The sequence below is a fragment of the Streptomyces sp. 4F14 genome (genome assembly GCF_048159485.1).
GTDB lineage: Bacteria > Actinomycetota > Actinomycetes > Streptomycetales > Streptomycetaceae > Streptomyces.
In genome coordinates this window covers 280,746-338,416 of record NZ_JBLRVY010000003.1, presented here as the reverse complement: position 1 = coordinate 338,416, position 57,671 = coordinate 280,746, and the positions used below count along the sequence as shown (strand labels likewise).

The window sequence follows — 57,671 nt, the reverse complement described above, 5'->3', positions numbered from 1 at the left end:
GAGCGAGCTGGACCCGGCGGCGTTCAGGGTCGCCGTGCTGATCCATCCCAACGTCTGGTCCGGGCACGGCGACTGGCAGGTCCGGTCGTGGCTCTCGGCGGCACGCGGCCACGGCATCGCGGTCGTCCCGCCACAGGCCGACTGGCGTGCCGCGGTGATCGCCGCCGACTGGCTGATCGGCGACCACGGCTCGGTGACGCTGTACGCGACGCTCGCCCGCGTGCCCATCCTGCTCGCCCGCTTCCCTCAGGAGGACATCGACCCCCACTCGCCCATCTCCGAACTGGCGCGTGTCGCACCGGCGTTGTCGGCCGGCCACCGGCTCGCGGAACAGCTCGCCTACGCGCGCGCCACCTACCCGGCGGACGACTACGCCCGGATCGCCCGCCACCTGTCCTCCGAGCCGGGCCGGTTCGGCCGCAACCTGCGGAAGGTGATGTACCGGCTGCTGGGCCTCCCGGAACCCGCACACCCTCCGGTCCTGCCGCCGCTGCCGCTCCCCGCCCCGCTGTGGGAGACGGCGCACGGCGAGGTGTCGGCGTGAGCGGCCTGCTGGTCGTCCGGCTGGACGCGGCCGGCGGGGAGAACTGGCGGGAGTGCGCCGACATGCTGTACGCGGCCCGCCCGCTCGCCCTCGACGGGGCCCGCCTGCTGACCGGTCTGACGCTGGAGCGCTATCCGGGCTGCGGGCTGGTCTGTGTGCCCGGCGAGGACGGCGGCTGGGTCCTCGGCACCCGCTCGGGCCTCACCGTCGTCACCCCTCCAAGCGGTCTGTCAGGCGTCGCGCGTCCGCTGCGCTGACCGGCCGGTAGCGGGTCAGGGACTCGGTGTACAGGTCCCTGGCCCGCTCCGTGTCACCGCGTTCCTCGGCGCCCTGTCCGAGCATCTCCAGGGTCCGCGCCTGCCAGTGAACGGAGCCGGTCTCCTCGAACTCGGCGAGAGCTCGCAGGAGTTGACTCTCCGCCAGGTCGTGCAGACCGACGCGGGCATGGGCCCGGCCCAGGAACGCCAGCGCTCTGGCGGCGTCGTACGGGTCGTTCTCCTGAAGGAGTTCGGCGCGTGCCTCGCGCAGGTGGGGCAGGGCCTCGTCCGGTCTGTCGTCGGCGAGGGCGACGTCTCCGAGGCAGATACGGGTCAGGGCGGCGCCGCGCCGGTAGCCGATCTCCTCCCGCAGGGTGAGGGCCTCGGCGAAATGGCGGCGGGCCTCGGTGAGACGTCCGGCGAGCCGGTGGGTCTGGCCGAGCCCGTAGAGCGCCTGCGCCTCGGCCCGCCGGGCGGTGCCCCCGCCGGCGGCCGTCTCCTCCCGTGCGAGGTCGAGTGCCTCCTGTTCCCAGGCGATGGCGTCGTCGTAGCGGCCCGCATTGTTGAGGGCGATTCCTCCGGAGGTCAGCATGCGGCTGACCCCGTCCCGGTCCCCCACCCGCCGAGCCGCCCCGAGCCCGATCTCATGCGCCTCAATCCACAGGTCGTAAGGTCTGATCCGCAAGAAGTACGGCCATAACGCATCCGCGAGCTGCCAGGCGGCCGCATCCTGCCCCCGTCGCGCGCAGTCGCGCAGGACTGCCATGAGCGCCGCACTCTCCTCACCCAGCCACCGCAACGCCCCGGCCGCGTCGGCGAACGGGGCCGGCGAGGGCGGCCCCGTGTAGTCGCGGCGCAACGTGCGATGGCTGGGACTGAGCAGCGCCTCCGCGGCCGTCGCGACGGACAGATAGTGGTCGACGGCCCGCCGCCGCGCCCGGTCGAGGCCCTCGGCGCTCTCCTCGGCGGCCGCACGCTCCCGGGCGTGCAGTCGAAGCAGGTCGTGGAAGCGGTGCCGGTCGGGCCCGAGATCCTCCAGCAGGTTCGCCTCGACCAGCGCGTCGAGCATCCGTTCCGCGTCACCGGCCCCGACATCGAGGACGGCCGCGGCGACAGCCGTGGAGAAGAACGGCACCGGCAGCAGCCCCAACCTGCGGTATCCAGCCGCGAGTTCGGGCGCCAGCAGGCGGTACGACTCCTGGAGCGCGGCCCGTACGGCGGACTCCCCCTCGATACTCAGCGCGTCCAGCGCGCTTTCGTCGCCGCCGCCGAGCGCCCGAGCCATCACGGCGAGCGGCTGGCGGGGCCGGGCGGCGACCCGGGCGCCCGCGACGCACGCCGCGAGCGGCAGGCCCGCGCAGGCCCGTGCCATGGTCAGCGCGGCCTCCGGCTCCCGCCGGACGCGGTCGGCGCCGACCCGACGGCTGAGCAGTTCCATCGTCTCCCGGGTGGCCAGCGCGGGCAGTTCGAGGAAGGAGGCGCCCTCGGGGCCGAGTCCGGTGAGGCGGTTGCGGCTCGTGACGACGGTCACCGCGGCGGCCGAGCCCGGCAGCAGCGGGCGTACCTGCGCCGCGCTGAGCGCGCTGTCGAGCAGCAGCGCCATCCGCCGTCCCGCCGTCGCCGAACGCCACAGTGTCATACGGCCGTTGAGGTCAGCCGGAACCTGGTCGTGGCCGAAGGAACGCAGCAGCCCGAGGAGCAGTTCGCCGGGGCTCACGGGCCCTTCCGGGGAGTGGCCGCGCAGGTCGGCGTACACCTGCCCGTCGGGGAACTCCTGCGCACGGCCGAGCAGCCAGCGCCGGGCCAGGGTCGTCTTCCCCATCCCGGCGGGTCCGCTCACGACGACGGTGACGGGCCCACCGTCCGCCATCAGCCCTTCCAGTCGGGCGAGTTCACCGTCCCGGTTGACGAAGTGCCCGGGCGCCGGGAGGAGTTGGCGGGGTACGGCGGGGGCGGCCGGCGCGTGGAAGTGGATGCCGCCCGAGACGTCGCGGGCCTGGACGACGGGGCCGGTGAGACGGGCGGAGGTGCCGATGGTGTTCTGGACCTGGGGTGCGGGAGCGGCGAGCAGGTCGCGCAGGGCGCGGGCGAGGTGCGGTGACCCGGCCGTACGGCGGGCGAGCGTCTCGGCCAGCAGGCCGAGGTCGTCGAGGGCATCGGAGGCATCGGGGGCCGAGTCGGACAGTTCCTCGGCGAACTCGGCCAGCAACGCGCGTAGCGCGCCGGGCCGGGCGGCGGCCGCCGCCTCCAGGGCCGCCCGCAGTTCTCGCACGGTCTCGGTGTTCGGCATATGCCGTTGCTACCCGGATCCCCCACTTCCAAAAGAAAGCACACAACAATTGGCCATTTTCAGATCAACTATCTTTCATATTTCGCTACTTATCTATCGCGTGCGATTCTTGTCCACTCCGAAGCGGAGGCTGGACCGTCGGACGGGGACGCTGGTGGACTTACGGATTCGCGTGCTGGGGCCGGTGGAACTGCACGCAGACCGACAGATCGACACACTCGGCTCCGCGAAAGAACGCATCCTCCTGGCCGCCCTGGCCCTCGACGCGGGCCGGCCCGTCCCCACGGACACCCTGGTCGACCGGCTGTGGGACGACGGCACCGCGCCCGCACGGCCCCGCGCCAATCTGCACACCTACGTCGCCCGGCTCCGCCGCCGGCTGCGCGACCTGGGCGCCGAGGACCACCTGGTGCCGCGGACCCACTCCTACGCCCTGGACCTCGACCCCGAGCGGGTGGACTGCCACCGCTTCCAGGACCTCGCCGCCCAGGCCCGCACACTCGCCGACCGGGGCGCCGACCGGCAGTCCCTGCGCCTCCTGGACGAGGCCGACACCCTCTGGCGCGGCGAGCCCCTCGCCGGACTGCCCGGCCTCTGGCCCGAACACGCCCGCGGCGTCCTCACCGAACGCCGCCTCGCCGCCCGCCTCACCCGCGCCGACCTCGAACTCCGCGCCGGCCACTACGCCGACCTGGTCCCCGACCTGACCGCCCTGTCCGCCGCCCACCCCACCGACGAGGCCCTCGCCGTCCGCCTCATGACAGCCACCTACGGCTGCGGGCGCCTGGCGGACGCGCTGCGCGTCTACGACACCGTACGGCGCCGCCTCGCCGAGGACCTCGGCGCGGACCCCGGCGAGGCACTCACCCGCCTCCACCACCTGATCCTCAACGGCGCCCCCGCAGAGAGCCTCCCGGTACGCCCCGAACCGACTGTCACCGCACCTCACATCCTGCCGAGCCACGCCGAACTGGTGGGTCGTGAGCGGGAGTTGGCGGCCATCGTCCGGTACGCCGCCACAGCCGCGCCCCGGCACGTCATCGCCCTCCAGACGGTGTCCGGCATGGCGGGGGTGGGCAAATCGGTCCTGGCCATGCACGCCGCCTCGCACCTCACCCCCCGCTACCCCGACGGCCTGGTCCACCTCGACCTGCGCACCCACGCCCCCGGCCAGCAGCCCCTGACCGAAACCTCGGCCCTGACCACCCTGATCCGCGCCTTCGGCGTCCCCACGTCCTCCCTCCCCGGCGACCTCGACGGCCTCGCGACCCTGTGGCGCGGCCTCCTCGGCGACCGCCGAGCGATCGTGATCCTCGACGACGTACGCGACGCACCCCAACTCCGCTCCCTCCTCCCCGGCCCCTCCCCCTCCCTGGTCCTGGTGACGAGCCGCAGACGCCTGACGGGCCTGCCGGGCCTGCACTCCATAGAACTGGACGTCCTGCCGACCGACGACGCCGTCGCCCTCTTCCGCTCGGTGGCCGGCCGGGAACGCACGGGGCAGACGAACGAGGTGACCGACATCGTGCGCCTTACCGGACATCTCCCCCTCGGCATCGAACTCGTCGCGGGACGGCTCGCCTCCCGTCCCGCGTGGACGACCACGCACCTGCTGCGCAGGCTCACGCAGAGCCCGGGACGATTACGGGAGATCCGTGACGGCACGGGCGGAGAAATCGCCGCCGCGTTCGATATTTCGTTCCGCGCGCTCGAACCCAAGGAACAGAGGGCATTCCGGTTTCTCGGACTCCGCTTCGGGCCGACCATCGACGCGTACGCGGTCGCGGCCCTCGCCGACCTTCCCCTGGACGACGCCGAGGACATTCTCGACGCCCTCCTCGACTCGCATTTGATTCTGGAACCCGCCGCCGAACGCTTCGCGCTCCACGATCTCCTGGCCGAATACGCGCGCACACTGGTCATGTCCGAGGAGTCGGACACCGACCGCGCGGAAGCGATCTCCCGCCTCGTCGACTTCTCCCTCCAGGCCGCCGACTCCGCCGACCGCGCCACCTACCCCCGCCGCCTCCGCATCAACCACTCCCCCGCCACCACCCACCGCCTCCCACCCTGGACCGACCCCACCGCCGCCCGCGACTGGCTAGCCGCCGAACGCATCGGCCTCATGGCCGCCGAACGCCACTGCCGCACCACCGGCCACCCCCACGAGGCAGCCCTCCTCGCAAGCGCCCTCGCCGCCTTCCTCGACGACGAGGGCCACTCCGCCGAGTCCTGGCGCATGCACGCGGCTGCCGCCGAGCACTGGCACACGACCCAGGACCCGCACCGGGAGTCACACTCCCTGATCGACCTGGGCAACGCCCTGACAGCTTGCGGCCGTTACCAGGAGGCGCGGACCGCCTACGTCCGGGCCCTGGCCGGCGCCGAAGCCTGCACCGACACCGAGGCGAGCGCGGAAGCACTGCACCAGCTGGGCATCCTCCACTGGCACCTCGGGGAGCTGCCCCAAGCCCTCGCCCGCCAGTCCCGGACGCTGGCTCTGCGCGAGTCAACGGGAGACGAGTGGCAGATCGCCCGATGCCGCAGCAATCTGGGCATAACCCACCTCTACCTGGGAAACTTCGAAGATTCCCAAGAGAATTTCGATGCCGCACTCTCCGGATTCCGAAGGTCGATGGACATGCGCCGATACGCGCGCACGCTGAACAACCTTTCGGACCTCAACCTGCGCACCGGAAAGAAAAGCACAGCCCGAGACCTCCTCCAAGAATCCCTCAGCATCTTCGGCGACATGGAGATTCCCTGGGAAAAGGCCGTCACCCAAGCGAATCTTGCCGCCACCATGGAATCCCCTCAGGACCTCACCGAAATGCTTGACCTGTATCAGGATTCCTTCAGTACTTTCCGTCGGCTCGGCGACCGCCGAAATGCCGCTGACACTCTGCACGCAATGGGAGAAGCTTTCCATTCGGCAGGTCGTTTCACCGAGGCAGCCGACCGGCATCGCCACGCCCTGGAGACGGCCCACGGGGTGGGAGCCACCACGGAAGCCGCCCAGGCCCTGCACGGACTCGCCCTGGCCGAACAGCAGTTGGGGCAGACGGAAGCGGCCGAGGCCCACCTCGTCGAGGCGGTCGCCCTGGCGGAGCGGACGGGAGCGGCACGCGAGACCGCAAAGGCGCGGGAAAGCCTGGCAAAACTGCGCGGGACGCCAGGCACGGACAGCCCCGGCAGAACCTGAGGCAACCCTGAACTGAAATATCAAAAACTTGACAGAGATTCAACGAGTTGCTTCATGATCGCTCCTGTACTACTTTCGCACTGCCGATCGGCAGAATCGAAGTAGAGCCACGCAGGAGGATCGTTGAGCACCATGCTCTATCTCATCACGATTTGCATGCCCTGCATCACGCAGGTCTTCCAAATCTGATGCGAAAGGGTGCGGTGCCCCACCACCGCACCCGGCCCCACCCGGAAAAGCCTCAGTCCTCCGCAGGCGTCAGCCGCAGCGAGATGCTGTTGATGCAGTAACGCTGGTCCGTCGGCGTCGCATATCCCTCACCCTCGAACACATGCCCCAAATGCGACCCGCACCGAGCGCACCGCACCTCCGTGCGGACCATCCCGTGGGACCGGTCCTGGATCAGTTCCACCGCGTCCGTGTCCTTCGGGTCGAAGAAGGACGGCCAGCCGCAGTGGGACTCGAACTTCGTGTCGGAGGTGAAGAGTTCGGCGCCGCAGGCGCGGCAGGAGTACACGCCGGTCGTCTTCGTGTCGGTGTATTCGCCGGTGAAGGCACGTTCCGTCCCGGCCTGCCGCAGGACCGCGTACTCCTCCGGGTTCAGCTCAGCGCGCCATTCCTCGTCGGTCTTCTCGACGTCGTACGCCATGTCAGCCCTTCCGCCGCAGGTGGTCCAGGATCAGCGGGCCCAGGTCGGTGACGTCGCCCGCGCCCATGGTGAGAACGAGATCACCGGCCCGCGCCATTCCCGCGAGGACGGCGGGCGCGGCGGCCTTGTCGTGGACGGCGGTGACGTCGGCGCCTGCGGCACGCGCCGCGTCGATGATGAGGGCGCTGGTGACGCCGGGGACCGGGTCCTCACGGGCGGGGTAGATGTCGAGGACGACGGACGCGTCGGCGAGGGCGAGCGCGTCGCCCATCTCGCGGCCCAGCTCCTGGGTGCGGGAGAAGAGGTGCGGCTGGAAGAGGACGAGAATCCGCGCGTCCCCGGCGGCGGCCCGCATCGCTTCGAGGTCGGCGGTCATCTCGGTCGGGTGGTGCGCGTACGAGTCGATGACCTGTACGCCGTCGGCCTCGCCCTTGAGCTGGAGGCGCCGCTTGACCCCGGTGTACGCGGCGATCGCGGGCGCCAGCTCCTCGGCGGGCACACCCAGCGCGACGCCGGCGGCCAGCGCGGCGACCGCGTTGAGCGCGTAGTGCCGCCCGGGCACGGACACGGCGAAGGTGAGCTGCTCCCCGTCGAGCAGGACGGTGACCTCGCTCTTCAGCCCCTGCGGTACGACGGACAGCACCCGGACATCGGCGTCGGCGGCCTCGCCGTACGTGACGACCCGGACGTCCGACACCCGGCGCGTCAGCTCCCGGGCCCCCTCCTGATCGGCGGAGATCACCAGCGTCCCGCCGGGCACGATCCGCCCCGCGAACGTCACGAAGGAGTCGTAGATCTCCTCCAGGGACGCGTAGTTGGCGTGGTGGTCGAGCTCCACGTTCAGCACGATCGCCACCTCGGGCGCGTACTTGTGGAAGCTGCGGTCGGATTCGTCGGCCTCGGCGACGAAGATCTCCCCGGTGCCGTGCAGGGCGTTGGAGCCGGGCGCGTCGAGGTCGCCGCCGATGGCGTAGGAGGGGTCGCGGCCGAGGGCGGAGAGGGAGACGGCCAGCATGGAGGTGGTCGTGGTCTTGCCGTGGGTGCCGGCGACGGCGATGGGCCGCAGGCCGTCCATCAGGGACGCCAGCGCGTCGGAGCGGTGGACGACCGGGATGCCCAGCTCGGCGGCGCGGACGAGTTCCGGGTTGTCCGCGCGGATCGCCGAGGAGACGACGACACTGCTGGCGTCGTCCGCGAGGTGGGCCGCCGCGTGCCCGATGTGGACGGTCGCGCCGAGCGCCCGCAGCGCCTGCGCCGTCTCGGAGTCCTTCGCGTCGCTCCCGGCGACCTTCGCGCCGCGCTGGGCGAGGATCTTGGCGATCCCGGACATCCCGGCCCCGCCGATCCCGATGAAGTGCGGACGTTCGAGGGAGGCGGGAAGGCCGGGTGCCATGAGCGGTACTCCAGAGGTCGAACCGGAACAGGTCAGTCGGCCTCAACCCTAGCGAAGCCGGTGAACCCCTACGCGTCGCTGTGGGAGAACAGCTTCAGCACCGGTACGCCCACTTTGTGCCGCGCCCGCGAGGCCCAGTCGCGGTGGAAGAACTCCTCCACGTAGTGCGGGTCGGTCAGCACGATCACCTCGTCCGCCCCCACCTCGTCGACCACCCCCCTCAGCGCGTCCAACGGATGGTCCTCGACGAGGGTTCCCACCGCGCTGCTCCCCGCGGAGCGCAGCGCGGTCAGCGACACCTCCAGCGCCCGCGCCCCCACACTGCGCGCGGCCTCCCCCTCGGGGGTCTCCCCTTCGTGGACCGCTTCCTCGATCTCGCCGAGGGCGACGTCGTCGATGGCCCGCAGCAGCCGGTCCGCCTGGTCCCCGCGAGGCTGGAGCAGCACGTGGAAGGTGACCGGCTCGTCGCCGTGCAGGGTCGTGACGAACTCCACGTCGGCGGACGTCAGAGCTTTCTCGATCATCAGAACGCTTGTGAACACCAGTACCCCGCTTCTCCTTCGAGGACCCCCGTGGCCCTGCGGAAACCATCCTTCCCCGTGCTCGCACGGGTTCTGCCGAGTCATAGTCTGCCCACCCGAAGCTAAACGGAACGACACATTCCGCCTTTTCGACAGCTCCGGGGTGTCGGACTCACGTTCCGGAACCCCCCTCTCCCCTTTGATACGGCGCTCGATAGCACCCGAAGAGGAACCCGTCCTCCTCCAAAAGGGACGTCAGTGCGAAGCGCCGCGGCACCTCGACGGGCGGCCCGTCGGTGATGCGCTGGGCCCCTCCTGCCGTGAGCATCGGCGAGAGCGCGAGGCACAGCTCGTCGAGCACCCCGGCGGCGACGAACTGCCCGAGCAGCCGGGGCCCGCCCTCGGTGAGCAGCCGTACGAAGCCCCGCTCACCGAGCGCGAAGGGCACCCGCGCCGGATCCACCCCCGCCCCGTCCCCGGCGACGAGCACCTCGACCCCCGCCGCGCGCGCCTCGGCGACCCGCCCGGCATCCGCGCCCGCGCCGGTCAGCAGCAGCGTCGGCACGAGCGGCGAGGTGAACAGCGGCAGCGAGAAGTCGAGATCGAGGCTGGCGGAGACGACGGCGACGGCGGGCGCGGGCGTCTGTCCGGCGGCGGCCCGGCGTGCGGCGAACTCCGCCCGCGCGCGGGCGGGCCGGTACCCCTCCTGCCGCACGGTCTGCGCGCCCACCACGACGACGTCCGCGAGCCCCCGCAACGTACCGAAGATCCGCATGTCGCCGGGGCCCGAGATCGGCCGGGAGCGGCCGTCGTGCTGGCCGGCGCCGTCGAGGGTGGAGACCATGTTGGCGCGCAGCCACACCCCGGAGGGATACGCGTACGCGTCCGCCAGCTCGTCGAGGCTCCACTCCCCGGCGGCGGGTGTCTGGTCGGTCACAGGGAACAGGCGTCGCATGCCAGGCAGTCTTACACGCCCCTTAGCATGGGTAACCGTGTCCTCCACCGCCTCCGGCATCGATCCGATAGCCCACGCCGCGCCCGTCTCCCTGTGCGCGCGTGAGCCGTACGTCCCCGCGGACCGTCTGGTCGCCGAGATGGTCCCGCCGCCGCGGTTCGACTCGGTGCGCTTCGGGACGTACCTGCCGGACCCGAACCAGCCGAGCCAGACCGAGGCCGTCGGGATCCTGGAGTCGTTCGCGACGGGCCTGGGCGGCGCGCACGCGACGGGTACCGCCAAACGGGGGTTCTTCGGCTTCGGCAAGGCGTTCGGCAAGGCCGGGCCCAAGGCGCCGGCCGGTCCCCGGGGCGTCTACCTGGACGGCGGCTACGGCGTCGGCAAGACCCACCTCCTCGCCTCCCTGTGGCACGCGGCCCCGGCCGAGCCGTCCCTCAAGGCGTTCGGGACGTTCGTCGAGCTGACGAACCTGGTCGGCGCGCTCGGCTTCCAGCAGACCGTGCAGACCCTCTCGGGCCACCGCCTGCTGTGCATCGACGAGTTCGAGCTGGACGACCCGGGTGACACGGTCCTCGTCTCCACCCTCCTGCGCCGCCTGGTCGAGGCGGGCGTCGCGCTCGCCGCCACCTCCAACACGCTCCCCGGCAAGCTCGGCGAGGGCCGGTTCGCGTCCGCCGACTTCCTGCGCGAGATCCAGGGCCTGTCCGCGCACTTCCGCGCGCTGCGCATCGACGGCGAGGACTACCGCCACCGCGGCCTGCCGGACGCGCCCGCGCCGTACGGCGACGAGGTCGTCACGAAGGCCGCGTACGCCGCCGAGGGCGCCTCCCTGGACGCGTTCCCCGCTCTCCTGGAGCACCTCGCGAAGGTCCACCCGAGCCGTTACGGCGCCCTGACGGACGGTCTGAAGGCGGTCTGCCTGACGGACGTCGGCCCGGTCCCGGACCAGTCGACGGCCCTGCGCCTGGTGGTCCTCGCGGACCGGCTGTACGACCGCGAGGTGCCCGTGCTGGCCTCGGGGCTGCCGTTCGACCGGCTGTTCAGCGAGGAGATGCTGAACGGCGGGTACCGCAAGAAGTACTTCCGTGCCATCTCCCGCCTCACGGCCCTCGCCCGTGACGCGAAGCGGCTCACCGAGAGCTGACTCACACTCACCCGGCGCCTGTCAAGGGTGAGTTCACGTCATCCGCACCACCTTTTTGAGGCGGTCTCCCGCTCGAAACGCTGAGTTAACCCTGCAAAGCTCTTTGCAGGGTTAATGTGTTTCTTGACCAGTCATTGACCAATCGTTGGTGCTGACTAGAAGCGTGGAGACATCGGAGGGGGGCACATGTTCCGAGGTGGGAGGGCCCGGACGGGCATGGCGCTCATCGCGGCGTTCCTGCTCGCGCTCCCCTTTTTCACCATTGCGTCTCCCTTCGCACACGCGCACACGGCCCGTCACGCACAGGCCAAAGCTCAGCCCGGAATGCACCCCCTGGGCATCGCGCTGCGCGACGTCAAAGTCACCACCCGCGACTGTGACCGGTCCGGGGGTCCTGCGGGTCCGCTGCGCACCCGCGACCGAAACCGCGCCACCCTGACCGCCGACTCGGCTCCCTCCGAGCCCGAGCGGGTACAGGTGGCGCAGGATCCCGCGGCCGCGCACCCGGCAGGTTTGCCCGGTGCGGACCGCCACCGCCCGTCGAGATCCTCGGCGAGCCACTCTCCGGCGGCGCTCCAGGTCTTCCGCTGCTGAGAGAGCTGGGCAGAACAGAGCAGTTCCCCCACCCTGTCCTGCACGTCCGACGCGCCCCCACGCGCGCCAGGAGGAGTCACCACATCATGCAGCCCCTCATCGACAACGCCCGTACGTTCGGACAGCGCCCTGAGGAGTTCGCCAAACTCGCAGAAGGCCAGTCCCCTCAGGTCCTCTTCGTCACCTGCTCCGACTCGCGGGTCGTCCCCGCCCTGATCACGGGCGCCCGCCCCGGCGAGCTCTTCGAGCTGCGCACCGCGGGCAACATCGTCCCCCCGTACGGCACCGGCGCCCCCTCGGGCGAGGCCGCGACCATCGAGTACGCCGTGGAGGTCCTCGGCGTGCGGGACATCGTCGTGTGCGGTCACTCGCACTGCGGCGCGGTCGGCGCCCTCGTCCGCGGTGACGACCTGGACGCCGTACCGGCCGTCCGCGACTGGCTGGCGCACGCCGCCGACGAGCCCGACGCGACCGAGCCGTCCGATCCGACCGTCGCCCGCGCGGTCCAGAACCACGTCCTCGCGCAGATCCTGCGGCTGCGGTCCTACCCGTGCGTCGAGAAGCGGCTCGCCGACGGCCGGCTGACCGTGCGCGGCTGGTACTACGAGGTCCACACCGGCGCCGTGCAGGAGCACGACGTCGCCACCGACCGCTTCCAGGCTCTGTGAGCGGCCCGATGACCACTTCCCAGAACACCCGCATATCCCGTTTCCCGCACCTCAAGGAGGATTTCGCGGCCTCCCTGGTGGTCTTCCTGGTCGCGCTCCCGCTGTGCGTGGGCGTGGCCGTGGCCTCCGGGGTACCGGCCGAACTCGGCCTGATCACCGGCATCGTCGGCGGGATCGTCACCGGACTCATGCGGGGCTCCAGCCTCCAGGTGTCCGGCCCCGCCGCGGGCCTCACCGTCCTCGTCTTCGAGGCGGTACGGGAGTTCGGCCTCCCCGCGCTCGGTGTCATCGTCCTCGTCTCGGGCGCCCTCCAGATCACCATGGGCGTCCTCAAACTGGGCCGCTACTTCCGGGCGATCTCCGTCTCCGTCGTCGAAGGCATGCTGGCCGGAATCGGTCTCGTGCTGATCGCCGGTCAGCTGTATTCGCTCATCGGTACGAAGGCTCCCGAGTCGGGGCTCGGCAAGATCGCCGGGCTGCCCGAGGCGTTCGTGGACGCGGCGGGCTCCACCGCCGCGCTGTCCTCACTGGCGCTCGGCGCGGGAACCATCGCCGTCCTCGTCCTGTGGAAGCGGATGCCGGCCAAGGTCCGTACGGTGCCCGGTCCGCTCGCCGCGGTCGGGCTCGCGACGGCCGCCGCGCTCGTCCTCGATCTGCCGGTCGCCACCGTCGAGGTCAAGGGTCTGCTGGACTCCATCCAGCCGCCCTCCCTCGGCGCGTTCGGCGAACTCGGCTCCATCGGGCTGCTCGGTACGGTCGTCGCGTTCACGTTGATCGCGTCCGCCGAGTCGTTGTTCAGCGCGGCGGCCGTGGACCGGCTGCACGACGGTCCACGCACCGAGTACGACAAGGAGCTCATCGCGCAGGGCGCGGGCAACACGATCTGCGGGGCCCTCGGGGCGCTCCCCATGACCGCCGTCATCGTCCGCAGCGCGGCCAACGTCCAGGCGGGCGCCCGCACCAAGGCGTCCCGCGTCCTGCACGGGGTGTGGCTCCTGCTCTTCGCCGCCCTGTTCCCCGACCTCCTCGCGTACATCCCCATCCCCGCGCTGGCCGGCATCCTCGTCCACGCGGGCGCGAAGCTGGTCCCCGTCCGTGCGATCGCCTCTCTCTGGCGCGAGCACCGGGGCGAGGCCCTCATCCTGGTCGCCACCGCCGTCTCCATCGTCGCGGTGAGCATGTTCGAGGGCGTCCTCATCGGCCTCGCGCTGGCCGTCGCGAAGACCGCCTGGGAGGCGTCCCACATCAAACTGGAGGTGATCGACAAGGGCGCGGGCCCTGTCCAGGCGTACCTGTCGGGCAACGCGACCTTCCTGCGCCTCCCGAAGATCCTGGACTCCCTGGAGTCCCTCCCGCAGGACCGTCCCGTGGAACTGGACCTCTCCGGCCTCCACCACCTCGACCACGCCTGCCGCACCGCACTGGAGAGCTGGGCCGAGAGGCACAGCGCGGTGGGGACGGAACCGGTAAGGGTCACGGCGGGCTGATTCACCGTCAGGGGTGCGGGAGGTTCTTCAGGGGCGCGGGGCTGTGTCAATGTGCGGCTACCGCCGCGCGGGCGCGACCACCCCCGCCCCCACCCTTTGATGCGGCCCCGAAGGGGCACGCATCTTCAGGGGCGCGGGGAACTGCGCGACCAGCCCCAGCGGCGCCGCACCCTCCAACGGCGAACTCCCGGCACCCCCTTGGGAGCCCCCAACCGTCCGGCCCGGGGAACAGGACACACCCCGGGCCGGGCACGCCGTATTCCCGCAACGCGATCATCCTGATAGACACATGCGTCGTACCGCCCCTGTCCGCCAGCAGGAAGGTCCCCGCATGTCCACGACCCGCCGCCAGGTGCTGCGCAGCAGCGCCGCAGGCATTCTCTTCACCGGCGCTCTCACCGACCTCTTCGCCGGTACGGCCACCGCCGACCCCATCGGCCACCACGGCTACGGCCCCCTCGTCCCGGACCCGGACGGTCTCCTCGACCTCCCCCGCGGCTTCCGCTACCGCGTCCTCTCCCGCGAGGGCGACCAACTCCGCTCGGGCGAGGGCATCGTCCCCTCGAACCACGACGGCATGACAGCGCTCCCGGGAAGAGCGGGCCGCGTGCACCTGGTCCGCAACCACGAGAACCGGGTCACCGCCAAGCACCAGGTCCCGACGGTGGACGGCCTGACGTACGACCCCGCCGGCAAGGGCGGCTGCACAGCCCTCACCCTCTCCCCGCACGGCGACGTCCTCACGGAACGCGTCGCGATCGCCGGCACGGCGGTGAACTGCGCGGGCGGCCCCACCCCGTGGAACACGTGGCTGACCTGCGAGGAGACAGAGGACAAGGCCGGCACGAACGGCTACACCAAGGACCACGGCTACATCTTCGAGGTGGACCCGGCAGACCCCCACCGCACGGGCGCCGTCCCCCTCACCGCGATGGGCCGCTTCCAGCACGAGGCCGTGGCGATCGACCCGTACACCGGCGCCGTCTACGAGACGGAGGACGCCTTCGACCGCCCCTTCGGCCTCTTCTACCGCTTCCTCCCGGCCCGCCCCCTCGGCGGCCCCCGCTCACTGCGCGCGGGTGGCCGGCTCCAGGCGATGCGCGTCCCCGGCGTACCGGACCTCTCCTCGATCCAGGAGCCGGGCACGTCCTTCGGCCGCATCGAGTGGGTGGACGTCCCCGACCCGCAGGCCGTCTCGACCCCGACCCGCCTCCAGGACTACGGCCCGAAGGGCATCACCCACGCCCAGAAGCTGGAGGGCTGTTACTGGGGCGGCCGCAGCGTCTACTTCGTCTCGTCCTTCGCCCACTCGTCGCAGGGCTCCGCCGCCGACCACTTCGGCCAGATCTGGCGGTACGACCCGGCCGACCGCCGCCTGACCCTCGTCGTCGTCTTCGGCCCGGACACGGACATCCAGCTCCCCGGCGAGTCCCCCGACAACATCTGCCTCGCACCGAGCGGTGGCCTGATGGTGTGCGAGGACGGTGACGGGGCGCAGCACGTGTACGGGGTGACGCGGAAGGGGGAGGTGTACGCGATGGCGCGCGGGCGCCAGAACATCGGTACGCCGGACAAGCCCGAGTGGGGCGAGTTCGCGGGGGTGACGTTCTCGCCGGACCGGCGGACGATGTACGTCAACTGCTACACCCCCGGGACGACGTTCGCGGTGACGGGGCCCTGGCGGTAGGTGTGAGGGGGGCCGTCGGCCCCCCTTTTCCCCACCTGAGTGAACCCGTCGGAGCGGCACCCCGGGCATCCGATGTGATTGTCATACCTTCCTACGGTGATCACTCCCGTACGCGCTCTCGCCACCGCCTGCGTCCTCGCCACCGCCCTCACCGCCTGCGGCACCACTCGGGCCGCGAGCCCGTCCGCGGCCCCGGAACGCGCCCCCTCCTCCGCGCCCCCGTCCCCCGCCGCGGCCCCCTCGCTCTCCCCACCCCCCACCCTGGCCGCCGGCCCCTCGGGCCTCACCCCCGTCTTCGAGCACGCCCCCCGGGGCGAGGACCGCACCGTCGCCCTCACCTTCGACGCGGACATGACCGCCGATCAGGGTCCCCGCGCGGCCCGGGGCGAACACTTCGACAACCCGGCGCTGATCTCCACACTCCGCTCGCTGAAGATCCCCGCGACGGTCTTCATGACGGGCCGCTGGGCCGAGGAGTACCCCGACCAGGCCCGCTCGATCGGCCGCGACCCCCTCTTCGAGGTCGCCAACCACTCCTACAGCCACCACGCGTTCACGGACGACTGCTACGGCCTCCCGACGGTCCCGGAAGCGGACATGCGCGCCGACGTGGAGCAGGCGTACGCCGCCTTCCGCAAGGCGGGCGTCCCGCACGCGATGCCCTACTTCCGCTTCCCCGGCGGCTGCTACGACAAGGCGGCCCTGCGCGCGCTGAGCGCGAGCGGCGTCACGGCCGTCCAGTGGGACGTGATCAGCGGCGACGCGTTCGCGACGGACGCGGACGCCGTGGCCCGCCAGGTCCTCGACGGGGTGAAGCCGGGTTCCGTGGTCGTCATGCACTGCACCCGCAGCGCCGCCCCCACCACGGAACGCGCCCTGCGCACGATCGTCCCCGAACTCCGCCGCAAGGGGTACCGCTTCGTGAAGGTCTCCGAGCAGATCAGGGCGGCCGTACGCTGAGGGCATGAGCGAGACGCCGTGTGCGGAGTGCGTGCTGTGCCGGGAGCCGACGGAGTATCCGGCGACGCAGAAGGGGGTCACGCTGTGCCCCGTATGTGAGTGGCAGGAGGCGCAGCGGTCGGCTTGTTCGGGGTGACGTGATCATTCACCCCTCACTCCGCCGCCCTCCGCGACACCAGTCGGCACGCTCCCCACACCACCCCCGCCGACACCGCCGCAGCCGCGATCAGCGGCACCACCGGCATCGGTACCACCGCCTCCCGTGACCCCGTGACCAGGTCGCTGACCGCCGCCTGTGCGGGCGAGCCGCTCACCACGAGCGCCAGCAGCGCGCCCAGCATCAGCGCGGGTACGGCCCGCCCGGGGGACCGCAGGACCGGCCAGGCGCTGATCGCCCCGATCGCCGTACCCAGCAGCGCGCAGGTCAGCGCGGCCAGCGCCCCCGCCCCGGCGGCTTCGAGCACCGGTACCCGGCGCTGGTGGTCCGAGCTGACGGGATCGCTGATCCACGTGACGACGAGCGTCCCGGCCAGCCCGATCCCGGCGGCGGCGCCCCCGCCCACCAGGACGGCTCCGAGGTGCGCCCGCCCGGGCCCCACGGCCGCCGCGACGACGCTCCGCGCGGCGGCCGGCTCGTTGCCGACGCAGATCCGCACCAGCCAGGCCGCGACCGGCAGCAGCGCGGCGGCGGCGTACCCGAGGGAGTCCAGCAGGGGCTGCCCGCCCTGGACGCCGATGCCCAGGAAGACGGCGTACAGCAGGACCGGCGGCAGCCACCGCTGGGACCGCGCCAGCAGCGCCGCCTGATACCGGACGACGGCCCCCATCACACGCCTTCCTTCCGCACGCTCTCCACGTGCCACGGCGGCCGGTCCCCCAGCAGTTCCCGCAGGACGACGTCGGAGTACGCCACCGGCACGCGCACCCGCCACACCCCGCCCTCCTCGACGGCGGACAGCGCCCGCAGCGCCACCTCACCGGGCAGCGCGGCCCCCTCGGCACCCCGCACCTCGACGACGGCACAGGGCCCGTCGACTTCAGCGGCCTCCTCCGTACGCCGCTGAAGTCCTCCGTCCCGTACCGCGTACACCGCGTCGGCCACCCCCGCCAGCCGCCGGGGATCGTGGTCGACGAAGACGACGGCCCCGCCCCCGGCCGTACGCTCCGCGACCGCCCGCTCCAACTCCCCGCGCGCCCCGGCGTCCAGCCCGGTCCACGCCTCGTCCAGCACCAGCAGTTCCGGTTCGGCCACGAACGCCTGCGCCACCGCCACCTTCTGGCTGCTCCCCTTGGACAGCCGCCCCATGGGTGTCCGCGCGAACCCGGCGGCCCCGAACCGCTCCAGCCACTCCCCCGCGACCACGGCGGCCCGCCCCCGCGCGAGCCCGTGGACGGCCCCGAGGTGGGTCAGGTAGGAGACCGGCGTGAAGGGGAGCGCGGCCGGGAAGCGCTCGGGGACGTACGCGGTACGGGGCTTCCCGCTGACCCGGCCCTCGGTGGGCGCGTCGAGCCGGGCCAGCAGTCTCAACAGGGTTGATTCCCCTGTCCCGTTGGCCCCTTCGACACGGGTGAGGGTGCCGGGTGGCAGGTCGAGCCCGATCCCCCGGAGGACCCAGGGCCCGCGCGGGCCGAACCTCCGCCCCACCTGGTCCAGTCGGAGTGCGTGATCCATGGCCGCATCCTCCCTCACCCGGGAGGTCACGTAGCCTGCTCCGGGTGAGCGACAGTCCGTTTCAGTCCGAAGCCAGCCCGCGCGACGAGGCCCCGCAGTTCGTCCTGCCGCTGGTCGTCCGTATCGAACGCGACGCGCCTCCGGCCCGTACCGACGCCCTGGAGACCTCGGCCCGTGCGGTGCTGCGGATCCTGGACGACGCCCGGTCGCACGGCGAGGGCGAGTGGGCGCGAGCGATCGCCGACTGGCAGGACGCGCGGATCCGCAAGGTGGTCCGGCGTGCGCGGGGCGCGGAGTGGCGGCGCGCGGAGGCGCTGGACGGGATCACGGTCACCGGCAAGTCGGCCGAGGTGCGGGTCTTCCCGCCGGTCCCGCTGGACGGCTGGCCCAAGGAGCTGGCCAAGCTGCAGGTCTCCGGCACGGACCTCGACGACCCCGAGCCGCCGTCCGGCGCGGAGGCGGGCGTACCCGTGCTGTGGCTCAACCCGGAGCTCGGCATGTCCGCCGGGAAGACGATGGCCCAGACCGGGCACGCGGCCCAACTCGCCTGGTGGGAGCTGTCCGACGAGCAGCGGACCGCCTGGCGCGACACCGGTTTCGCGCTCGCCGTCCGGACGGCCGGGCCCGAGCGGTGGCGTCGACTGACCACGAGCGGGCTGCCGTTGGTCAGGGATGCCGGCTTCACCGAGATCGCGCCGGGCAGTTGTACGGTCGTCGCGGAACATCCGGCGCTGCTCTGAGAGTTACCGTGAGATCCACAACGGCCGTTCGCAGCACCGGGAGTCGTCATGCCGCTTGACCGTCCGCCGATCAACAGCGAGGTGCCGCACTCCGCGCGCATCTGGAACTACTGGCTCGGCGGCAAGGACTGTTACCAGATCGACCGCCAAGTCGGCGACCAGATCCGGTCGTTGAACCCCGAGATCGTCGACATCGCGCGCGCCCAGCGGGCGTTCCTCAAGCGGGCGGTGGCGTACCTCGCGGGCGAGGCGGGCATCCGGCAGTTCCTCGACGTCGGCACCGGCCTGCCGTCCCACGACAACACCCACGAGGTCGCCCAGTCCGTCGCCCCCGACGCGCGGATCGTGTACGTCGACCACGACCCGGTCGTCCTCCAGCACGCGCACACCCTCCTCGCCGGGACCGCCGAGGGGGCCACCGACTACATCGAGGCCGACCTCCGCGACCCGGCGGCCATCCTGCGCGCCGCCCACGACACCCTCGACTTCGAGCGCCCGATCGCCCTCATGCTGCTCGGCATCGCCGCGCACATCCCGGACGACTCCGCGTACGACCTGGTCGGCGAGTTGAAGTCGGCGCTCCCGGCCGGCAGTCACCTGGTGTTCTGCGACAGCACCGAGGTGTTCCACGCCGCCGAGATGCGCGCGATGGTGGAGCGCTGGAACGAGGCCGGCGACAACCCCCGCGTCAACCGCACCCCGGACCAGCTCGCCCGCTTCTTCGAGGGCTTCGACCTCCTGGAACCGGGTCTGGTCCCGGTCGCCGAGTGGCGGTCCCCGGCGGACTCCGACGAGCGCAAGGACGTGGACAGCTTCGGCGGCGTGGCCCTCAAGCGCTGACCTAGCCCAACCTCAAATGTTCCTCTGAACGCGCCCTGTGAGGGTTCGCCCCGGGGTGACGGGGGTCATACCTCCGTCACCCGCACAGGGGCCGGCACGTCGGAGGAGGGGACATGACGCAGCGAGGGACGAGCGCAGGGCTGACCACAGCGCCACGACCGGGCACGCCCACGCACCTCGGCGCCGCACATCACCCGTTCCGTCTCGGTACGGGTATCGGCTGGCGGCCCGAGATCGCGGACGCGGTCGAGCGGATGCCCGGCGTCGAGTGGGTGGAGGCGGTCGCCGAGAACCTGTGCGTCGGCCACCTCCCCGAGTCCCTCCAGCGGCTGCGCGCGCGGGGCGTCACCGTCGTACCGCACGGCGTCTCCCTGGGGCTCGGAGGTGCGGACCGGCCGGACGAGGGGCGGCTCGCGGCGCTGGCGGAGCGGGCCGTGGCGCTGGGGTCGCCGCTGGTCACCGAGCACATCGCGTTCGTGCGGGCGGGCGGCGCGCTGACCGCGACGGCGACGCTGGAGGCGGGGCACCTGCTGCCCGTGCCGAAGACCCGGGACGCGCTCGACGTCCTGTGCGAGAACATCCGCATCGCCCAGGCCGCCCTCCCGGTCCCCCTCGCCGTCGAGAACATCGCCGCGCTGCTCGCCTGGCCCGGCGAGGAGCTGACCGAGGGCCAGTTCCTGTACGACCTGGCCGACCGGACCGGCGTACGGCTCCTCATCGACGTCGCCAACCTCCACACCAACCACGTCAACCGGGGCGAGGACCCGTCCCGCGCGCTCGCCGAACTCCCCGTCGAGGCCATCGCGTACGTCCACGTCGCGGGCGGCCACCTGAAGGACGGCGTCTGGCACGACTCCCACGCCCACCCGGTCCCCGCCGCCGTCCTGGACCTCCTCACCGCCCTCACCTCCCGCACGGCCCCGCCCGGGGTCCTCCTGGAACGCGACGACAACTTCCCGGACCCTGCGGAGCTGACGGGCGAGCTGGAGGCGATCCGGGAGGCGGTGTCGAGGGGGGCGCTGGCGAGGACGCGTGCGGAGACGTTGGCGGCGGTACGGCCGACGGCGACGGTGGGAGCACGACCGACAGTCCCGACGCGAGTGCGCTCGACAGCCCTGGCGGGCGTGCGCCGGGCAACCTCGACGGAGACGTGCTCGGCGGTACCGGCGCGTGGGCCTCAGGCGACCTCGACGGGCGCGCGCCCGGCAGTCCCGGCGAGGGCGTACTCGGCAGCCCCGACGGCGATACCCCCGACGCCCCTGCCGGACGTGCACCCGATGCTCCCGGAAGACGTGCCGCCGACCACCCCCTCGCCCCACACCCCCGAGCCCTCTCGCCCCGCCCGGCCCCTCCCGGCCACCCTCGCCGGCCTCGCCGATCCCACCCACCCCGCCCGCCAGCGGCTCGCCCTCGCCCAGACCTCCCTGCTCTCCGCCCTCGTCGCCGGCACCCCCGCCCCCGAGGGCTTCGACCGGGTCCGGCTCGCCGTCCAGGCGCGGGCGTTGGCCGCGAAGCGGGCCGGGATCGTCGCGAAGGTCGCGCCCGAGCTGCCGGAGATCCTCGGCGACAGGTACCGCCCGGCGTTCCTGGCGTACGCCAACGCCCGCCCCCTGCGCGGCGGTTACCGCCAGGACGCGCTGGAGTTCGCCGAACACCTCCTCCATGACGGCGACTTCCTCGCGCCGCGCCCCCGCAGGGCCCTGCGGAGCTGGTGGCTGGACAGGTCGGGCCCGGCGCCGAGGAGCGGGAGCCGGCTGGTCCGGACCATGCGCTCGCTGACCGGCCGGTGACGCACCTCTCGTTCACCCCGGCGCGGCCGTTCACACAACACCCCCGGTAAACTACGGATCCCGCACCCGACACACACGAACCACCGAAGTGCGGTGCCACACCCGGGAGGCACCATGCGAGCGCACCGCCAGGAGAGCTGGGCGAGGAACCTCGTCAGCGGAACCGGCGTCATCATCCTCGGCCTCGTCCTGACGATCGCGGCGCTGGCGTTCCCGCTCTGGTCGTACGCGGACCGCGGGGACACGGGCGACAGCGCCCCGAACCTCCTGAGCGCCGGGACGGTGGGGACGCGGTACGGCCCACTGTCCGCGCTGGACCGGGACTTCATCGAGAAGGTGCGCCTCGCGGGCCTGTGGGAGATCCCGGCGGGCACGCAGGCGCAGCAGAAGGGCACGACGACGGCCGTACGGACGGCGGGCGAGCACCTCGTGGACGGCCACACGTTCCTGGACGAGCGTGTACGCACAGTGGCGGCCCGCCTGAACCTGACGCTGCCGGACCGCCCGACGGACCAACAGCAGGGCTGGCTGCGGGAGTTGGACGAGGCCCGAGGGACGGGCTACGACTGGAAGTTCGCGAACATCCTGCGCCTCGCGCACGGCCGGATCTTCTCGGTCGTCGCGCAGGTCCGGGCAAGTACCCGCAACTCCCTGGTCCGTGACCTCGCGGACGACGCGAACGCGACGGTCCTGGACCACATCAAGGTCCTGGAGGCGACGGGGTACGTCGACTTCGACGCCCTCGCCCGCGACCTGGCCACGGACTCGCCGCCGCCGCTGACGGTCCCGGTGAACCCGTAGCCCTCCGGGGCCACTTGAGCCGCACGGCCCCCAACTCGCCGTAAGCGGAACGTCACAGACCCACAACACTCCGTCCGCATCGTGAACAAAGCGTGGCGGTACCACGGGAATCTGGCATAGAAAAACGGCATGTTCTGGGTGCTCCTGCTGGTCCTTGCGTGGGCTGTCGCGGTCACAGCCTGTACACGGCTGTGCCTGGCCGCCGTGCGCGCGGCGGCCGCCGGGACGGACTCGGCACGCACCGCCGAGCACACGCCCCCGGCGCACGCCCTGACGCTGTACGAGGCGGCGTTCCTCTCGGGCGGCCCCGCGCGGGTCGCCGACCTGACGCTGGTGTCGATGGCGAGCGAGCGCCGGCTGCTGCTCGCGCACACCGGCTGGGCGACCGTCGTCGACCCGCGCGGCCGGGACGAGATGGAGCGCTCGGTGCTGGGCGCGATCGGCCCGGAGGGCCAGTCCCCGATCGCGCCGGTCCGGGCCCGCGCGGCGACCGGCGAGGCGGTGCGGGGTCTCGCCGACCGGCTGGTGAGCGCGGGTCTGGCGATGCCGGACGGGGCGCGGACGACGGTGGCGGCGGGCCTGCGCGAGGTCCGTACCGCCGCGACGGCCGTCCTCGTCCTGGGCGTCCTCGCGCTGCTGGTGCCCGCGCCGAACGTCCCGCACACCCTGGTCGCCCTCTGGTTCGCGCTGCCCCTGGCGCTGACGCTGAGCTGCCTGGCGATGGCCCGCGTGGAGATCCCCCCGTACACCCGCTGGGCCTCCCCGGCGGGCCTGCGGCTGCTGGACGCGCTGGCCCAGGACCGTACGTATCTCACCTCGGTGGCCGTGCACGGCATCCGCGCGCTGGACGAACCGAACCTGCGGGCGGCGTTCGCGCGCGCGCCGCGCCCCCGACACGAGTAAGTCCGACGGCGCGCGCGTGCGGGCCTGCGGCTCCGGTACGAGTGGCCCCGGCGGCGTTCGTGTGCGAGCCCTGACGTTCGTGTGCGAGCCCTGGCGTTCGTGTGCGACCCGGCGTACGCGCGCAGGCCCCGGCGTTCGTGTCCGGCCCGGCGTGCGCGTACCCCGGCGGGGCGCATCGGGGCATTGGCTCCGACACCCGCCCGCCGGTGCTTGCCTTCCCCCGCACCCGGCCCCAAACATCCCTTTTGTCGCCGCCGTGCACCGAAGGGACCCCGATGCGAGCCGCCGCCCTCCACTCGGCCGCAGGAGCCCTGCTCCTGACCGCCCTCATCGCCGCCCCGGGCTCCCCCACGGCCCCCGGCTCGCCTGCGGCCCCCGGCTCTCAAGAGCTGCGCGGCACCGCCCTGGCCGCCGCCCGCGCCGCCGCGAAGGGCCTCGACTTCGGGGCCTGTCCCGGCGCGGAGGACCTGCCCGGCGCCCTGAAGTGCGCGACGGTGGAGGTGCCGGTGGACTACGCCCGCCCGGACGGCCCCCGCATCCCCCTGACGGTCAGCCGGGTCGAGGCCACCCACCGCGACCCCGGCAACAGCAAGCGCCGCGTCCCCCGCCAGGGCGCCCTGGTCTACAACCCGGGCGGCCCCGGCGGCTCGGGCCTGTACTTCCCGCTGATCGGCCTGGTCCCGGAGTGGAAGCGGATCGGCGCCGCCTACGACCTGGTGGGCTACGACCCGCGCGGGGTGGGCCGTTCCGGGCCGCTGTCCTGCCAGGACCCGAAGAACTTCGTGAAGGCCCCGTCGATGTCCCCGACGCACCCCTCGGAGTCGTACAAGCGCGAGCGGATCGCCCAGGCACGCGCGTACGCGCGCGGGTGCGCCGACCGCTCCGGCGCCGCCCTGCGCCACTACCACTCGCTGAACAACGCCCGGGACCTGGAGGTCGTCCGCGCGGCGCTCGGCGAGAAGGGCCTGACGTTCATGGGCGCGTCGTACGGCACCTATTTCGGCGCCCTGTACGCGTCGATGTTCCCGGGGCACGTCCGCCGCATGGTGTTCGACTCGGTCGTGAACCCCGACCCCGCGCGGATCTGGTATGGCAACAACCTGGGCCAGTCCCTGGCGTTCGAGAGCCGCTGGACGGACGTCCGCGAGTGGATCGCCCGGCACGACGCCGTGTACGGCCTCGGCTCCACCCCTGAGGCCGTCCTGCGCAGCTACGAGCGGGCGCGCGCGCAGCTCGCGGTGGAGCCGGCGGGCGGGGTCGTGGGGCCGGGGCAGCTGCAGCGGGCGTTCCTCCAGACCGCGTACTACGACGACTACTGGCCGCACCGCGCGCGGGCGCTGTCGGAGTACCTGAAGGGGCGGCCGGAGCAGTTGATCGGGCAGGCGGGCCCGGTGCGGGAGTTCGCGGCGGAGGCGGAGAACGCGAACGCCGTGTACACGGCCGTGGAGTGCAACGACGCGCCGTGGCCGACGCGTTGGCGGACCTGGGACCGGGACAACACGCTCGTCGCGCGGGTCGCGCCGTTCGAGACGTGGGACAACGCGTGGACGAACCTGCCGTGCGCGTTCTGGCCGGTCCCCCGCCAGCGCCCCCTGGACGTCCGCACGGCCCCCGGCGAGCTGCCGCCGACGCTCATCCTGGCGGCCGAGCGGGACGCGGCGACGCCGTACGAAGGGGCGCTGGAGCTGCGGCGCAGGCTCGCGGGGTCGGTGCTGGTGACCGAGCGGGACGCGGGCAGCCACGGCATCGGCGGGGCGTCGAACGCGTGCGTCAACCGGCACCTGGAGGCCTACCTGCTGGCGGGCCGCCTCCCGGGCCGCCGGGCGGCGTGCGCGCCGCACGCCGAGCCGAGGCCGACGGACCGCGTGCGCGAGGCGGCCCGCCGGCTGCGCTGAGCCTTACGCCAGGCCGGCGACGAGCTCGCTCACGGACTTGCGGCGGCCCGTGTAGAACGGGACCTCCTCGCGGACATGCATCCGCGCCTCGGAGGCGCGCAGGTGGCGCATGAGGTCGACGATGCGGTACAGCTCGTCGGCCTCGAAGGCGAGGATCCACTCGTAGTCGCCGAGGGAGAACGAGGCGACCGTGTTGGCGCGCACGTCCGGGTAGCCGCGGGCCATCTTGCCGTGGTCGGCGAGCATGCGGCGGCGGTCCTCGTCGGGCAGCAGGTACCAGTCGTAGGAGCGCACGAAGGGGTACACGCTGACGTAGTCGCGCGGGGTCTCGTCGGCGAGGAACGCGGGGATGTGCGAGCGGTTGAACTCGGCGGGGCGGTGCAGCGCCATGTTCGACCAGACCGGCGTGAGCGCGCGGCCGAGCTTCGTGCGGCGGAAGAGGTTGTACGCCTCCTGGAGCTGGTCGCTGGTCTCCGCGTGCCACCAGATCATGAGGTCGGCGTCGGCGCGCAGCCCGGACACGTCGTAGGTGCCGCGCACGGTGACGTCCTTGGCGGCGAGCTGGTCGAACAGCTCCTGGACCTCGTCGGCGTAGCCCGCGCGGTCCTCGGGGAGGACGTCCTTCAGCTGGAAGACGGACCAGAGGGTGTAGCGGATGGTTTCGTTGAGGTCCTTGGCCAGCTTGCCCTTGTTGGGGATCCTGCCGGGCTCGGTGGTGGGGGCGTTCTCGCTCATGCCTGTCATTCTCCCGCTCCGCCGTGCAGGCTCTGCACCGGGTTGGCCGCCAGCTCCTGTACGGCGCTGAGATCGCCGCCGATCTGGTCGACGGCCGCGTTGGCGCCGGCGATGCAGGCGGGGATGCCGACGCCGTCGTACTGGGCGCCGCAGACCGCGAGGCCGGGGAGTTTCGCGACGTGTTCGCGGATGCGGGCCACGCGCGCGTGGTGGCCGACGGGGTACTGCGGGAGGCCGTCGGTCCAGCGCACGACGCGGGTCTCCAGCGGGGTCGCGTCGAGGCCGGTCGCCTCGCGCAGGTCGTGGCGGGAGACGTCGATCAGGGCGTCGTCGTCGCGCTGGAGGATCTCCGTCTCGCCGTAGCGGCCCAGCGAGGTGCGCAGGACCAGGACGTCCGGGTCCTGGTCGGCGACCCAGGCCCATTTCCGGGAGGAGAACGTCGACGCCTTGATGGAGTGCCCGTCGACCGGCGGGACGAGGAACCCGCTCCCGGCCGGAAGGGCGGCGTCGGCGTCCGCGCGCCGGTAGGCGAGGGTGACCAGGGCCATCGACGCGTACTCGATCGCCCGCAGTTCGGCGGCGGCGCCCGGGGACTCCTCGGCGAGCAGCGCGGCGGCGACGGGGGCGGGTACGGCGACGACGACGGCGTCCGCGCGCAGTTCGCGATCCCCCGCGATCACCCGCCATCCCTCGGCGTCCCGGCGCAGCTCGCGCGCGGGTGTGCCGGTGAGGATCTCGCCCCCGCGCGCGCGAACGGCGTCGGCGACGGCGAGCGGAAGGGTGCCGATGCCGCCCTCGATGCCGGTGAACACCGGGCCCGTCTGCCGGCTGGCGGCCATCTTCGCCTGGAGTTCGCGCACCCCCTCGGTGAGCGAGGTGTGCGCCTTGGCGATCTGGAAGAGCTGGGGGACGGCCGCGCGCATCGAGATGCGGTACGCGTCGCCCGCGTACACCCCGCCCAGCATCGGTTCGACGAGCCGGTCGACGACCTCGCGCCCGAGCCGCTCGGCGACGTACGCGCCGACCGCGACGTCCTCGCCGACCTCCGTGCGCGGCAGGTCGCTGTCACGGCCGATGCGGGCGAGGCCCTCCTCGGAGAGGACTCCGGCGAGCGCCTCGGCGGCGCCGGGTACGCCCATGACGTGGCCCTTGGGCATCGGGCGCAGGGCGCCGCGGGTCCAGATCGAGGCGGTGGCCGTGGCGGGTGGCTGGAGGCGGCCTTCGAGGCCCACCTCGCACGCGAGGGCGATGCCTTCGGGGCGGCGGGCGAGCATGGACTCGGCGCCGAAGTCGGTGCGCACACCGGCGATCTCGCCGGGCAGGAGCTTGCCGCCGACTCTGTCCGCCGCGTCGAGGACGGTCACCCGCGCCCCGCGCTCCAGGAGCCGGTGGGCCGCGGCCAGACCCGCGATCCCGGCACCGATGACGACGACCCGACCCGTACCGCCCGTACGTGCTGCGCTCATGGATCCAGCCTCTCAGACCGCACTGACAACGCTCTCCATGCGGTGTGTCCGGGGTGCGTCCCGAACGTGACCTCTTCGGAACCCGGATCCGCCAACGTCGAAGCAGGTCCGCGCGTCGAAGGAACGTCCGTCGACGCGACGCGTCTTCACACCACTCGGGGGGATCTCCACATGCCCGCACGCAGATCCGCACACGCCCTGGCCGCGCTCCTCGCGGCCGCCGCCCTCGCGCTCGCCGGGTGCAGCGCCGGCGGCGACTCCGGTTCCGCCGCCCAGGACAAGGCCGCCGCCGAGGAAGACGCCGTAAAGGGGGACACCGACACCGCGCCCGGGGCCACCGGTTCGGGCCCGTCGGGCGCGAAGGCGTCCACACCGCCCAAGGCCGCCACCGTCAGCCACATCATCCGCACCGCCTCGCTCAGCGTCCAGGTCAAGGACGTCGCCAAGGCCCTGGACGCCGCGCGGACGGCCGCCGTGAACGCGGGCGGCTACGTCGGCGACGAGACCACCACCCGCGACGAGGAGGACGCCGAGCACACGGAGGTCGTCCTGCGCGTCCCCGTGGAGCGCTACGACGCCGTCCTGAGCACGCTCCAGGGCGCCGGGAAGCTCCTGGAGCGGACGTCGAAGGCCGAGGACGTCACCGACCAGGTCGTGGACGTCGCGAGCCGCGTCCAGTCGCAGCGGGCGAGCGTCGCGCGCGTGCGCGAGCTGATGGACCGGGCGACCTCGCTGAGCGACATCGTCAGCCTGGAGGGCGAACTGAGCCGCCGTCAGGCCGACCTGGAGTCGCTCCTCGCCCAGCAGGCGTCCCTGAAGGACCGCACGAGCCTGGCGACGATCACCCTGACGCTGTCCCAGACAGCCCCGAAAGCGCCCGCGGAGGCCGACGACGACCCGGGTGTCCTGGACGCCCTGTCCGGCGGCTGGGACGCCTTCGTGACGGCGCTGCGCTGGATCGTGGTGGTGCTGGCGGCGGTGCTGCCGTTCGCGCTGGCGGCGGCCTTCCTGGTGGTCGTGTGGTGGCGGGTGGTCCGGCCCCGGCTCACTCCCCGTCAGGCGGCCCCGGCGTTCGTCTCCGGCTTCCCGGAGCGGGCCGAGACAGGCACGGCAGGCACGGTCGACGAGGAGGGCGAGGAGGGCGAGCGCTCCTGAGGGCCGTCGCCTCCGCGCGGGCGCGCGGCCGTCACCCGTAGCGTGGGCGCATGAGCAACGGCGCACGGCAACGGCTGGTCGTGATCGGCGGGGACGCCGCGGGCATGTCCGCGGCGTCCCAGGCCCGGCGGGCGAAGTCCCCCGGCGACCTGGAGATCACCGCCTTCGAGCGCGGCCACTTCACGTCGTACTCGGCGTGCGGCATCCCGTACTGGGTGGGCGGCGACGTCGAGGACCGCGACGACCTGATCGCCCGCACCCCCGAGGAGCACCGCGCGCGGGACATCGGCCTGCGCCTGCGCACGGAGGTCACCGAGATCGACGTCCCCGGCCGGCGCGTGCGCGCGCGGGACGTCGATTCCGGCGCCGAGTCCTGGACGCCGTACGACCGGCTGGTGATCGCGACCGGCGCGCGTCCGGTGCGGCCTGACATCCCCGGCGCCCGCGCGCGGGGTGTGCACGGGGTGCAGACGCTGGACGACGGCCAGGCGCTGATCGACACGCTGTCCCGCGCGCGGGGGCGCCGCGCGGTGGTCGTCGGGGCCGGGTACATCGGCGTCGAGATGGCGGAGGCGCTGGTCAACCGGGGTTTCGAGGTGACGGTCGTCAATCGGGGCAGCGAGCCCATGTCGACGCTCGACCCGGACATGGGCCGGCTGGTGCACCGGGCGATGGAGGGGCTCGGCATCACGATGGTCGACGACGCCGAGGTGACCTCCCTGCGCGTGGACGCGGAGGGGTGGGTGAGCGCGGTCGTCGCCGGGGAGCGGGAGTTCCCGGCGGACGTCGTCGTGCTGGGCATCGGGGTGCGCCCGGAGACGTCCCTCGCGCGGGCGGCGGGTCTGCCGCTGGGCGAGCACGGGGGCCTGCTGACGGACGACCGCATGCGCGTGCGGGGCCACGAAGGCATCTGGGCCGGCGGGGACTGCGTGGAGGTCTGGGACCTGGTCTCGGAGCGCGAGCGGTACGTCCCCCTGGGCACGCACGCCAACAAGCACGGGCAGATCATCGGGACCAACGTCACCGGTGGCGACGCGGTGTTCCCGGGGGTGGTGGGGACGGCCGTCAGCAAGGTGTGCGGGCTGGAGATCGCCCGGACCGGGCTGCGCGAGAAGGACGCCGCGCGCGCGGGTCTGTCGTACGAGACGGTCACGATCGAGTCGACGTCCCGTGCGGGCTACTACCCGGGCGCGGCGCCCATGACGGTCAAGATGCTCGCGGAACGCGTCAGCGGCCGTCTGCTGGGCGTTCAGATCGTCGGCGGAGAGGGAGCCGCCAAGCGGGTCGACATCGCCGCTGTGGCGCTCACAGCGGCCATGACGGTGCATCGGATGACGACCCTGGACCTGGGTTACGCGCCGCCGTTCAGCCCGGTGTGGGATCCGGTGCTGGTGGCGGCGCGCAAGGCGGCCCGGAAAGTGGCTCCTTAGGCCGTGCCGGTCAGGCGCGGCAGGGCGGAGACGGCCGCCGCCTGCTCGACGGGCTTCGCGTGCGAGGCGGGTACCTGACGGGTGCGCAGGCGGTGGCCGACCGCCTCGTCGAGGGTTACGGGCCGGCCCGTCTGCGCGGCGAGGCGCCCGGCCTCCTGGCCGAGGCGGGCCACGTCCTCCCAGGGGAGCCGGATCACGAGAGAGAGTTCGGCCTCGCCGTCGGGCAGGGCGTGCATGGGGGTGACTCGGTCGTTCATCGCCTGTTCCTCACGTCGTCCCCGCGAGCGCCTTCCCCACGCCGCGGGTGCTTGCCGGTTCATACGCACGCGCGCCGGGCGGCGTTCACCGGTTCGCGCGGCTCATCGCGGGAAGTAGTTCCTCGTGGTCATCCCCGTCCATGACGTGAACCCCGTGCGCCGTACGCCCGTGGTGACGTACGCGCTGATCGCCGCGAACGTGCTCGTCTTCCTGTGGATGCCGGGTCTGGCCGGCTCGGTGAAGGGCGACAGCACGCTGGTGCAGACGTGCCATCTGCACGCCTTCCTCGACCAGTGGGCGGCCGTCCCGCGCGAACTGATCCACCAGCAGATGCCGACGCTGGTGGCGACCGGCGACGTCCGCGCGGGCGCGTGTCTGGCCGGTCCGCCGGACTACACCAAGTCGCCCGTGCTGAGCGTGTTCACGGCGATGTTCCTGCACGGCGGGTGGCTGCACCTGCTGGGCAACATGCTGTTCCTGCTGATCTTCGGCAACAACATCGAGGACCGGATGGGCCACGTCCGGTTCGCGCTGTTCTACGTCGTCTGCGGCTACGCGGCGTCGTACGGCTTCGCGGTCCTGAACGCCGACTCCACGGAGCCGCTGATCGGCGCCTCGGGGGCCATCGCGGGCGTCCTGGGCGCGTATCTCGTGCTGTACCCGCGGGTGCGCGTGTGGGTGCTGGTGCCGTTCCTGGTGTTCCTGCCGCTGCGCCTGCCCGCGTGGCTGGTGCTGGGCTTCTGGTTCGGGCTCCAGGCGTTCTACTCGGCCGGCGAGGGCGTGTCGGCGGCGGGGACGGTGGCCTACGCGGCGCACGTCGTCGGGTTCGTGGCCGGCATGCTGCTGGCCTGGCCGCTCAAGCGGAACACGGTCCCGCCCCCGGAGCCGCGCGGCCTGCTGTTCGGCAGGCGCGCGCGGCCCCGGCACACCGGGTGAGTCAGCGGGCCGTCTGCGTGTGGACGTACTCCACGAGCCGGGTGAGCGCGTCCGGCTCGATGGTCGGCATCACGCCGTGGCCGAGGTTGAAGACGTGCCCCTCCAGGCCGGCGGCGGCGTCGAGGACCTCGCGCGCCTTGGCCTCGACGGCTTCGGGGCCGGCGAACAGGACCGTCGGGTCCAGGTTGCCCTGGAGGGCCTTGCCGGGGCCGATGCGGCGGGCGGCCTCGTCGAGGGGGACGCGCCAGTCGACGCCCATGACGTCAGCGCCGGCCTCGCCCATGAGGCGCAGGAGTTCGCCGGTGCCGACGCCGAAGTGGATGCGCGGGACGCCGTACCCGGCGACCGCGTCGAAGACCTTCGCGGAGGCCGGCATGACCGAGCGGCGGTAGTCGGCGGGGGACAGCGCGCCCGCCCAGGAGTCGAAGAGCTGGACGGCGGAGGCGCCCGCCTCGATCTGGACCTTGAGGAACGCGGCCGTGATGTCGGCGAGGCGGTCGAGGAGGTCGGCCCACAGCCCGGGGTCGCCGTACATCATCGCCTTGGCGTTCTCGTACGTGCGCGAGGGGCCGCCCTCGACGAGGTAGCTGGCGAGCGTGAAGGGGGCGCCCGCGAAGCCGATCAGGGGGGTGGCGCCGAGTTCGGCGGTGAGCAGGCCGACGGCCTCCGTGACGTACGAGACGTCCTCGGGGGTGAGGTCGCGCAGCTGCGCGAGGTCCGCGCGGGTGCGGATCGGGTGCTCGACGACGGGGCCGACGCCCGGCTTGATGTCGAGGTCGACGCCGATGGCCTTGAGGGGGACGACGATGTCGCTGTAGTAGATCGCCGCGTCCACGTGGTGCCGGCGCACCGGCTGGAGGGTGATCTCCGTGACCAGCTCGGGGCGGGTGCAGGACTCCAGCATCGGGATGCCCTCGCGCACCTTGCGGTACTCGGGCAGCGAACGGCCGGCCTGGCGCATGAACCACACGGGGGTGTGCGGGACGGGCTCGCGTCTGCACGCCTTCAGGAAGGGGCTGTCGTACGTCGCTGTCGGCGGGCGGCCCGCGGGGCTCTCGTTCGCACTCACGACGGAAAGTCTCGCACGCCCCTGTGACACTCCCTCCCCCGGCTTGTTCGCCGAGCGCGCACCCGCGCGTGGGCGTGCGCTCGGGTGTCTTGCCCTGCGCGAAGGGCCCGTTCCCCTTACTCTTCCCCGCATGGCTGCGGCTCAGGGACGACTGTCGGACGGCGCGGGGATGGACGACGCGAACGGGGGTGAGCGGGAGGCTCCGGCGGCCTTCCTGGCTGCCGTGGAGGCACTGCGGGCGGCGCGGGTGCGCCCCCAGATCGAGGTGGAGCCGACACCGGCGCCGCAGCGGCTCGCGCCGTACGCGTACGCGCTGGAGGCGACCGTCGTGGACGGCGACCAGGACCTCGCGGACGGGCGGCTGGTGCTGCTGCACGATCCGGAGGGGCACGACGCGTGGCGCGGGGCGTTCCGGCTGGTGACGCTGGTGCGGGCGGAGCTGGAGCCGGAGATGGCGGTGGATCCGCTGCTGCCGGACGTGTGCTGGTCGTGGCTGACGGGCGCGCTCCAGGCGCGCGGGCTGTCGTACGGCGAGGCGAGCGGGACGGTCACGCGCGCGGGGTCGCACTACTTCGGCGGGCTGTCCGAGCGGCCGGCGACGTCGCAGATCGAGATCCGGGCCTCCTGGACGCCGCGTACGGGGCTGGACGGGGTGCCGGACGCGGCGGCGCATCTGGCGTCCTGGTGCGATCTCCTGGCGCAGGTGGCGGGGGTTCCGCCGGCCGGTCCGGGGGACGCCTCCGTGGTCACGCTGCCCCAGCGTCGCGGACCGCAGTCACGCTGATCCAGCCGCGTCTCCCCCGTTCGGGCGCATCTTGGTCATCCTTTTGTCGATACGGCCACTTTCCATCACCCAAGCGCACGCGAGTGAACCGACTCGATCTTCGGATGATCGATCGCGTGTCCGAATTGCACGGATTCTTGCTCACTAGATCGTGATCATTTTCTAAAGGACCCCGGGTTCACTGCCGAAGACGACTGTGACCTTGAAGCTCCGCCCCACTTTCAGGAGGCCCGGTGTCCGTTCTCCTTGAGCAACCCGCAAGCCTGGTCGCCTACCGCCCGAACAAGCCCACCGCGATGGTGGTCGTGGCCGACCCGCGCGTCCGCTCCACCGTCACCCGTCACCTCTGGGCGCTCGGTGTCCGCGACGTGATCGAAGCCTCGTCCGTCGCGGAGGCTCGTCCTCGCATCGGCAACCCCCGCGACATCTGCGTCGCGGACGTCCACCTCCCCGACGGCTCCGGTCTCACCCTGCTCTCCGAGACCCGCGCCGCGGGCTGGCCCAACGGGCTCGCCCTGTCCGCCGCCGACGACATCGGCGCCGTCCGCAACGCCCTCGCCGGCGGCGTCAAGGGGTACGTCGTCACCGGCACCCGGGCCGGCGTCGGCCTCCCCGGCCGGCCCGGCGCCGCACCCATCGGCGCCTCCGCCGCGCGCATGCACCGCCGCCCCCCGGGGGCCCCGAGCCACCCGGGCGGCTACCGCGAACTGTCCGGCCGCGAGGTGGAGGTGCTCCGGCTGGTCGCCGAGGGCCAGTCGAACAAGGCGATCGGCGTCTCGATGGGCCTGTCGGCCCTGACCGTCAAGAGCCACCTCGCCCGTATCGCCCGCAAGCTCGGCACGGGCGACCGCGCCGGAATGGTCGCGGTCGCGCTGCGGACCGGCATCATCCACTGACCCACTCCACCGTCCCCGACCCCCCGCGATCCATGCGGAACGAGGGATTCCGACTGGTTTCACACAAAGAATTCAGGCGGAACGAAACCCTCCGGACACCCCCTCGGCGCCGTCCGTCCACACCCGTCCGAACCCGGCCGGGGCCGTGCGTACGGCCGTCCGCACCGCGGCAGGAACCGTTTCTGCCGGTCGTCGCCACCGCCCCTCGTACGGGTCGTACGGCTGACCGGTTTACGACCCTCCCCCGCCCGTCGACGGAACGTTCCGTCGGCGGGCGGGCTTCTTGCACGGATACCCTTGACAGGTGACCGACGCCCAAGAAACCGCAGCAGCCAGTTCACTGCGAACCACCGGAGGCGCCCCTCCGGACGACGGCGGATCTACTGCTCCGGGGGCGCCGACGCCCTTGCTGGAACCCCGCGAGGGGATTCCGCCCGTGGTCGCCGACGAGGAGGCTCTCGCGGAGGTGATCGCCGCGTTCGCCGGCGGCAGCGGGCCCGTCGCCGTCGACGCGGAGCGGGCCTCCGGTTACCGCTACGGGCAGCGGGCCTACCTCGTGCAGCTCCGCCGGGCCGGGGCCGGGACCGCGCTCATCGACCCCGTCGCCTGTCCCGACCTGACCGCGCTCGGGGACGTCCTCGCCGACACGGAGTGGGTGCTGCACGCCGCGACCCAGGACCTGCCCTGTCTGCGCGAGATAGGCATGATCCCCACGCGGCTCTTCGACACCGAGCTGGCCGGGCGGCTCGCCGGGTTCCCCCGGGTCGGGCTCGGCGCGATGGTCGAGAGCGTCCTCGGGTACGTCCTGGAGAAGGGGCACTCCGCCGTCGACTGGTCCACCCGCCCGCTGCCCGAACCCTGGCTGCGGTACGCCGCGCTCGACGTCGAACTCCTCGTCGACCTGCGGGACGCGCTGGAGAAGGAGCTGGACCGGCAGGGGAAGCTGGAGTGGGCGCGGCAGGAGTTCGCCGCGATCGCGGCCGCGCCGCCCGCCGAGCCGCGCAAGGATCCCTGGCGGCGTACGTCCGGGATGCACAAGGTGCGCCGCCGCCGGCAGCTCGCCGTCGTGCGGGAGCTGTGGCAGACGCGCGACCGGATCGCCCAGCGGCGGGACGTCTCGCCCGGGAAGGTTCTCGCGGACGCGGCGATCGTCGAAGCGGCGCTCGCCGTGCCGGTCAACGTGCACGCCCTCGCCGCCCTGAACGGGTTCGGGCACCGGATGGGGCGCCGTCAGCTCGACCAGTGGCAGGCCGCCGTCGACCGCGCCCGCGCGCTGAGCGAGTCCCAGCTCCCGATGCCGGGCCAGCCCGTCACCGGCCCGCCCCCGCCCCGCGCCTGGGCCGACAAGGACCCCGCCGCGGCGGCCCGCCTGAGCGCCGCCCGAGCGAGGATCTCCACCCTGGCGGAGGAGCTGAACATGCCCCAGGAGAACCTGATCACGCCGGACACGGTGCGGCGGGTGTGCTGGGAGCCGCCGGCTGCGGCCGACACGGAGGGGGTGGCGGAGGTGCTGGTCTCTCTTGGGGCCCGGCCGTGGCAGGTGGAGTTGGTGACGCCTGTGTTGGTGGAGGCGCTGGGGGTTGATGTTGCCTAGCCGCCGTGGGGGGTTCTGACTCACGGCGGCTGCGGCTTTCGCCGTGGTTGCTCGCGCAGTTCCCCGCGCCCCTAAGTAAGAGCGCCCCTTCGGGACGCTTTTATCTTGTGGCGCCCCGCGTGAAACCGTTGTAGATGAACTTCTGCAACGCCAGGAAGATGACCAGCGTCGGGAGGATCACCAGGATCGCTCCCGCCGAGATTGTTTCCCAGTGGGCGCTGAAAGGGCCCTTGAAGCGGAACAGGGATGTCGAGATGACGCCCAGGTCCTGGGACGGCATGTAGAGGAACGGGATGTAGAAGTCGTTGTAGACCGTGATGCCCTTGACGATCACTACCGTTGCTATCGCCGGCCTCAGGAGGGGGAAGATGATGCGGCGGTAGATCGTGAAGGCGTTCGCGCCGTCCAGGCGGGCTGATTCGTCCAGGGAGATGGGGATCGAGCGGACGAATTGCAGGAAGATGTAGATCGAGACGATGTCCGTACCCATGTAGAGGGCTATGGGGGCCCAGAGGGTGTCGAACATGCCGAAGCCGTTGACTATTTGGAAGGTGGCTACCTGGGTGGTGACTCCGGGGACCAGGGCCGCCAGGAGGAAGAGGGTCACCACCAGTTTCCTGAAACGGAAGGTGAAGCGGTCTATCGCGTAGGCCGCCATCGAGCCGATCAGGACCGTGCCGGCGATGGAGAACAGCAGGATGATCGCCGTATTGCCGAAGGCGGAGAGCATCCGGCCGTCCTGGAATGCCGTGACGTAGTTGTGGAAGTTGAGGAAGTTGTCGGGGAGGCTCAACGCCTGGTCGCCGCGGGCGAGTTCGTCGTCCGTCTTGAAGGAGGTCAGGAGGACGACCGTGAGCGGGAGGAGGACGATCAGCGTCGCGAGGATCAGGGAGAGATGGACCAGGGCGCGGGAGATCGTGCGGCGGGTCATGTGAGGTCCACCCTGTCGTCGGGGGCCAGTTTGCGCTGGATCCAGGTGACCACGAGGACGATCAGCAGGAGAACCAGCGCACAGGCCGAGGCAAGGCCCGTCTTGTTGAACTGGAAGGCGAGTTTGACGGTCTGGATGACGAAGGTCTCCGTACCGGTGGCGCCGCCGGTCATGATGTACGGGATCTCGAACGCGGCGAGCGAACCGGAGATGGAGAGAATGACCGTCAGGGTCAGTACCGGTTTGATGCCGGGGGCGATGATGTGGCGGAACTGGTGCCAGCGGTTGGCGCCGTCGAGTTCGGACGCCTCGTACAGCTCGCTGGGAATGGACTGGATCGCGCCCAGGAACAGGACGAAATTCAGGCCGAGATAGCGCCACACGGAGACGCCCGCGAGAGAGACGTTCGCGGAGACCGGCGTACCGAGCCACGCGTGGTCGGTGTGGACGCCGAAGAGGGCGAGGACGGAGTCGAGGGTGCCGCCGTCCTGGAAGAAGTACAGGAAGACGAATCCGATGGCGACCCCGTTGATGAGATAGGGGAAGAAGAGCACGCCCTTGAAGAAATTCCGGAAGCGTACGTTGAAACTGAGGACCGTCGCGAAATAGAGCGCGGCGACGATCTGGACGGCGGACGCGGCGAGGTAGTAGCCGCTGACGAAGAACACCTCGAACAGGTCGGGCCGGGTGGCGAGTTCGCGGTAGTTCTCGGTGCCGGTGTAGTGCAGTTCGGGGCTGACGCCGTCCCAGTCGGTGAAGCTGTAGCCGACCATGTTGACGATCGGGACGTACGTGAACGTGATCAGCAGGGCGAGCGGCGCGAGCAGGAACAGCCAGGGCGTGAGCCCGCGCAGGAGGCGGGCCCGGCGCGGGGGCGGTGCCGGTACCGGCACGCTGTCCTTCACCCTGCGCCGGTCCACCGCCGCCCGCTGTGCGGTGCCCGACATCAGGACCCCACGTTCTTCTCGGCGGCCGTCCACTTCTTGCCGAGGTCGCCGAGGAAGTCGTCGAGGTTGCCCTTGCGCGCGCCGCGGGCGAGGTCGACGAGGTTGAGGCGGTAGTCGGGGGCGTAGATGCCGACCTCGGACTCGTTGTCGATCAGTTTGACCCTGGCGCCCTGGGTGTCGTCGAGTTCGATGAGCTTGACGCCGGCGTCCTCGTAGGGCTTGAGGACGGCGGGCAGGGGCGCGTTCTGGAGCGGGGAGATCGCGAGGTTGTCCTTGTCGTAGCCGGACTTCTCGGTGAACCAGTCGATCCAGGCGCGGGCGGCTTCCTTGTGTTTCGAGTGGACGTTGACGGCCTGGTTGTAGTCGGGGCTGACGGTGGAGCAGAACTTTCCGCCGGTCTGCGCGGGGAACGGCATGAAGCCGATGTCGTCGGGGTTGACGCCGGCCTGCTTGGCGGCGTCCTGGAACTGGACGATGGCCCAGGTGCCGAGCCACTGGGTGGCGATCTGCCCCTTGGCCAACTGGGGTTTGGACAGTTCCCAGTTGCTGGTCGCCGGGTCCTTCTCGGCGAGGCCCTGCTTGACGATGTCGTAGAGCAGGGTGTCACCGACGCGCAGGTCGGCGCCCTCGGCCCACGGGTCGCCGGAGGCGAGTTTGGCGGTGGCGCCGGGGTCGCAGTGGACGGCGCCGTTCACGAACGTCCAGGAGGTGAGCGTCCATTGGGCGGCGAAGTTCGTGTAGTAGGGCGTCGCGTCGGTCTTGTCCTTGATCGCCTTGAGGGCGTCGAGGAACGCGGCGGGCGTGGTGGGCCAGTCGGTGACGCCGGCCTCGCGCCAGATCCGCTTGTTGTAGACGAAGCCGGGCATCACGCCGATGGGGGTCTGGCCGTAGACCTTGCCGTCGACGGCGGTGAAACCGGTGAAGCGGAACTTCTTGGCGCGGTCCTCGACGGTGCCGAGGGAGGCGAAGAACTTCGGGTAGTCGGACTTCTTGATGACGCCGGGGATCATCAGGACGTCGCCGTAGTTCTCCGTGTTCATGCGGATCTTGACTTCGGACTCGTAGTTGGTGAGTGCCTGGAACTCGACCTTCACCTTCGGATACGTCTTGTTGAACTCGGCGGCGTACTCCTTCATCCTCCCGTTCTGCACGAGGTCGGTGCGCTGGGTGAGGACGGTGATGGTGCCGGAGACCTTGGCAGGGTCGTCGGGGGCGTCGGCGTCGGCGCCCTTCGAGGTGCCTCCGGTGGAGGTGCAGCCCGCGGCGAGGAGTGCGGCTCCCACGGCCATGGCGAGGACGGTACGGCGGTTCATGTGCATCGACTCCGTTCGGTGGGACGGAAGAGCACGTGCGGGTTGGCTGATTCGGCACTCTGACAGCGCTTTCTCAACCGGTAAAGTCCCATTCCCGCCAAGGATGTGAAACTCGTCGTCCTCCCCTGAGGTGGACCGGTTTAGGGAGAGCGCATGCTTCAGGTCGCACCGCTGCACGACGGCTGGACCCTGCGGCACGACGGCGAGACGCTCCCGGCGGTCGTGCCGGGGTGCGTGCACACGGATCTGCTGGCCGCCGGGGTGATCCCGGATCCGTTCCTCGGCCGCAACGAGACCGAGGTGGCGTGGGTGGGGCGGCGGGAGTGGACCTACGAGCGGGACCTCGTCGCGGAGACGGACGGGCACGAGCAGACCGACCTGGTCTTCGAGGGGCTCGACACGGCCGCCGAGATCCTGCTCGACGGTCAACTCCTGGGCCGGGTACGGAACATGCACCGCTCGTACCGCTTCGACGTGACCGGCATGCGCGGTCGCCTGACCGTCCGGTTCGCCTCCGCGTACGCCGAGGCGGAGGCGGTACGGGGACGGGTGGGCGAGCGGCCCGCCGCGTACGCCGAGCCGTACCAGTACATCCGCAAGATGGCCTGCTCGTTCGGCTGGGACTGGGGTCCGACGCTGGTCACGGCGGGCATCTGGCGCCCGGTCCGCCTGGAACGCTGGGCGACCGCCCGCATCGCGCGGGTCCGCCCCCTGGTGACCGTCGAACAGGGCGCCGGCGTGGTCGAGTTGCACGTCGAGGTCGAGCGCGCCCGCGTCGAGGCGGCCCTCGCCGTCGAGGCGACAGTGGGCGGTGTCCGGGTGCGCGGCGCGATCGACGGCACGAGTGGCACCGTCCGCCTGCGGGTGCCGGACGCCGCCCTGTGGTGGCCGCGCGGGTACGGTGAACAGCCGCTGTACGACGTGGAGTTGACGTTGCTGCACGGCGCGGAGGCGCTGGACACCTGGCGGCGCCGGGTCGGTTTCCGCACGGTCGAACTGGACACGTCCCCCGACGCGCACGGCACCGGCTTCACCCTGGTCGTCAACGGTGAGCGGCTCTTCGCGCGGGGCGTGAACTGGATCCCGGACGACGTGTTCCCGTCCCGGGTCACCCGCGAGCGCTACCGGACCCGCCTGAAGCAGGCCGCCGACGCGGGCGTGGACCTCGTCAGGATCTGGGGCGGCGGCATCTACGAGAGCGGCGAATTCTACGACGCCTGCGACGAGTTGGGGCTCCTGGTCTGGCAGGACTTCCCGTTCGCGTGCGCCGCCTACCCCGAGGAACAACCGCTGCGGGGCGAGGTGGAGGCGGAGGCGCGGGAGAACGTCGTACGGCTCATGCCGCATCCCTCGCTCGTGCTGTGGAACGGCAACAACGAGAACCTGTGGGGGTTCCGGGACTGGGGCTGGGAGAAGCCGCTCGCCGGGGACTCCTGGGGCGAGGGGTACTACCTGGGCGTACTGCCGCGTGTCGTCGCGGAGTTGGACCCCACGCGGCCCTATACGGCGGGCAGCCCCTGGTCCGGGTCGTGGGAGCGGCATCCGAACGACCCGGCGCACGGCACGCATCACTCGTGGGACGTGTGGAACCGGCTGGACTACTCCGCGTACCTCGCCGAAGTCCCGCGTTTCGTCGCCGAGTTCGGGTGGCAGGCGCCGCCCGCGTACGCGACGCTGCGGCGGGCGCTGCCGGGTGAGGAGCTGGCGCCGGACTCACCGGGCGTGCTGCACCACCAGAAGGCCGAGGACGGGAACGGGAAGCTGGAGCGGGGGCTCGCGCACCACTTCGCCCTGCCCGGCGGGGACTTCGACCGGTGGCACTATCTGACGCAGGTCAACCAGGCGCGGGCGGTGGCCGCCGGGGTCGAGCACTGGCGCTCGCACTGGCCGGTGTGCGCGGGGACGGTCGTCTGGCAGCTCAACGACTGCTGGCCGGTGACGAGTTGGGCCGCGATCGACGGGGACGGGCGGGAGAAGCCGCTCTACCACGAGCTGCGGCGGCTGTACGCGGACCGGTTGCCGACGTTCCAACTGCGGGGCGGGCGGCTGGTGCTGGCGTGCGTGAATCAGGGGGGCGGGGAGTGGGGCGGGATGGTGTCGCTGCGGCGGATGACGGTGGACGGGGTGGTGGTGGCGCGGGCCGAGGTACCGATCGCCGTGGAGAGGAGGGCTGTTGGGGAGGTGGCCGTGGAGCGGGAGTTGGTGCCGGACGGGGTGAAGGAGTTCATCGTGGCCGACATCGGAGACCTGCGTGCCCTCTGGTTCCCCGCCGCCGACCGCGAAATCCCCTACCCCCAGCCCGAGTTCGAGGTCGAGGTCGCGCCCGGTTCGGTGACCGTCACCGCGCTGACCCTCGTACGGGATCTGCTGCTCCAGGCCGACCGGCTCGGGCCTCAAGTGCGCGCCGACCGGGGGCTGGTGACGCTGCTTCCGGGTGAGCGGGTGACGATGGGGGTGAGCGGGTGGGAGAGTCCCGACGCCGCCGCCGCGCGAACCGCGCTGTACTGCCAGGAGCCCGCTCGATGACGAGTACCAGTCCCCGCGTCACCATCAAGGACGTCGCCGCGCGTGCGGGTGTCTCCAAGGGGGCCGTGTCGCTCGCGTTCAACCACAAGCCGGGGCTGTCGGAGGCGACGCGGGACCGGATCTTCGCGGCGGCGCGGGAGTTGGGGTGGGCGCCGAGTCTCACGGCTCGGTCGCTCGCGGGGGCGCGGGTGGACGTGGTGGGGCTGTCGATCTGCCGGCCCGCGCGGATGCTGGGACTCGAACCGTTCTACATGGAGTTCGTGTCCGGTGTGGAGAGCGTGCTGATCGAGCACTCCTGTTCGCTGCTGCTGCGGCTCGTGAAGTCGCCGCAGGAGGAGGCCGGGCTGCTGGAGTCGTGGTGGCGGGGGCGGCAGATCGGGGGGTCGATCCTCGTCGACTTCCGTGCGGACGATCCGCGGGTCGCCGTCGCCGAGCGGCTGGGGATGCCGGTGGTGGCCGTGGGGCACCCGTCGCTGGCCGGATCCCTCACGGCCGTATGGACCGACGACGCGGCGGCGATGCGGGAGGCGGTGCGGTATCTCGCGGCGCTCGGGCATCGGCGGATCGCGCGGGTGGGGGGTGCGGCGGAGCTGGGGCACACGGCGACGCGTGCCGCCGCGTTCGACTCGGCCGCGCGGGAGCTGGGCCTCGCGGGGGCGTGGCAGGTGGCCACCGACTACTCCGGGGAGGCGGGGGCGCGGGCGACGCGGGCGATGCTGACGTCCGCCGACCGGCCCACGGCGATCGTCTACGACAACGACATCATGGCCGTCGCCGGGCTGGCGGTGGCCCAGGAGATGGGGGTGCGGGTGCCGGACGACGTGTCGCTGCTGGCGTGGGACGACTCCCAGCTGTGCCGGCTGACGCATCCGACGCTGTCGGCGATGAGCCATGACGTGCACGGGTTCGGGGCGGAGGTGGCGCGGACGTTGTTCGGGGTGATTCTGGGGGAGGGCGGGGGGTCGCATCCGGTGGCTACTCCGGTGCTGACGCCTCGGGGATCGACAGCGCCTCCCAAATCGACAGCGCCGCCGAAGTCGTAGAAATCGATTTCCGCGTGTGACCTTCGCCGCTCCTCCCCCCGGGACTGGGCAGTCACGTTACTCATAAGTAGCATGGTCCTGAGCGCGCGCTCAGCGCAGCGTGTCGCAGCAGTGCCATCCCGCACCCTGGAGGAGCATCGTGCCTCGTACCGTCAGGGATGTCGTCTTCGTCGACGGCGTCCGTACCCCGTTCGGCAAGGCGGGCCCGAAGGGCGTCTACCACGAGACGCGGGCCGACGACCTCGTGGTGAAGGCGATCCGGGAGCTGCTGCGCCGCAACCCCGGTCTGGACCCCGCGAAGATCGACGAGGTCGCTATCGCGGCGACCACGCAGATCGGCGACCAGGGCCTGACCATCGGCCGCACGGCGGGCATCCTCGCCGGCCTGCCGCAGTCCGTGCCCGGCTACTCCATCGACCGCATGTGCGCGGGCGGTCTGACGGCCGTCACGACGGTCGCGGGCGCGGTCGCGTTCGGCGCGTACGACATCGCCGTCGCCGGTGGTGTCGAGCACATGGGCCGCCACCCGATGGGCGAGGCCGTCGACCCGAACCCGCGGTTCGTCAGCGAGAAGCTGGTCGACGAGTCCGCGCTGTTCATGGGCATGACCGCCGAGAACCTGCACGACCGCTACCCGCAGCTCACCAAGGAGCGCGCGGACGAGTACGCGGTGCGCTCCCAGGAGAAGGCCGCGAAGGCGTACGCGAACGGCAAGATCCAGGCCGACCTGGTCCCGATCTCCGTACGCCGTACCAACCCGGACATCGGCGAGACGGGCTGGGGCCTGGTCACCGCGGACGAGCCGATGCGCCCGGGGACGAAGCTGGAGAACATCGCCGGCCTGAAGACCCCCTTCCGCGTCCACGGCAAGGTCACCGCCGGTAACTCGGCCGGTCTGAACGACGGCGCGACGGCCTCCCTCATCGCCTCCGAGGACTTCGCGCGCGAGAACGGCCTCCCGGTCAAGATGCGCCTGGTCTCCTACGCCTTCGCGGGCGTGGAGCCGGAGGTCATGGGCTACGGCCCGATCCCGGCCACCGAGAAGGCCCTCGCGCAGGCGGGCCTGTCCATCGAGGACATCGGCCTGTTCGAGATCAACGAGGCGTTCGCGGTCCAGGTCCTCGCCTTCCTCGACCACTACGGCATCGCGGACGACGACGAGCGCGTCAACCAGTACGGCGGCGCGATCGCCTTCGGCCACCCGCTGGCCTCCTCCGGCGTACGTCTGATGACGCAGCTCGCCCGGCAGTTCGAGGAGCAGCCGAACGTCCGCTACGGCCTGACGACGATGTGCGTCGGCTTCGGCATGGGCGCGACGGTCATCTGGGAGAACCCGCACTTCGAGGGGGACAAGTGAGCACCACCACCGAGCTGTTGAAGGGCGCGGCGGCGCTGTTCCCCGACGAGGTCGTCACGTCGGCGCACGTACGCCACCTCGACCTCCCCTTCGGCGCGGGCCGCTTCGCGCTGATCACGCTGGACAACGGCCTGGACCACACCAAGCCGACCACCTTCGGCCCGGCGTCGCTCGCGAAGCTGGACGCGGCCCTCGACCAGGTCGAGGCGGAGGCCGCGGCCGGTGACATCGTCGGCGTCGGCATCACCGGCAAGCCGTTCATCTTCGCGGTCGGCGCCGACCTCAAGGGCGTCGAGCTGCTGAAGGAGTGGGACCACGCCCACGCGATCGGCAAGGGCGGCCACGACGTCTTCAAGCGGATCGCGGGCCTGTCGGTGCCGACGTTCGCGTACTACAACGGCGCCGCGATGGGCGGTGGCGTCGAGGTCGGCCTGCACTGCGAGTACCGCACGGTCTCCAAGGCGATCCCGGCGTTCTCGCTGCCCGAGGTCTTCCTCGGCCTCGTGCCCGGCTGGGGCGGCTGCACGCTGCTGCCGAACCTGATCGGCGCCGAGAAGGCCGTCTCGGTGATCATCGAGAACAGCCTCAACCAGAACAAGCAGCTCAAGGGCCAGCAGGTCTTCGACCTCGGCATCGCGGACGCGCTCTTCGAGGGCGCGGACTTCCTGGAGCAGTCGCTGCTGTGGACGGCTCGGGTGCTCAACGGTGACGTCAAGGTCGAACGGCCCGCCGTCGACCGCGGCGAGGCGTGGGACCAGGCCGTCGCGAAGGGCCGGCTCGTCGCCGACTCCAAGGTGCACGGCGCGGCCCCGGCCGCCTACCGGGCGCTGGACATCGTCGCCGCCGCGAAGGACGGCGACCTCCAGGCCGGCTTCGACGCCGAGGACAAGGCGCTCGCCGACCTGATCATGGGCGGCGAGCTGCGCGCCGGGATCTACGCGTTCAACCTGGTGCAGAAGCGCGGCAAGCGGCCCGCCGGGGCGCCGGACAAGTCGCTGGCCCGCCCGGTCACCAAGGTCGGTGTCGTCGGTGCCGGGCTGATGGCCTCGCAGCTCGCGCTGCTGTTCCTGCGCCGCCTTGAGGTGCCGGTCGTGCTGACCGACATCGACCAGGAGCGGGTCGACAAGGGTGTGGGCTACGTCCACGCCGAGATCGACAAGCTGCTCGGCAAGGGCCGTATCAACCAGGACAAGGCCAACCGCCTCAAGGCCCTGGTCACGGGCGTGCTCGACAAGGCCGAGGGCTTCTCCGACGCGGACTTCGTCATCGAGGCCGTCTTCGAGGAGATCGGCGTCAAGCAGCAGGTGTTCGCCGAGGTCGAGGCGGTCGCCCCGGCGCACGCGATCCTCGCGACCAACACGTCCTCGCTGTCGGTGTCCGAGATGGCGTCGAAGCTGAAGCACCCCGAGCGGGTCGTCGGCTTCCACTTCTTCAACCCGGTCGCGATCCTGCCGCTCCTTGAGATCGTGCGCGGCGAGCAGACGGACGACGCCTCGCTCGCGACCGCGTTCGCGGTGGCCAAGAAGCTGAAGAAGACGGCCGTGCTGGTGAAGGACGCCCCGGCGTTCGTCGTCAACCGCATCCTGACCCGGTTCATGGGCGAGGTGCAGAACGTCATCGACGAGGGCACGTCCGTCGAGGTCGCCGAGAAGGCCGTGGAGCCGCTCGGGCTGCCGATGTCGCCGCTGGTCCTGCTGGAGCTGGTGGGTCCCGCGATCGGGCTGCACGTCTCGGAGACGCTGCACAGCGCCTTCCCGGACCGCTTCACCGTCTCCCCGAACCTCAAGGCGGTCGTCGAGGCGGGCAAGCGCGGCTTCTACGTCTACCGCGCGGAGAACGGCTTCAAGCCGGAGCTGGACCCCGAGGTCGCGGCCCTCCTCAAGCAGGGCTCCGACGCCCTGTCCGAGGAGCAGGTGCGGGCGCGGGTCCTGGAGGCCGTCGCGCAGGAGATCGGGCTCATGCTCGACGAGGGTGTCGTCGCCGAGGCGCAGGACATCGACCTGTGCCTGATCACCGGCGCGGGCTGGCCCTTCCACCTGGGCGGCATCACGCCGTACCTGGACCGTGAGGGCGTCTCCGAGAAGGTGAACGGGAAGCCGTTCCTGGCCGCCGGGGTGGCGTCGGTTCCGGCGTGACCGTTTGCGGTACCGAACGAAGAAGAGGGCCTCGGCGGAGGCCCTCTTCTTCGTTCGCACCCACGTACACGCCTACCGGTCGGCCTGCTCCAGCCTGCTGTGCTTCTTCCCGTACAGGAAGTACACCGCGAAGCCGATCGCCATCCAGATCCCGAACCTGAGCCAGGTCTCGGCGGGCAGGTTCAGCATCAGCCACAGTGAGGCCGCGACCGAGAGGATCGGGATCAGGGGGACCCACGGGGTGTGGAAGGCGCGGGGCAGGTCGGGGCGGGAGCGGCGGAGGATGACGACGCCGATGGCGACGACGACGAACGCGAAGAGGGTGCCGATGTTGACGAGTTCGGCGAGTTCGCTGAGGGGGGTGAAGCCGGCGACGATCGCGATGATCACGCCGAGGAGGATGGTGGGGCGGTGGGGGGTGCGGTAGCGGGGGTGGACGTGGGAGAAGAACGTGGGCAGCAGGCCGTCGCGGCTCATCGCGAAGAAGACGCGGGTCTGGCCGAGGAGCAGGATCATGCAGACGGTGGTGAGGCCGACGGCCGCGCCGAAGCTGATGAAGCCCGCGAACCAGGGGTGTCCGGTGGCCTTGAAGGCGTCCGCGAGGGGCGCGGTGACCGAGAGATCCGTGTAGTGCTGCATGCCGGTGACGACGACGGAGACGGCCACGTAGAGCGTCGTACAGATCAGGAGTGAGCCGAGGATGCCGCGGGGCATGTCGCGCTGGGGGTTCTTGGTCTCCTCGGCGGCTGTCGCGACGACGTCGAAGCCGATGAAGGCGAAGAAGACGACGGACGCGGCGGTGAAGATGCCCATCACGCCGAAGTTGGACGGGGCCCAGCCGAACATGAGCTGGACCAGCGGGGACTGGAGGTCGCCGCCCGCCTCGACGGTCTGGGACTTGGGGATGAACGGGTCGTAGTTGTCGCCCTTGATGAAGAAGGCGCCCGCGATGATGACGACGAGGACGACGGTCACCTTGATCGCGACGACGACGGAGGTCACGCGCGCGGAGAGCTTCGTGCCGAGGACGAGGATGCCGGTGAGGACGAGGACGAGGGCGGCGGCGAGGATGTCGAAGCCGAAGCCGTCGGCGCCGTCCCGGCCGCTGAGGGCCTCCGGCAGGTGCCAGCCCGCGTTGTCGAGCAGCGAGGCGATGTACCCGGACCAGCCGACGGCCACCACCGCCGTGCCGAGCGCGAACTCCAGGACGAGGTCCCAGCCGATGATCCAGGCGGGCAGCTCGCCCAGCGAGGCGTAGCTGAACGTGTACGCGGATCCGGCGACCGGGACCGTGGACGCGAACTCGGCGTAGCACAGCGCGGCGAGCGCGCAGACGACGCCGGCGACGACGAAGGCGAGGGCGGTCGCCGGGCCCGCGTTGTTCTTGGCGACCGTGCCGGTCAGGACGAAGATGCCGGTGCCGATGATGACACCGACGCCGAAGACCGTCAGGTCCAGGGCCGACAGGGACTTCTTGAGGGCGTGCTCGGGCTCCTCGGTGTCCTCGATCGACTGTTCGACCTGTTTCGTCCGGAAAACACTGCTGCTCACGGGTCTGACCTCCCACGCCTGATCATCCAGAGGGGCGTAGGTCGTATGCCCGCGTTTCACTCCATTAACGCGAATGGGCCGAACCCGTCACTCAAAGTAGTGAAGGATCCGGCCCGTTCAGGCGTGTCAGTCGCGCGCGGGCTCCACGGCGCCCACCTCTGCGGCGCTGCCGTACTTGCCGTCGAGCTTCGAGACGAGGCCCGTGACCTGGCGCGCGATGTCCGGCGCGGTCAGCCCGATCTCCGCCATGACCTCCGCGCGGGAGGCGTGGTCGAGGAAGCGCGGCGGGATGCCGAAGTCACGCAGAGGTACGTCGACGCCCGCGTCCCGCAGCGCCTGCGCGACCGCCGAACCGACGCCCCCGACGCGGGAGTTGTCCTCGACGGTGACGACGACCCGGTGGCGCTCGGCGAGCGGCGCCATCGCCTCGTCGACCGGCTTGACCCAGCGCGGGTCGACGACCGTGGTCGTGATGCCCTGCTTGTCGAGCAGCGAGGCGATCTCCAGGCACATCGGCGCGAGCGCGCCCACGGACACCAGCAGCACGTCCGGCCGGTCGGTGCCGGGCTCGCGCAGCACGTCCATGCCCCCGACCCGCCCGACGGCCGGTACGGCGGGCCCGACGGCGCCCTTGGAGAAGCGCACGACGGTCGGCGCGTCGTCGACGGCGACGGCCTCGCGCAGCTGGGCGCGGACCTGGTCGGCGTCGCGCGGGGCGGCGAGGCGCAGGCCCGGCACGACCTGGAGGATCGACATGTCCCACATGCCGTTGTGGGAGGCGCCGTCGGTGCCGGTGACGCCGGCCCGGTCCAGGACGAACGTCACACCGCACTTGTGCAGGGCGACGTCCATGAGGACCTGGTCGAAGGCGCGGTTCAGGAACGTCGCGTACACGGCGAAGACGGGGTGCACGCCCGCGTGCGCGAGGCCCGCGGCGGAGACCGCGCCGTGCTGCTCGGCGATGCCGACGTCGTAGATGCGGTCGGGGAACGCGTCCGCGAACTTCTTCAGGCCGACCGGCTGGAGCATCGCGGCGGTGATCGCGACGATGTCCGCGCGCTCCTTGCCGAGCGCGACCATCTCGTCGCCGAACACGGACGTCCAGTCCGCGCCGGACGCCTTGACCGGCAGGCCGGTGTCGGGGTGGATGGGGCCGATGCCGTGGAAGCGGTCCGCCTCGTCCTGGAGGGCGGGCCGGTAGCCGCGGCCCTTCTCGGTGATGCAGTGGACGATGACGGGCCCGCCGAAGCCCTTGGCGCGCGACAGGGCCGACTCCAGGGCCTCGATGTCGTGGCCGTCGATCGGGCCGAGGTACTTCAGGCCGAGGTCCTCGAACATGCCCTGGGGGGCGATGAAGTCCTTGAGGCCCTTCTTCGCGCCGTGCAGGGTGTCGAAGAGGGGCTTGCCGACGACCGGGGTGCGCTCCAGGAGGTCCTTGCCGCGCGCGAGGAAGCGCTCGTAGCCGTCCGTGGTGCGCAGGGTCGCCAGGTGGTTGGCGAGGCCGCCGATGGTGGGCGCGTAGGAGCGCTCGTTGTCGTTGACGACGATGACCAGCGGGCGGTCCTTCGCGTCGGCGATGTTGTTGAGCGCCTCCCAGGCCATGCCGCCGGTCAGCGCGCCGTCGCCGATGACGGCCACGACCCGGTCGTCCCGGCCGAGGATCTCGTTGCCCTTGGCGATGCCGTCGGCCCAGCCGAGGACCGTGGAGGCGTGGCTGTTCTCGATGACGTCGTGCTCGGACTCGCCCTGCGAGGGGTAGCCGGAGAGGCCGCCCTTCTGTTTGAGCTTCGTGAAGTCCTGGCGGCCGGTGAGGAGCTTGTGCACGTAGGACTGGTGGCCGGTGTCCCACAGCACCTTGTCCCGGGGGGACTCGAACACGCGGTGCAGGGCGATGGTCAGCTCGACCACGCCGAGGTTCGGGCCGAGGTGTCCGCCGGTCTTGGAGACGGCCTCGACGAGAAAGGTCCGGATCTCCCCGGCCAGCTGGTCCAGCTCCTCCAGGCTGAGCCGGTCCAGATCGCGCGGTCCCGTGATGCGGGTCAGCAGCGGCACCCGTGCCTCCTTGCAGTAGAGCTGTTCGAGCTGTTGCCGGGCTTGTCGAGTCTAATGTTCCGTCCCGGCGGCCGGACTTCGGGCCATGCGTCGTACGTCACTCGGTCGGCCGTACCCATCATGTGCTGAACCTATGACACGACAGTGCCCGGCACTCGTTTTCGAGTGCCGGGCACTGTCAGGTCGGGCAGGTGATCAGCCGCGGCCGGAAGCCTTCTGGCTCCGGCGGGAGACCGAGTCGATGACCACGGCGCCCAGGAGCACGCCGCCGGTGATCATGTACTGGATCGACGTGTTCATGTTGAGCAGGTCGAGGCCGGTCTGGATCGACTGGATGACCAGCATGCCCAGGAGCGCGGACCACACCGAGCCACGGCCGCCGAACAGCGACGTACCGCCGATGACCGCGGCGGCGATCGCCAGCATCAGCGTGTTGCCGCCGCCGGCGTTCAGCGTCGCGGACGCCGTCTGGCCGGCGAAGAACATACCGCCGACCGCCGCGAACCCGCCGGAGATGGCGAAGACGGAGATACGGATCATTGGCACGTTGATACCGGCACGGCGAGCCGCCTCGATACCGCCGCCGACCGCGAAGATCTTGCGGCCGTACGTCGTACGGCGCAGCACGAAGTCCACGATCACCAGCGCGGCGAGGAAGATCACCAGCGAGTTGGAGACGCCGTTGGAGTTGTTCAGGACGGCCGCGGCGACGAACGCGGCGACGGCCAGCAGGCCGACGCGGACCAGGATCTCGGCGGTCGGCCGGAACGGGACACCGGCCTCCTTGCGGCGGCGCTGCTCGCCCAGGTTGCCGACCAGCGAGAGGACGACGGCGAGACCGGCCAGCAGGTAGGCCCCGATGATCTGCTGGTCCATGAAGAAGGAGCTCTGGCCGAGGAGCTTCACCGGGCCGGAGTCCGCGGGGATGTTGATGCTGCCGGAGGAACCCAGCAGCCACAGCATCAGGCCGTTCCAGCCGAGGAAACCGGCCAGGGTGACGACGAACGCCGGCACGCCGATCTTCGCGAAGAACCAGCCGTGCAGCGCGCCGATCGCGGCGCCCGTGAGGACCGTCAGGAACAGCGAGAACCACGGGTTCATGGAGTGGTCCACCACGAACACCGCGAACAGCGTCGAGGCGAGGCCGCTGACCGAGCCGACGGACAGGTCGATCTCGCCCAGCAGCAGCACGAACACCAGGCCGATGGCGAGCATGCCGGTGGCCGAGAGGAAGTAGCTGATGTTGGAGAGGTTCTCGGCGCTCAGGAAGCGGTCGTTCTTCACCTGGAAGATCGTCCAGATGATGATCAGGCCGAGGACGACCGGGATCGAGCCCAGCTCACCGCCCTTGACCTTGCGCAGGAACTCCGTCCAGTAACCCTTCAAGCCCTCTTCGCGCACGAGGAGGCGGGGGTCGACGACGGTGACCGGCGCGGCCGTCGGGTCGTCGGCGGGGGCGACGGTGTCCTGGGCCGTGGCGGCCTTGGTCACCTCCGCCTTGGCGGTCTTCTCGGCCTCGGCCTGCTCCGCCTTGGCGGTCTGCTCGGCCGGCTCGGTCTTCTCGGCCTGCGTGTCCTTGGGTGTCTCGCTCACTTCGCAGCCTCCGTGGTGCGACGTCCCGCACGACGGGTCACGGCGTTGTCCGTGGCTCCGGTGATCGCGGCGATGATCTCTTCGTGGCTGGTGTCCTTCACCGGGAAGGAGCCGTTGTTCTTGCCCAGGCGCAGCACGTGGACGGTGTCGGCGACCGCCTTGACGTCCGCCATGTTGTGGCTGATCAGGATGACGCCGAGGCCGCGCTCGCGCAGCCGCTCCACCAGGTCGAGGACCTGCGCGGTCTGCTCGACGCCGAGGGCCGCGGTCGGCTCGTCCAGGATGACGACCTTCGGGTCGCCGATGAGGGCGCGGGCGATCGCGACGACCTGGCGCTGACCGCCGGAGAGGCTCGCGATCGGGATACGGACGCTCGGGATGCGGATGGAGAGCGTCGAGAGCAGCTCGCGCGCGTTCTTCTCCATCGTGACCTCGTCGATGACGCCGCGGCGCAGCAGCTCACGGCCGAGGTAGAGGTTGCCGACGACGTCCAGGTTGTCGCACAGGGCGAGGTCCTGGTAGACGGTCGCGACACCGAGGCCCTGGGCGTCGTGGGGCTTGTTGATGCTGACCGCGCTGCCCTCCCACTCGATGACGCCCTCGTCGATGGGGTGGACCCCGGCGATCGTCTTGACCAGCGTGGACTTTCCTGCGCCGTTGTCGCCGACCAGGGCGACCACTTCTCCGGCGTGGACCTCCAGATCGACGTCGGTGAGGGCCTGGACCGCACCGAATCGCTTGGAGACTCCGCGCAACGCCAGCACGGGCGTAGCGGACACGTGAACCATCTCCTTCGCCGCCTGACCGGCGGGATACCGCGCTGGGACTAAGCAAACGCGGGGGTATGTACGCGGCTGGGCGCACGGGGTTTACAAGATGAACATGCGCGCGGCCGTCGCGTACGGCAAGAGCGGCGCGTACGGCGGGGTGGCGCGCACCCCCTGATCCGCCCGGCGTCCGTCCCGGTAGCGGGACGTAGAGGGGACGAACGCCGGGCGAGCTTGAGGGGAAGGGGTCCCGGACAGCCCGCTGAGGAGCGAGGAGCCCGGCGTCCGGTCGTCCCGGCCGCCTGGCCCACCCGCTCCCCCGAGCTTGTCCGAACCCCCCGTGGCGCTGCTACTGGAGCCCGGCCGCCTTGCAGGGGGCCGCGAACTCGCCGGTGCAGATCTGCGCGGCGGTGTAGAGGCCGTCCTTGATGACCGTGCCCTTGATGTCGGCCTTGGTCACGGAGACCGGGGTCAGCAGCTGGGACGGGACCTTGTTGCCGGACCCGCTGGTCAGGGTGGTGGTGGCGAGGGAGGAGATGTCCTTGCCGTTGAGCAGGTCGACCGCCATCGTCGCGGCGGCGTCGGCCTCGGGCCGGAACGCCTTGTAGACGGTGGAGGACTGCGTCCCGGCGACGATGCGCTGGATGCCCGCGAGCTCGGCGTCCTGGCCGGTCAGCGGGATGCCGCTGATGCCCGCGCCCTTGAGGGTGTTGGCGATACCGCCGGCCATGCCGTCGTTGGCGGCGTAGACGCCCGCGATGTTCTTCGCGCCGAGCTGCGTGATCGCGGCGGACATCTTCTGCGCGGCGACGGTGTCCTTCCACAGACCCGACTGCTCGTAGGCGATGGTGACCTTGCCGTCGAGGGCCTGGTGCGCGCCCTTCTTGAACTCGGCGGCGTTCGGGTCGCCGTCGTCACCGTTGATCATGACGATCTTGGACGCCTTGGTGGCCTTCGCGCCGAGCGCGGTGAGCAGGGCCTGGCCCTGGAGCTCGCCGACCTTGACGTTGTCGAAGGAGACGTAGCCGGAGACCGGGCCCTGGGCGAGGCGGTCGTACGCGACGACCTTGACGCCCTTGTCGACCGCGGCCTGGATCGAGGACTTGATCGCGGCGGAGTCCTGGGCCGAGATCACGATCACCTTGACGCCCTTGGTGATCATGTTGCTGACCTGCTGGGCCTGGGTGGCGGCGCTGGCCGCGGCGTTCGCGTACTCGACCTTGCAGTCGGCACACAGAGCCTTGACCTTCTCCTCGAAGTACGGCTTGTCGAACTTCTCGTACCGCGCGGTCACGGTGTCGGGAAGCAGCAGCCCGATGGACTTGCTGCCGCCGCCGGAACCGGTGCCGGCCGAGGACGTGTCGCTGCTGCCACTGTCCTTGTCGTCGCCTGCCTTGCCGCACGCGGCCAGGGCGATCGCCATGGAGACGGCGGTGGCGCCGATGGCGACTCTACGCATCGTTGCGTTCATTGGGGTTGCCTCCCTGACAGGGCCGCAACGCTGCGGCCGAGGTGGCTGGAAGTCAACTCGGCCGTACGTTCGGCGTCAAGAAGTAAATACTTAACGAGATGGCAACGGCGCTATGCGTTCTCTAAGTGAACGCGGGTGCCGCGGCGGTCAGCGTGCCGTCCAAAAGCGTCGAATCGCCCATCTCGCTCAGGGCCAGCGCGAGCGCCCCGAGCACCTCCGCACGGCCCCCCAACGCCCCCGGCAGCACCGTCAGTTGACGGGCCGCGCTGGGGATCGCGTACCGCGAGACGGACTCGCGGATCGGGCCCAGTACCAGTTCTCCGGCCTCCGCGAGATCCCCGCCGAGGACCACCCGGCTGGGGTTCAGGAGGTTGCACAGGTTGGCGACACCACTGCCGATATGCCGCCCCACGTCGGCGATCACGCGGCGACAACCGGGGTCTCCGTCCCGCGCGAGCCGTACGACGCCCTCGACCGTGAGATCCGGGCCGTGACTGGGCTGAAGGAGTGGCAGGACGTACCGCGCGGCGGTGAAGGTCTCCAGGCAGCCGCGGTTTCCGCAGCGGCAGACCGGGCCCGACTCGTCGAGCGTGATGTGCCCGATCTCCCCCGCCGTGCCGCCCGGACCCCGGTAGATCCGCCCGTTGATGACGAGGCCCGCGCCGACCCCGCTCGCGACCTTGATGTAAGCAAGATCACGGACGCCCCGGCCGCTTCCCCAGACCATCTCGCCGAGCGCTCCGAGGTTGGCGTCGTTGTCGACGTGGACCGGGACACCGAGTCTGCCGCGCAGCTCCTCGGCGGGGCGGGTGCCGATCCAGCCCGGCAGGATCGCGGAGGAGCCGAGCGTCCCGGACTCCAGGTCGATCGGGCCGGGGACGCCGAGGCCCACCCCGGCGATCTTCGAGCGGTCCACGCCGGTCGCCTCGATCAGGCGGCTGACCAGCTCTTCCGCCCGGTCGAAGCCCTGCGCGGAGGACGCGTCGACGTCGAGGGGCTCGGCCTCCTCGGCGAGCACCTGGTGCGCGAGGTTGCCGACGGCGACGCGCAGGTGCGTGTGGCCGAAGTCGACCCCGATGACGATCCCCGCGTCCCCGCTGAGGCTGACGCTGCGCGCCCTGCGGCCGCCCGCCGACGTGGGCGTGACCTCGACGGTCCCGCCCTCCTTCAGCTCCCGGACGATGTTGGAGACGGTCGCGGCGGACAGGCCGGTCGTACGGGCGATCTCCGCCTGGGTGAGCGATCCGGCCATCCGTACGGCCCGTACGACCCGCTCCAGGTTGGCTCGGTGCAGTGACGACTGCGACCCCGGAGTCTCCACGACGACCTCCCGCGCGCGGGGCCGCCTCGACGAGGCCCCGACTATGTCCAACTAGTGAACTCTAAGCTGAGCCGTTCCGGTCGCCTCCCGTCAAGAGGTTGAACAGTTTCCGGGGAGATGGGGCGCGCAGTGTAAGGGACCCCCGGCAGTAAGCGTTTTCCACCGCTTTCATCAGGTGTACGTCGATGAGGGCCTGTGTCACGCCCCCGGTCGGATCAGCGCACGTCGTCTGGTGCTCCCCCAGAGGGGGACCCCCAGATCGCAAGGCGCCGGAGCGCCCGCGATGGGGGTGCCCCCTGGTCGAGCGAAGCCGAGAGCTTGGGGGAGTGCGTGCCAGGCGGCGGGCGCCCGGCCGGGGGTGTGACACAGGCCCTCAGGGCGCGGGACGCTCGCACGCCCCGCCCGGCTCATTTCAGGGCGCCCGCCGTGAGGCCGGCGACGACCTGGCGCTGGAAGACGATGTACGCCGCGAGGACCGGCAGCATCGCCATGACCAGGCCCGCGAACAGGCCCGACCAGTCGCCCTTGTAGCCCTGGCTGACGGCGAGCTGGACGAGGCCCTGGGTGAGGACGCGTTTGTCGGGGTCGGTGTTGAGGACCGTGGGCAGCAGGTACTGGTTCCACTGGCCGAGGAAGTTGAAGATGCCGACGCTGACCAGGGCGGGCCGGGCCATCGGCAGCATGATCTGGAAGAAGGTCCGGCTGTGCGAGGCGCCGTCGACGAACGCGGCCTCGGCGACCGAGGTGGGCAGGGAGCGGAAGAACGCCGTCAGGAAGAAGACCGTGAACGGCAGCGAGTAGGCGATGTAGACGAGGATCAGGCCGTGGATGGTGTTGAGGAGGCCCAGGTTGTTCACGACGTAGAACAGCGGGACCAGGGCGAGGATCACCGGGAAGCTCATGCCGCCGATGAAGAGGTAGTAGATGAAACGGTTTCCCGGGAACTCGAAGCGGGCCAGGACATAGGCCGCCATGGAGCCGAGGACCAGCGTCCCGATGAGCGAACCCCCCACCACGATCAGGGTGTTGAGGAAGTAGTCGCTCATGTGGGCCTCGGTCCAGGCCCGCCCCCAGTTGTCGAGGTGCAGCCCGTCGGGCAGCGACCAGGGCGAGTTGAAGATCGCCGAGTCGGTCTTGAAGGACGTCATCACCGCCCAGAGCAGCGGCAGGACGACCAGGATCGCCCAGATGATCAGCACACCGTGGGAGAAGACGTTCAGGACGCCCCGGTCGCGCTTCTCGCCGGGTGCCGGGCTCTTTTCCCCGGAGGTCTTCACCACGGGTACGGGAGCCGGGGTCTCGGTCGTCTTCATCAGTACTCCAGCCGCTCCCGCCGCCCCAGCCGCATCACGACCGCGGCGAACGCGAGCGTGACGACGAGCAGGGCGACGCCGATGGTGGTGGCGTAGGCGGCCTGACCGTCCCGGAACGCCGTCTGGTACACGTACAGCGTCATGACCGTCGTCGAGTAGTCCGGGCCGCCGGGTCCGACGGTCATGATCTGGACGACGGCGAAGGACTCGGCGCCGAGGGCGAGGATGCCCATGTAGACCCAGCCGGACTGCACGGTGTCCCACAGCAGCGGCAGGGTGATGCGGAAGAACGTCGCGGCCCGGCCGGCGCCGTCGAGGAGCGCCGCCTCGTACAGGTCGGCCGGGATCGACGCCATGCCCGCGGAGAACAGCACGACGAAGAACCCGACCGTCGACCAGACGAGCACCGCCATCACGCACCACAGCGCGAGATCCGGATCGCCGAGCCACAGCGGCTGGACGTTGTCGAGACCGACCCCGCGCAGGATCGAGTTGATCGCGCCGCTGTCCGGGTTGTAGGCGAAGGCGAACAGCAGCGCGACGATCGCGATCGACAGGACCTGCGGAAAGAAATAGACGATCTTGTAGAACGCCGATCCGCGCACCCCGGTGACCGCCGGTCCGCCCTTTCTCCGCCGCCCGCCCACATTGATCATGAAGGACAGGAAGAGGGCGAGCCCGATGGTCACCAGCGGCAGCACGAGCGCGAAGAGCAGGCTGTGCTGCAGCGATTTCCAGAAGACGTCGTCGTCGAACATCCGCCGGTAATTGGCGAACCCGACCATCTTGAATTCGGGGCTCAGGCCGGTCCAGTCGGTGAACGAGTAGTAGATCGACTGGACGAAGGGCCACAGGACGAACAGGGCGTACAGCCCCAGGGGCAGTGCGAGAAACCCGGCGATGAACCGGTACTGGCCGTGCCGCATCGCTCCACCGCTGCCTTTACTGGTGCTTGTAGTGCTTGATGGACGTGTCCTTCGCGGCGGCGTCGGCGTATCCCTGGATCTTGTTGATCGCCTCGACCGGGGTGAGCCGTCCGGCCATCATCTCGCCGAGCCCGGAGACCCCGATCTGCTCCTTCTGGAGCTTCACGTACCAGTCCTGGAGCCGCGGGTTGAGGACGTTGTCGCCGGCCTTCTGGAGCGCGGCGACGCCCGACTTGAGGCCCGGGGTGAGGGTGATCCCGTCGGTGCCGCCGTTGAACGCGCTGAGCGACTTGACCTTGGAGGTGAAGTTCCGGGACGCCGCCTCGCTCAGCATGATCCGCAGCTGCTCCATGCCGCCGAGGGCGTTGGCCGCCTTCGCGGGGACGATGAACGGCTCGCCGCCCGAGGCCCAGATCGTGCCGAAGGGCATCTTGTCGGAGGCGTCGATGCCGGTCGGCGCGGAGACGGCCAGGTTGAAGTCCGCGGGGATGACGTTCGCCGACTCGTTCTCGACCCAGGAGCCGTTCGGGATGAACAGCGCCCTGCCCTGCGCCCACGCCGTCTGCGACTGGATGTGGTCCAGACCAGGGGTGCCCTTGAGGATGTAACCCTTCTTGTACAGCTCGTAGTACGCCTCGAAACAGGTCTTGACCGCCGGGTGCTTCCAGGCGTTCGGCTCCAGGTTGTCGATCGCGTCGAGGGCCTCGCGGCCGCCGACCTTGCCGATCATCGGGTAGAGCGAGAAGGGCAGGTAGTACGGGTACTTGCCCGCGTACGTCCAGCCCGCCATGCCCTTCTTCTTGGCCTTCTCGCAGACCGCGAGCATCTGGTCCCAGGTCTCCGGGTACGCCGAGTCGAGGGCGTCCAGCGCCTTCTGCGAGTACCAGACGCCGTACACCGTGTAGGCGTAGTACATGATCCACACCGGGGCGCCGTCGAGCTGGCCCATCTCGACGATGCCGGGGCGCAGGGTGTCGCGGACCTTCTTGTTCGGGTCGTCGTAGGACGGGGCGTCGAGCAGCGGGGTGAGGTCAGTGAGCTGCTTCTTGCTGGACAGGATGCCCATGTCCATCTGCTCGGCGCCCGAGTTGTCGATCAGGTCGGGCGGGG

At 71.2% G+C, this 57,671-nt stretch carries 47 protein-coding genes (2 of these 47 cut by a window edge); 24 read left to right on the top strand and 23 right to left on the bottom strand.

Annotated elements, in window-relative coordinates; genetic code table 11:
- Both ACLZOT_RS06230 and ACLZOT_RS06225 read left to right on the top strand, forming a co-directional pair.
- Window positions 1-544, top strand: partial view of a hypothetical protein gene (locus ACLZOT_RS06230; protein WP_416967710.1) — the 3' end only. The gene continues 734 nt to the left of window position 1, outside the view; only the last 544 of its 1,278 coding nucleotides appear in the window; its start codon lies beyond the left edge, outside the window; the stop codon is at window positions 542-544.
- Entirely contained in the window at window positions 541-801 is a 261-nt protein-coding gene (locus tag ACLZOT_RS06225; RefSeq protein WP_416967709.1) for a hypothetical protein, read from the top strand. The genes ACLZOT_RS06230 and ACLZOT_RS06225 overlap by 4 nt, the downstream gene beginning before the upstream one ends.
- Here the strand turns inward: ACLZOT_RS06225 and ACLZOT_RS06220 are convergent.
- Window positions 755-3,091, bottom strand: coding sequence for an ATP-binding protein (locus tag ACLZOT_RS06220; RefSeq protein ID WP_416967708.1), 2,337 nt, complete (start codon window positions 3,089-3,091; stop codon window positions 755-757). The genes ACLZOT_RS06225 and ACLZOT_RS06220 overlap by 47 nt on opposite strands.
- A 184-nt stretch (window positions 3,092-3,275) precedes the next feature.
- Here ACLZOT_RS06220 and ACLZOT_RS06215 point away from each other — a divergent pair, with 184 nt between their 5' ends.
- Window positions 3,276-6,293, top strand: coding sequence for a tetratricopeptide repeat protein (locus tag ACLZOT_RS06215; RefSeq protein ID WP_416967707.1), 3,018 nt, complete (start codon window positions 3,276-3,278; stop codon window positions 6,291-6,293).
- Window positions 6,294-6,534: 241 nt separating this feature from the next.
- Here ACLZOT_RS06215 and msrB read toward each other — a convergent pair whose 3' ends face one another.
- The 4 genes from msrB to ACLZOT_RS06195 form a co-directional block, all read right to left on the bottom strand.
- Window positions 6,535-6,942 carry a peptide-methionine (R)-S-oxide reductase MsrB gene (msrB, locus tag ACLZOT_RS06210; RefSeq protein ID WP_416967706.1) on the bottom strand — a complete coding sequence of 136 codons (408 nt, stop codon included), beginning with the start codon at window positions 6,940-6,942 and terminating at the stop codon, window positions 6,535-6,537.
- A 1-nt stretch (window position 6,943) separates the two neighbouring features.
- Window positions 6,944-8,335 (bottom strand): UDP-N-acetylmuramate--L-alanine ligase, encoded by a 1,392-nt coding sequence (murC, locus tag ACLZOT_RS06205; protein ID WP_416967705.1) that lies wholly within the window; start codon window positions 8,333-8,335, stop codon window positions 6,944-6,946.
- Between the two features lie 68 nt (window positions 8,336-8,403).
- Complete coding sequence (locus ACLZOT_RS06200) at window positions 8,404-8,877, bottom strand: indole-3-glycerol phosphate synthase (RefSeq protein WP_416967704.1); 474 nt, start codon at window positions 8,875-8,877, stop codon at window positions 8,404-8,406.
- Window positions 8,878-9,028: 151 nt separating this feature from the next.
- On the bottom strand, window positions 9,029-9,811 hold the full coding sequence (locus ACLZOT_RS06195; protein ID WP_416967703.1) for a pyrimidine reductase family protein: 783 nt from the start codon (window positions 9,809-9,811) through the stop codon (window positions 9,029-9,031).
- Here ACLZOT_RS06195 and zapE point away from each other — a divergent pair.
- From zapE to ACLZOT_RS06170, 5 genes are all read left to right on the top strand, one after another.
- Window positions 9,810-10,955, top strand: coding sequence for a cell division protein ZapE (gene zapE, locus ACLZOT_RS06190; RefSeq protein ID WP_416967702.1), 1,146 nt, complete (start codon window positions 9,810-9,812; stop codon window positions 10,953-10,955). The genes ACLZOT_RS06195 and zapE overlap by 2 nt on opposite strands.
- A gap of 680 nt (window positions 10,956-11,635) precedes the next feature.
- Window positions 11,636-12,217 (top strand): carbonic anhydrase, encoded by a 582-nt coding sequence (locus tag ACLZOT_RS06185; RefSeq protein WP_416967701.1) that lies wholly within the window; start codon window positions 11,636-11,638, stop codon window positions 12,215-12,217.
- Between the two features lie 8 nt (window positions 12,218-12,225).
- On the top strand, window positions 12,226-13,704 hold the full coding sequence (locus ACLZOT_RS06180; RefSeq protein ID WP_416967700.1) for a SulP family inorganic anion transporter: 1,479 nt from the start codon (window positions 12,226-12,228) through the stop codon (window positions 13,702-13,704).
- Between the two features lie 331 nt (window positions 13,705-14,035).
- Entirely contained in the window at window positions 14,036-15,391 is a 1,356-nt protein-coding gene (locus ACLZOT_RS06175; RefSeq protein ID WP_416967699.1) for an alkaline phosphatase PhoX, read from the top strand.
- 96 nt (window positions 15,392-15,487) lie between these two features.
- Window positions 15,488-16,351, top strand: coding sequence for a polysaccharide deacetylase family protein (locus tag ACLZOT_RS06170; protein ID WP_416967698.1), 864 nt, complete (start codon window positions 15,488-15,490; stop codon window positions 16,349-16,351).
- Window positions 16,352-16,503: 152 nt separating this feature from the next.
- Here the strand turns inward: ACLZOT_RS06170 and ACLZOT_RS06165 are convergent, their stop codons facing one another.
- A complete protein-coding gene (locus ACLZOT_RS06165; protein ID WP_416967697.1) occupies window positions 16,504-17,178 on the bottom strand; it encodes an ABC transporter in 675 nt (224 codons plus the stop codon).
- On the bottom strand, window positions 17,178-18,023 hold the full coding sequence (locus tag ACLZOT_RS06160) for an ABC transporter ATP-binding protein (protein ID WP_416967696.1): 846 nt from the start codon (window positions 18,021-18,023) through the stop codon (window positions 17,178-17,180). The genes ACLZOT_RS06165 and ACLZOT_RS06160 overlap by 1 nt, the downstream gene beginning before the upstream one ends.
- A 44-nt stretch (window positions 18,024-18,067) precedes the next feature.
- Here ACLZOT_RS06160 and ACLZOT_RS06155 point away from each other — a divergent pair, with 44 nt between their 5' ends.
- The 6 genes from ACLZOT_RS06155 (at window position 18,068) to ACLZOT_RS06130 (ending at window position 24,992) form a co-directional block, all read left to right on the top strand.
- A complete protein-coding gene (locus ACLZOT_RS06155) occupies window positions 18,068-18,763 on the top strand; it encodes an aminoacyl-tRNA hydrolase (RefSeq protein WP_416967695.1) in 696 nt (231 codons plus the stop codon).
- 48 nt (window positions 18,764-18,811) lie between these two features.
- A complete protein-coding gene (locus ACLZOT_RS06150; RefSeq protein WP_416967694.1) occupies window positions 18,812-19,603 on the top strand; it encodes an SAM-dependent methyltransferase in 792 nt (263 codons plus the stop codon).
- A 254-nt stretch (window positions 19,604-19,857) separates the two neighbouring features.
- Window positions 19,858-21,393 (top strand): DUF692 family multinuclear iron-containing protein, encoded by a 1,536-nt coding sequence (locus tag ACLZOT_RS06145; protein ID WP_416967858.1) that lies wholly within the window; start codon window positions 19,858-19,860, stop codon window positions 21,391-21,393.
- Between the two features lie 114 nt (window positions 21,394-21,507).
- A complete protein-coding gene (locus ACLZOT_RS06140; protein ID WP_416967693.1) occupies window positions 21,508-22,194 on the top strand; it encodes a DUF4142 domain-containing protein in 687 nt (228 codons plus the stop codon).
- A 129-nt stretch (window positions 22,195-22,323) separates the two neighbouring features.
- The gene (locus tag ACLZOT_RS06135; RefSeq protein WP_416967692.1) at window positions 22,324-23,097 is read left to right on the top strand and encodes a TIGR04222 domain-containing membrane protein; all 774 of its coding nucleotides are present in this window, start codon (window positions 22,324-22,326) and stop codon (window positions 23,095-23,097) included.
- Between the two features lie 275 nt (window positions 23,098-23,372).
- Window positions 23,373-24,992, top strand: coding sequence for an alpha/beta hydrolase (locus tag ACLZOT_RS06130; protein ID WP_416967691.1), 1,620 nt, complete (start codon window positions 23,373-23,375; stop codon window positions 24,990-24,992).
- A 3-nt stretch (window positions 24,993-24,995) separates the two neighbouring features.
- Here the strand turns inward: ACLZOT_RS06130 and hemQ are convergent, their stop codons facing one another.
- Together hemQ and hemG are read right to left on the bottom strand one after the other, a co-directional pair.
- Window positions 24,996-25,727: a hydrogen peroxide-dependent heme synthase gene (gene hemQ / locus ACLZOT_RS06125; RefSeq protein WP_416967690.1), complete on the bottom strand. Its 732-nt coding sequence runs from the start codon at window positions 25,725-25,727 to the stop codon at window positions 24,996-24,998.
- 5 nt (window positions 25,728-25,732) lie between these two features.
- The gene (hemG, locus tag ACLZOT_RS06120) at window positions 25,733-27,193 is read right to left on the bottom strand and encodes a protoporphyrinogen oxidase (protein ID WP_416967689.1); all 1,461 of its coding nucleotides are present in this window, start codon (window positions 27,191-27,193) and stop codon (window positions 25,733-25,735) included.
- A 171-nt stretch (window positions 27,194-27,364) separates the two neighbouring features.
- On the opposite strand from hemG, the gene ACLZOT_RS06115 reads away from it, so the two are divergent.
- Complete coding sequence (locus tag ACLZOT_RS06115; protein WP_416967688.1) at window positions 27,365-28,348, top strand: DUF4349 domain-containing protein; 984 nt, start codon at window positions 27,365-27,367, stop codon at window positions 28,346-28,348.
- Window positions 28,349-28,398: 50 nt separating this feature from the next.
- On the top strand, window positions 28,399-29,778 hold the full coding sequence (locus tag ACLZOT_RS06110) for an FAD-dependent oxidoreductase (protein WP_416967687.1): 1,380 nt from the start codon (window positions 28,399-28,401) through the stop codon (window positions 29,776-29,778).
- Here the strand turns inward: ACLZOT_RS06110 and ACLZOT_RS06105 are convergent.
- Window positions 29,775-30,035, bottom strand: coding sequence for a hypothetical protein (locus ACLZOT_RS06105; RefSeq protein ID WP_416967686.1), 261 nt, complete (start codon window positions 30,033-30,035; stop codon window positions 29,775-29,777). The two genes, ACLZOT_RS06110 and ACLZOT_RS06105, sit on opposite strands and share 4 nt — an antisense overlap.
- Before the next feature lie 124 nt (window positions 30,036-30,159).
- Here ACLZOT_RS06105 and ACLZOT_RS06100 point away from each other — a divergent pair, with 124 nt between their 5' ends.
- Window positions 30,160-30,972: a rhomboid family intramembrane serine protease gene (locus tag ACLZOT_RS06100; protein ID WP_416967685.1), complete on the top strand. Its 813-nt coding sequence runs from the start codon at window positions 30,160-30,162 to the stop codon at window positions 30,970-30,972.
- 1 nt (window position 30,973) lies between these two features.
- Here the strand turns inward: ACLZOT_RS06100 and hemE are convergent, their stop codons facing one another.
- Window positions 30,974-32,041 carry a uroporphyrinogen decarboxylase gene (hemE, locus tag ACLZOT_RS06095; protein WP_416967684.1) on the bottom strand — a complete coding sequence of 356 codons (1,068 nt, stop codon included), beginning with the start codon at window positions 32,039-32,041 and terminating at the stop codon, window positions 30,974-30,976.
- 130 nt (window positions 32,042-32,171) lie between these two features.
- Here hemE and ACLZOT_RS06090 point away from each other — a divergent pair, with 130 nt between their 5' ends.
- From ACLZOT_RS06090 to ACLZOT_RS06080, 3 genes are all read left to right on the top strand, one after another.
- Window positions 32,172-32,825, top strand: a complete 654-nt coding sequence (locus ACLZOT_RS06090) for a DUF3000 domain-containing protein (protein ID WP_416967683.1) — start codon at window positions 32,172-32,174, stop codon at window positions 32,823-32,825.
- A gap of 233 nt (window positions 32,826-33,058) precedes the next feature.
- Entirely contained in the window at window positions 33,059-33,721 is a 663-nt protein-coding gene (locus ACLZOT_RS06085; protein WP_416967682.1) for a LuxR C-terminal-related transcriptional regulator, read from the top strand.
- Window positions 33,722-34,025: 304 nt separating this feature from the next.
- Window positions 34,026-35,315 (top strand): ribonuclease D, encoded by a 1,290-nt coding sequence (locus ACLZOT_RS06080; protein WP_416967681.1) that lies wholly within the window; start codon window positions 34,026-34,028, stop codon window positions 35,313-35,315.
- 100 nt (window positions 35,316-35,415) lie between these two features.
- On the opposite strand, the gene ACLZOT_RS06075 is transcribed toward ACLZOT_RS06080, so the two are convergent.
- The 3 genes from ACLZOT_RS06075 to ACLZOT_RS06065 are packed head-to-tail and all read right to left on the bottom strand — an operon-like array spanning window position 35,416 to window position 38,506.
- Window positions 35,416-36,246 (bottom strand): carbohydrate ABC transporter permease, encoded by an 831-nt coding sequence (locus tag ACLZOT_RS06075; RefSeq protein WP_416967680.1) that lies wholly within the window; start codon window positions 36,244-36,246, stop codon window positions 35,416-35,418.
- The gene (locus ACLZOT_RS06070) at window positions 36,243-37,193 is read right to left on the bottom strand and encodes a carbohydrate ABC transporter permease (RefSeq protein ID WP_416967679.1); all 951 of its coding nucleotides are present in this window, start codon (window positions 37,191-37,193) and stop codon (window positions 36,243-36,245) included. Before ACLZOT_RS06070 ends, ACLZOT_RS06075 begins: the two co-directional genes overlap by 4 nt.
- Window positions 37,193-38,506 carry an extracellular solute-binding protein gene (locus ACLZOT_RS06065; protein ID WP_416967678.1) on the bottom strand — a complete coding sequence of 438 codons (1,314 nt, stop codon included), beginning with the start codon at window positions 38,504-38,506 and terminating at the stop codon, window positions 37,193-37,195. Before ACLZOT_RS06065 ends, ACLZOT_RS06070 begins: the two co-directional genes overlap by 1 nt.
- A 153-nt stretch (window positions 38,507-38,659) precedes the next feature.
- Here ACLZOT_RS06065 and ACLZOT_RS06060 point away from each other — a divergent pair, with 153 nt between their 5' ends.
- From ACLZOT_RS06060 to ACLZOT_RS06045, 4 genes are all read left to right on the top strand, one after another.
- Complete coding sequence (locus tag ACLZOT_RS06060) at window positions 38,660-41,032, top strand: glycoside hydrolase family 2 protein (protein WP_416967677.1); 2,373 nt, start codon at window positions 38,660-38,662, stop codon at window positions 41,030-41,032.
- Window positions 41,029-42,075 (top strand): LacI family DNA-binding transcriptional regulator, encoded by a 1,047-nt coding sequence (locus ACLZOT_RS06055; protein WP_416967676.1) that lies wholly within the window; start codon window positions 41,029-41,031, stop codon window positions 42,073-42,075. The genes ACLZOT_RS06060 and ACLZOT_RS06055 overlap by 4 nt, the downstream gene beginning before the upstream one ends.
- Window positions 42,076-42,214: 139 nt before the next feature.
- Complete coding sequence (locus ACLZOT_RS06050) at window positions 42,215-43,432, top strand: thiolase family protein (RefSeq protein WP_416967675.1); 1,218 nt, start codon at window positions 42,215-42,217, stop codon at window positions 43,430-43,432.
- Complete coding sequence (locus tag ACLZOT_RS06045; protein WP_416967674.1) at window positions 43,429-45,567, top strand: 3-hydroxyacyl-CoA dehydrogenase NAD-binding domain-containing protein; 2,139 nt, start codon at window positions 43,429-43,431, stop codon at window positions 45,565-45,567. The genes ACLZOT_RS06050 and ACLZOT_RS06045 overlap by 4 nt, the downstream gene beginning before the upstream one ends.
- A 72-nt stretch (window positions 45,568-45,639) precedes the next feature.
- On the opposite strand, the gene ACLZOT_RS06040 is transcribed toward ACLZOT_RS06045, so the two are convergent.
- From ACLZOT_RS06040 to ngcE, 9 genes are all read right to left on the bottom strand, one after another.
- Window positions 45,640-47,118, bottom strand: coding sequence for an amino acid permease (locus tag ACLZOT_RS06040; RefSeq protein ID WP_416967673.1), 1,479 nt, complete (start codon window positions 47,116-47,118; stop codon window positions 45,640-45,642).
- 126 nt (window positions 47,119-47,244) lie between these two features.
- The gene (gene dxs, locus ACLZOT_RS06035) at window positions 47,245-49,170 is read right to left on the bottom strand and encodes a 1-deoxy-D-xylulose-5-phosphate synthase (protein ID WP_416967672.1); all 1,926 of its coding nucleotides are present in this window, start codon (window positions 49,168-49,170) and stop codon (window positions 47,245-47,247) included.
- A gap of 195 nt (window positions 49,171-49,365) precedes the next feature.
- Complete coding sequence (locus ACLZOT_RS06030) at window positions 49,366-50,661, bottom strand: sugar ABC transporter permease (RefSeq protein ID WP_416967857.1); 1,296 nt, start codon at window positions 50,659-50,661, stop codon at window positions 49,366-49,368.
- Between the two features lie 98 nt (window positions 50,662-50,759).
- Complete coding sequence (locus ACLZOT_RS06025; RefSeq protein ID WP_416967671.1) at window positions 50,760-51,551, bottom strand: ATP-binding cassette domain-containing protein; 792 nt, start codon at window positions 51,549-51,551, stop codon at window positions 50,760-50,762.
- Window positions 51,552-51,879: 328 nt separating this feature from the next.
- On the bottom strand, window positions 51,880-52,989 hold the full coding sequence (locus tag ACLZOT_RS06020; protein WP_416967670.1) for a sugar ABC transporter substrate-binding protein: 1,110 nt from the start codon (window positions 52,987-52,989) through the stop codon (window positions 51,880-51,882).
- A gap of 133 nt (window positions 52,990-53,122) precedes the next feature.
- The gene (locus ACLZOT_RS06015) at window positions 53,123-54,322 is read right to left on the bottom strand and encodes an ROK family transcriptional regulator (protein WP_416967856.1); all 1,200 of its coding nucleotides are present in this window, start codon (window positions 54,320-54,322) and stop codon (window positions 53,123-53,125) included.
- Between the two features lie 407 nt (window positions 54,323-54,729).
- Window positions 54,730-55,635 carry a carbohydrate ABC transporter permease gene (locus ACLZOT_RS06010; protein ID WP_416967669.1) on the bottom strand — a complete coding sequence of 302 codons (906 nt, stop codon included), beginning with the start codon at window positions 55,633-55,635 and terminating at the stop codon, window positions 54,730-54,732.
- A complete protein-coding gene (locus ACLZOT_RS06005) occupies window positions 55,635-56,561 on the bottom strand; it encodes a carbohydrate ABC transporter permease (RefSeq protein ID WP_416967668.1) in 927 nt (308 codons plus the stop codon). Before ACLZOT_RS06005 ends, ACLZOT_RS06010 begins: the two co-directional genes overlap by 1 nt.
- A gap of 16 nt (window positions 56,562-56,577) precedes the next feature.
- A protein-coding gene (ngcE, locus tag ACLZOT_RS06000) for an N-acetylglucosamine/diacetylchitobiose ABC transporter substrate-binding protein (RefSeq protein WP_416967667.1) crosses the window boundary here: on the bottom strand, window positions 56,578-57,671 show its 3' portion. Its footprint extends 358 nt past the window's final position; only the last 1,094 of its 1,452 coding nucleotides appear in the window; its start codon lies beyond the right edge, outside the window — the gene reads right to left on this strand; it ends in the stop codon at window positions 56,578-56,580.

What these genes read in the sequence shown, in the direction of transcription:
- zapE (WP_416967702.1), top strand. Translation starts at nt 9,810, where the DNA reads ATGCCAGGCAGTCTTACACGCCCCTTAGCATGGGTAACCGTGTCCTCC.
- ACLZOT_RS06130 (WP_416967691.1), top strand. Translation starts at nt 23,373, where the DNA reads ATGCGAGCCGCCGCCCTCCACTCGGCCGCAGGAGCCCTGCTCCTGACC.
- ACLZOT_RS06160 (WP_416967696.1), bottom strand. Translation starts at nt 18,023, where the DNA reads ATGGATCACGCACTCCGACTGGACCAGGTGGGGCGGAGGTTCGGCCCG.
- ACLZOT_RS06175 (WP_416967699.1), top strand. Translation starts at nt 14,036, where the DNA reads ATGTCCACGACCCGCCGCCAGGTGCTGCGCAGCAGCGCCGCAGGCATT.
- ACLZOT_RS06055 (WP_416967676.1), top strand. Translation starts at nt 41,029, where the DNA reads ATGACGAGTACCAGTCCCCGCGTCACCATCAAGGACGTCGCCGCGCGT.
- ACLZOT_RS06005 (WP_416967668.1), bottom strand. Translation starts at nt 56,561, where the DNA reads ATGCGGCACGGCCAGTACCGGTTCATCGCCGGGTTTCTCGCACTGCCC.
- ACLZOT_RS06185 (WP_416967701.1), top strand. Translation starts at nt 11,636, where the DNA reads ATGCAGCCCCTCATCGACAACGCCCGTACGTTCGGACAGCGCCCTGAG.
- ACLZOT_RS06220 (WP_416967708.1), bottom strand. Translation starts at nt 3,091, where the DNA reads ATGCCGAACACCGAGACCGTGCGAGAACTGCGGGCGGCCCTGGAGGCG.
- hemG (WP_416967689.1), bottom strand. Translation starts at nt 27,193, where the DNA reads ATGAGCGCAGCACGTACGGGCGGTACGGGTCGGGTCGTCGTCATCGGT.
- murC (WP_416967705.1), bottom strand. Translation starts at nt 8,335, where the DNA reads ATGGCACCCGGCCTTCCCGCCTCCCTCGAACGTCCGCACTTCATCGGG.
- ACLZOT_RS06070 (WP_416967679.1), bottom strand. Translation starts at nt 37,193, where the DNA reads ATGTCGGGCACCGCACAGCGGGCGGCGGTGGACCGGCGCAGGGTGAAG.
- ACLZOT_RS06020 (WP_416967670.1), bottom strand. Translation starts at nt 52,989, where the DNA reads ATGCGTAGAGTCGCCATCGGCGCCACCGCCGTCTCCATGGCGATCGCC.
- ACLZOT_RS06090 (WP_416967683.1), top strand. Translation starts at nt 32,172, where the DNA reads ATGGCTGCGGCTCAGGGACGACTGTCGGACGGCGCGGGGATGGACGAC.
- ACLZOT_RS06135 (WP_416967692.1), top strand. Translation starts at nt 22,324, where the DNA reads ATGTTCTGGGTGCTCCTGCTGGTCCTTGCGTGGGCTGTCGCGGTCACA.
- ACLZOT_RS06060 (WP_416967677.1), top strand. Translation starts at nt 38,660, where the DNA reads ATGCTTCAGGTCGCACCGCTGCACGACGGCTGGACCCTGCGGCACGAC.
- ACLZOT_RS06110 (WP_416967687.1), top strand. Translation starts at nt 28,399, where the DNA reads ATGAGCAACGGCGCACGGCAACGGCTGGTCGTGATCGGCGGGGACGCC.
- ACLZOT_RS06065 (WP_416967678.1), bottom strand. Translation starts at nt 38,506, where the DNA reads ATGAACCGCCGTACCGTCCTCGCCATGGCCGTGGGAGCCGCACTCCTC.
- hemQ (WP_416967690.1), bottom strand. Translation starts at nt 25,727, where the DNA reads ATGAGCGAGAACGCCCCCACCACCGAGCCCGGCAGGATCCCCAACAAG.
- ACLZOT_RS06010 (WP_416967669.1), bottom strand. Translation starts at nt 55,635, where the DNA reads ATGAAGACGACCGAGACCCCGGCTCCCGTACCCGTGGTGAAGACCTCC.
- ACLZOT_RS06075 (WP_416967680.1), bottom strand. Translation starts at nt 36,246, where the DNA reads ATGACCCGCCGCACGATCTCCCGCGCCCTGGTCCATCTCTCCCTGATC.
- ACLZOT_RS06115 (WP_416967688.1), top strand. Translation starts at nt 27,365, where the DNA reads ATGCCCGCACGCAGATCCGCACACGCCCTGGCCGCGCTCCTCGCGGCC.
- ACLZOT_RS06165 (WP_416967697.1), bottom strand. Translation starts at nt 17,178, where the DNA reads ATGGGGGCCGTCGTCCGGTATCAGGCGGCGCTGCTGGCGCGGTCCCAG.
- ACLZOT_RS06025 (WP_416967671.1), bottom strand. Translation starts at nt 51,551, where the DNA reads ATGGTTCACGTGTCCGCTACGCCCGTGCTGGCGTTGCGCGGAGTCTCC.
- ACLZOT_RS06105 (WP_416967686.1), bottom strand. Translation starts at nt 30,035, where the DNA reads ATGAACGACCGAGTCACCCCCATGCACGCCCTGCCCGACGGCGAGGCC.
- ACLZOT_RS06140 (WP_416967693.1), top strand. Translation starts at nt 21,508, where the DNA reads ATGCGAGCGCACCGCCAGGAGAGCTGGGCGAGGAACCTCGTCAGCGGA.
- ACLZOT_RS06195 (WP_416967703.1), bottom strand. Translation starts at nt 9,811, where the DNA reads ATGCGACGCCTGTTCCCTGTGACCGACCAGACACCCGCCGCCGGGGAG.
- ACLZOT_RS06145 (WP_416967858.1), top strand. Translation starts at nt 19,858, where the DNA reads ATGCCCGGCGTCGAGTGGGTGGAGGCGGTCGCCGAGAACCTGTGCGTC.
- msrB (WP_416967706.1), bottom strand. Translation starts at nt 6,942, where the DNA reads ATGGCGTACGACGTCGAGAAGACCGACGAGGAATGGCGCGCTGAGCTG.
- ACLZOT_RS06180 (WP_416967700.1), top strand. Translation starts at nt 12,226, where the DNA reads ATGACCACTTCCCAGAACACCCGCATATCCCGTTTCCCGCACCTCAAG.
- ACLZOT_RS06150 (WP_416967694.1), top strand. Translation starts at nt 18,812, where the DNA reads ATGCCGCTTGACCGTCCGCCGATCAACAGCGAGGTGCCGCACTCCGCG.